42 protein-coding genes, 2 tRNA genes and 1 pseudogene are annotated in these 52,862 nt (G+C 33.0%); 39 read left to right on the top strand and 6 right to left on the bottom strand.

Annotation, left to right across the window (positions count from 1 at the left end):
- Positions 1 to 41: 41 nt before the first annotated feature.
- Positions 42 to 118: transfer RNA gene (locus N4A40_06525), tRNA-Ile, on the top strand.
- A 5-nt stretch (positions 119 to 123) separates the two neighbouring features.
- Positions 124 to 199: transfer RNA gene (locus N4A40_06520), tRNA-Phe, on the top strand.
- Between the two features lie 110 nt (positions 200 to 309).
- Here the strand turns inward: N4A40_06520 and N4A40_06515 are convergent.
- Positions 310 to 1,281, bottom strand: a complete 972-nt coding sequence (locus N4A40_06515) for a ribonuclease H-like domain-containing protein (GenBank protein MCT4661501.1) — start codon at positions 1,279 to 1,281, stop codon at positions 310 to 312.
- A 94-nt stretch (positions 1,282 to 1,375) separates the two neighbouring features.
- Between N4A40_06515 and N4A40_06510 the strand changes: the two genes are divergently transcribed.
- The gene (locus N4A40_06510; GenBank protein ID MCT4661500.1) at positions 1,376 to 2,875 is read left to right on the top strand and encodes an S-layer homology domain-containing protein; all 1,500 of its coding nucleotides are present in this window, start codon (positions 1,376 to 1,378) and stop codon (positions 2,873 to 2,875) included.
- 178 nt (positions 2,876 to 3,053) lie between these two features.
- A complete protein-coding gene (gene glnA / locus N4A40_06505; GenBank protein ID MCT4661499.1) occupies positions 3,054 to 4,484 on the top strand; it encodes a type I glutamate--ammonia ligase in 1,431 nt (476 codons plus the stop codon).
- 143 nt (positions 4,485 to 4,627) lie between these two features.
- Here glnA and N4A40_06500 read toward each other — a convergent pair whose 3' ends face one another.
- Positions 4,628 to 5,614 (bottom strand): asparaginase, encoded by a 987-nt coding sequence (locus N4A40_06500; protein ID MCT4661498.1) that lies wholly within the window; start codon positions 5,612 to 5,614, stop codon positions 4,628 to 4,630.
- Positions 5,615 to 5,834: 220 nt separating this feature from the next.
- Between N4A40_06500 and N4A40_06495 the strand changes: the two genes are divergently transcribed.
- The 6 genes and pseudogenes from N4A40_06495 (at position 5,835) to N4A40_06470 (ending at position 13,365) form a co-directional block, all read left to right on the top strand.
- Positions 5,835 to 6,989 (top strand): cysteine desulfurase, encoded by a 1,155-nt coding sequence (locus tag N4A40_06495; protein MCT4661497.1) that lies wholly within the window; start codon positions 5,835 to 5,837, stop codon positions 6,987 to 6,989.
- A gap of 5 nt (positions 6,990 to 6,994) precedes the next feature.
- Complete coding sequence (gene thiI, locus N4A40_06490; protein ID MCT4661496.1) at positions 6,995 to 8,170, top strand: tRNA 4-thiouridine(8) synthase ThiI; 1,176 nt, start codon at positions 6,995 to 6,997, stop codon at positions 8,168 to 8,170.
- 231 nt (positions 8,171 to 8,401) lie between these two features.
- Positions 8,402 to 9,217, top strand: coding sequence for a transglycosylase SLT domain-containing protein (locus N4A40_06485; GenBank protein MCT4661495.1), 816 nt, complete (start codon positions 8,402 to 8,404; stop codon positions 9,215 to 9,217).
- A 108-nt stretch (positions 9,218 to 9,325) separates the two neighbouring features.
- Positions 9,326 to 10,495 carry a TraB/GumN family protein gene (locus N4A40_06480; protein MCT4661494.1) on the top strand — a complete coding sequence of 390 codons (1,170 nt, stop codon included), beginning with the start codon at positions 9,326 to 9,328 and terminating at the stop codon, positions 10,493 to 10,495.
- Positions 10,496 to 10,511: 16 nt separating this feature from the next.
- Positions 10,512 to 11,753: pseudogene (locus tag N4A40_06475) on the top strand (NAD(P)/FAD-dependent oxidoreductase).
- Positions 11,754 to 11,763: 10 nt separating this feature from the next.
- The gene (locus N4A40_06470) at positions 11,764 to 13,365 is read left to right on the top strand and encodes an FAD-dependent monooxygenase (GenBank protein ID MCT4661493.1); all 1,602 of its coding nucleotides are present in this window, start codon (positions 11,764 to 11,766) and stop codon (positions 13,363 to 13,365) included.
- A gap of 29 nt (positions 13,366 to 13,394) precedes the next feature.
- On the opposite strand, the gene pgmB is transcribed toward N4A40_06470, so the two are convergent.
- Entirely contained in the window at positions 13,395 to 14,045 is a 651-nt protein-coding gene (gene pgmB / locus N4A40_06465; GenBank protein MCT4661492.1) for a beta-phosphoglucomutase, read from the bottom strand.
- Between the two features lie 149 nt (positions 14,046 to 14,194).
- Here pgmB and N4A40_06460 point away from each other — a divergent pair, with 149 nt between their 5' ends.
- The 13 genes from N4A40_06460 (at position 14,195) to N4A40_06400 (ending at position 33,377) form a co-directional block, all read left to right on the top strand.
- On the top strand, positions 14,195 to 15,151 hold the full coding sequence (locus N4A40_06460) for a D-glycerate dehydrogenase (GenBank protein ID MCT4661491.1): 957 nt from the start codon (positions 14,195 to 14,197) through the stop codon (positions 15,149 to 15,151).
- 13 nt (positions 15,152 to 15,164) lie between these two features.
- The gene (locus tag N4A40_06455) at positions 15,165 to 15,557 is read left to right on the top strand and encodes a hypothetical protein (protein MCT4661490.1); all 393 of its coding nucleotides are present in this window, start codon (positions 15,165 to 15,167) and stop codon (positions 15,555 to 15,557) included.
- Between the two features lie 64 nt (positions 15,558 to 15,621).
- A complete protein-coding gene (locus N4A40_06450; protein ID MCT4661489.1) occupies positions 15,622 to 18,951 on the top strand; it encodes a PD-(D/E)XK nuclease family protein in 3,330 nt (1,109 codons plus the stop codon).
- Position 18,952: 1 nt separating this feature from the next.
- Positions 18,953 to 22,471: a helicase-exonuclease AddAB subunit AddA gene (addA, locus tag N4A40_06445; GenBank protein ID MCT4661488.1), complete on the top strand. Its 3,519-nt coding sequence runs from the start codon at positions 18,953 to 18,955 to the stop codon at positions 22,469 to 22,471.
- An 86-nt stretch (positions 22,472 to 22,557) separates the two neighbouring features.
- Entirely contained in the window at positions 22,558 to 24,780 is a 2,223-nt protein-coding gene (locus N4A40_06440; protein MCT4661487.1) for an ATP-binding protein, read from the top strand.
- A gap of 71 nt (positions 24,781 to 24,851) precedes the next feature.
- Positions 24,852 to 25,856 carry a lytic transglycosylase domain-containing protein gene (locus N4A40_06435; GenBank protein ID MCT4661486.1) on the top strand — a complete coding sequence of 335 codons (1,005 nt, stop codon included), beginning with the start codon at positions 24,852 to 24,854 and terminating at the stop codon, positions 25,854 to 25,856.
- A 96-nt stretch (positions 25,857 to 25,952) separates the two neighbouring features.
- Entirely contained in the window at positions 25,953 to 26,909 is a 957-nt protein-coding gene (locus tag N4A40_06430; GenBank protein ID MCT4661485.1) for an HD domain-containing protein, read from the top strand.
- Positions 26,910 to 26,932: 23 nt separating this feature from the next.
- Entirely contained in the window at positions 26,933 to 27,139 is a 207-nt protein-coding gene (locus tag N4A40_06425; GenBank protein MCT4661484.1) for a hypothetical protein, read from the top strand.
- Between the two features lie 122 nt (positions 27,140 to 27,261).
- On the top strand, positions 27,262 to 28,479 hold the full coding sequence (locus tag N4A40_06420; protein MCT4661483.1) for an HD-GYP domain-containing protein: 1,218 nt from the start codon (positions 27,262 to 27,264) through the stop codon (positions 28,477 to 28,479).
- A gap of 21 nt (positions 28,480 to 28,500) precedes the next feature.
- On the top strand, positions 28,501 to 29,919 hold the full coding sequence (locus tag N4A40_06415; GenBank protein MCT4661482.1) for a hypothetical protein: 1,419 nt from the start codon (positions 28,501 to 28,503) through the stop codon (positions 29,917 to 29,919).
- 14 nt (positions 29,920 to 29,933) lie between these two features.
- Positions 29,934 to 30,452 (top strand): peptidylprolyl isomerase, encoded by a 519-nt coding sequence (locus N4A40_06410; protein MCT4661481.1) that lies wholly within the window; start codon positions 29,934 to 29,936, stop codon positions 30,450 to 30,452.
- Between the two features lie 63 nt (positions 30,453 to 30,515).
- Positions 30,516 to 32,087, top strand: coding sequence for a FapA family protein (locus tag N4A40_06405; protein MCT4661480.1), 1,572 nt, complete (start codon positions 30,516 to 30,518; stop codon positions 32,085 to 32,087).
- Positions 32,088 to 32,096: 9 nt separating this feature from the next.
- A complete protein-coding gene (locus tag N4A40_06400) occupies positions 32,097 to 33,377 on the top strand; it encodes a hypothetical protein (protein ID MCT4661479.1) in 1,281 nt (426 codons plus the stop codon).
- Positions 33,378 to 33,432: 55 nt separating this feature from the next.
- Here the strand turns inward: N4A40_06400 and N4A40_06395 are convergent, their stop codons facing one another.
- From N4A40_06395 to N4A40_06385, 3 genes are read right to left on the bottom strand one after another with little or no spacing between them, the layout of a single operon-like run.
- The gene (locus N4A40_06395) at positions 33,433 to 35,064 is read right to left on the bottom strand and encodes an MBL fold metallo-hydrolase (GenBank protein MCT4661478.1); all 1,632 of its coding nucleotides are present in this window, start codon (positions 35,062 to 35,064) and stop codon (positions 33,433 to 33,435) included.
- A 59-nt stretch (positions 35,065 to 35,123) separates the two neighbouring features.
- Positions 35,124 to 36,473 carry an RsmB/NOP family class I SAM-dependent RNA methyltransferase gene (locus N4A40_06390; GenBank protein MCT4661477.1) on the bottom strand — a complete coding sequence of 450 codons (1,350 nt, stop codon included), beginning with the start codon at positions 36,471 to 36,473 and terminating at the stop codon, positions 35,124 to 35,126.
- Entirely contained in the window at positions 36,473 to 37,702 is a 1,230-nt protein-coding gene (locus tag N4A40_06385) for an MFS transporter (protein ID MCT4661476.1), read from the bottom strand. Before N4A40_06385 ends, N4A40_06390 begins: the two co-directional genes overlap by 1 nt.
- 189 nt (positions 37,703 to 37,891) lie before the next feature.
- Here N4A40_06385 and N4A40_06380 point away from each other — a divergent pair, with 189 nt between their 5' ends.
- The 16 genes from N4A40_06380 to N4A40_06305 all read left to right on the top strand — a co-directional run.
- Positions 37,892 to 39,205 carry an NAD(P)H-hydrate dehydratase gene (locus tag N4A40_06380; GenBank protein ID MCT4661475.1) on the top strand — a complete coding sequence of 438 codons (1,314 nt, stop codon included), beginning with the start codon at positions 37,892 to 37,894 and terminating at the stop codon, positions 39,203 to 39,205.
- Positions 39,206 to 39,219: 14 nt separating this feature from the next.
- A complete protein-coding gene (alr, locus tag N4A40_06375; GenBank protein ID MCT4661474.1) occupies positions 39,220 to 40,395 on the top strand; it encodes an alanine racemase in 1,176 nt (391 codons plus the stop codon).
- A 12-nt stretch (positions 40,396 to 40,407) separates the two neighbouring features.
- Positions 40,408 to 40,551, top strand: a complete 144-nt coding sequence (locus N4A40_06370) for a hypothetical protein (protein MCT4661473.1) — start codon at positions 40,408 to 40,410, stop codon at positions 40,549 to 40,551.
- Position 40,552: 1 nt separating this feature from the next.
- Positions 40,553 to 40,903, top strand: coding sequence for a type II toxin-antitoxin system PemK/MazF family toxin (locus tag N4A40_06365; protein ID MCT4661472.1), 351 nt, complete (start codon positions 40,553 to 40,555; stop codon positions 40,901 to 40,903).
- Positions 40,904 to 41,031: 128 nt separating this feature from the next.
- A complete protein-coding gene (locus N4A40_06360; protein ID MCT4661471.1) occupies positions 41,032 to 42,942 on the top strand; it encodes a YgiQ family radical SAM protein in 1,911 nt (636 codons plus the stop codon).
- Between the two features lie 2 nt (positions 42,943 to 42,944).
- Positions 42,945 to 43,418 (top strand): hypothetical protein, encoded by a 474-nt coding sequence (locus tag N4A40_06355; GenBank protein ID MCT4661470.1) that lies wholly within the window; start codon positions 42,945 to 42,947, stop codon positions 43,416 to 43,418.
- A gap of 12 nt (positions 43,419 to 43,430) precedes the next feature.
- The gene (locus N4A40_06350) at positions 43,431 to 44,549 is read left to right on the top strand and encodes a glycosyltransferase (protein ID MCT4661469.1); all 1,119 of its coding nucleotides are present in this window, start codon (positions 43,431 to 43,433) and stop codon (positions 44,547 to 44,549) included.
- Positions 44,550 to 44,560: 11 nt separating this feature from the next.
- The gene (locus N4A40_06345) at positions 44,561 to 45,049 is read left to right on the top strand and encodes a DUF4330 domain-containing protein (GenBank protein MCT4661468.1); all 489 of its coding nucleotides are present in this window, start codon (positions 44,561 to 44,563) and stop codon (positions 45,047 to 45,049) included.
- A 12-nt stretch (positions 45,050 to 45,061) separates the two neighbouring features.
- On the top strand, positions 45,062 to 46,801 hold the full coding sequence (locus N4A40_06340; GenBank protein ID MCT4661467.1) for an O-antigen ligase family protein: 1,740 nt from the start codon (positions 45,062 to 45,064) through the stop codon (positions 46,799 to 46,801).
- Complete coding sequence (gene csaB / locus N4A40_06335) at positions 46,794 to 47,897, top strand: polysaccharide pyruvyl transferase CsaB (GenBank protein MCT4661466.1); 1,104 nt, start codon at positions 46,794 to 46,796, stop codon at positions 47,895 to 47,897. The genes N4A40_06340 and csaB overlap by 8 nt, the downstream gene beginning before the upstream one ends.
- Positions 47,894 to 48,667 carry a WecB/TagA/CpsF family glycosyltransferase gene (locus N4A40_06330; GenBank protein MCT4661465.1) on the top strand — a complete coding sequence of 258 codons (774 nt, stop codon included), beginning with the start codon at positions 47,894 to 47,896 and terminating at the stop codon, positions 48,665 to 48,667. Before csaB ends, N4A40_06330 begins: the two co-directional genes overlap by 4 nt.
- Before the next feature lie 148 nt (positions 48,668 to 48,815).
- Positions 48,816 to 49,631: a transketolase gene (locus tag N4A40_06325; GenBank protein MCT4661464.1), complete on the top strand. Its 816-nt coding sequence runs from the start codon at positions 48,816 to 48,818 to the stop codon at positions 49,629 to 49,631.
- On the top strand, positions 49,631 to 50,569 hold the full coding sequence (locus tag N4A40_06320; GenBank protein MCT4661463.1) for a transketolase family protein: 939 nt from the start codon (positions 49,631 to 49,633) through the stop codon (positions 50,567 to 50,569). The genes N4A40_06325 and N4A40_06320 overlap by 1 nt, the downstream gene beginning before the upstream one ends.
- A 141-nt stretch (positions 50,570 to 50,710) precedes the next feature.
- Positions 50,711 to 51,613 (top strand): helix-turn-helix domain-containing protein, encoded by a 903-nt coding sequence (locus N4A40_06315; protein MCT4661462.1) that lies wholly within the window; start codon positions 50,711 to 50,713, stop codon positions 51,611 to 51,613.
- Between the two features lie 80 nt (positions 51,614 to 51,693).
- Complete coding sequence (ftsE, locus tag N4A40_06310) at positions 51,694 to 52,377, top strand: cell division ATP-binding protein FtsE (GenBank protein MCT4661461.1); 684 nt, start codon at positions 51,694 to 51,696, stop codon at positions 52,375 to 52,377.
- Positions 52,367 to 52,862: permease-like cell division protein FtsX (locus N4A40_06305; protein ID MCT4661460.1), on the top strand; the 496-nt coding region annotated here is incomplete at its 3' end. The genes ftsE and N4A40_06305, both read left to right, overlap by 11 nt.

Genomic DNA, 52,862 nt, shown 5'->3' with positions numbered 1-52,862 from the left:
CCAGAGGGTCGCGGGTTCAAATCCTGCTACCCCGACCATATAGGACTGTAGCTCAGGTGGTTAGAGCGCACGCCTGATAAGCGTGAGGTCGGTGGTTCGAGTCCACTCAGTCCTACCATATTCGCCCAGATAGCTCAGTCGGTAGAGCAGGGGACTGAAAATCCCCGTGTCGGTGGTTCGATTCCGCCTCTGGGCACCAAATTGGAGTTTGATTCTATATCAAACTCTTTTTTATTGTATAAAAAAATATCCCGACAACAAAATTTGTTGGCAGGATATTTCTTTAGAAACAGAATATTTCTTTAGAAATTAGAAAGCCTGTTCGTATAACGCTTTTATAACCCATTTTATGGAATCTATCAATAGTTTTGACTTTTTATCAACTTGTATCGCCAATGGAATTACATTTGGTGGAAGTCCAAATACACTGGATTTTAGTGGTGCTATTTTAAGAGCATTTGTATCGCTTATTAAAAGCTTAGTTGAATCATCTAATTTTAGAATTCTAAATTCTAAATCAACAGATAAGAGGCTATTTTTTAAATTCAATATCAAACTAGAGTATGGCAGATATATTTCAGCAGAATGTAAATTAGGGCCAATAGATTCAATTTGTCCAGAGAGACGAATCATATTTTTATCAATTTGATAGTTAACTAATCTGATAATAGAATCTCGAATTTCAATTGTTAAGAGACTATCGAGAAGAGAAAGAGCTTTTTGTGCGATGCAAAGGCCGATTAAATCAGAGTAATTATGTTCCATTATACTATCTAAGAAAGAAATATCATTTTTCTTTAAATACATATGATACCAATGTACACAATCTGCACCAGAACCTTTTATAATCGCCTCAGAGTCAAAGTATGTTATCAATGTATTTAACTTTAAATCATCAAATGGTAAAATTGAAAAATGAGGTTTTAATCTAATATATAGATCAAAATGAGTAAATGAGTCCATGATTAAATTATAGAGTTCACATTTCTTTTCAATGAATTTCCAATCAAATTGTTCTCCATTATATGTTATAAAATGTTTTTTTTCTTTCAAAAATTCTAAAAAAGAAGTTATTACAAGCTTTTCGTCAGAAAGAGATTCACAAGCCCATTGCAAAAGATGAATCTCGTTGTTGTTTTTATAGAGTAAACCTAATATAATAATTGTATCGGTTATTTTATTAAAACCTGTTGTTTCTATGTCGAGTAAACAATCATTGGGATGACTATTGAAGTACTCGACAACAATAGTATCTGAAATAACATTATCTGAAGTTATCATATTAAAATCCTTTCTAAGTTTATCAATATATATAATAGCATATATAAGATATACAATGAAAATTTTGATATGTCAACTATTTAGGAGGGGGACCATGAAAAATTTAAAGCGAATATTTATGATTTTTTGCTTTTATATCTTAGTCAGTCAATCGCAAGTTTTTGCTACAACATTTTTTATAGACATATGGCAGCATTGGGCAGAAGAAATTATAATGTGGGCAACTAATGATGTGCCTTTGTTTAGTGGATATGAAGATGGTACGTTTAAACCAGATGATCCAATAACAAGAGCTGAGTATATATCTATACTGCAAAGAGCTGCGAGTGAAACTGGACTTATAAAAAGAGATGATACCATAGAAATAATTGATGAAAGTAAAATTGTTTATGCATATGGGTATGAGGATGTGAGTCAAAACTTTTGGGCATATAATGAAATCAAAACTGTATTTGACTATATACAAAAACAAGATACAGAGCCAAGTGTATATGATATTTTTGAAGGCAACTTATTAAATCCTAATAAGCCTATAACACGAGAAGAAGCGATATTGCTTTCTAGCTATTTTGTAGGACCAAGCATAGAAAACAAAATACTTACATTTACAGATTTAGATGTAAACTATAAGTATTCAGAGGCAATAAGAACTGTAGTCAATAACAAGATTGTACAAGGCGATACAAATAGGATAGAGCTAGATAGAAACATTACAAGGGCAGAATCAGCGGCTTTGATACAGAGATTGTATAAAGAAATGAATTTGATATCAATAAAGCCATTAAATGGGATAGAAGTTATCGCAAATATATATGATAAAAAATACGATTATTTTGGGGATTATCTGAGTAGTGAAAGTACATTAAAAACAGAAATGGATGAAAGATACAGTAAAGCAATCAACACACTTGAGTATCTTGCTATAATAAAAAACATACCATATAGTGAAAGAGAATTATATGATGCAGATCCACTTCAGACACTTAGAAATTTGAGGACTGAACAGTATTGGAATGTTGTTGGATTAAATTATTATCTTATTCGGTATGAACTATATGAAGATGAAAAAGAGAAAACCAAATTGATGGAAGAACTTTTGACATCGTATTTGAATCAAGACATACTAGATTATCAGCAGGGGAAAATACTTGCAGAAGGTATACTTAAAGAGCCTAAACTTACGAATAATGAAATTTTAGGATTTATAAACAAATGGGGAGAATCAGCACAAAGCGAAGAAGAGCAACTAAATATATTATTTTACAAGACTAAATTTTTGCTAGAAGATAAAATAGACTATGAAAAGATATTAAGCTATTATAATGTGCTAGAGCAGTCTGTTCAGTTCAAATCATTAGAGTCGTACAAGTACTTTGTAAACAATAAAGTTTATTTGCTTAAATTACAGGAAAAATATGATGAAGCAATAGAGTATTTTAAAAATGGTCAGTCTAATGTAAAAAATTATACAGAGTATCTATCGAAGAAAGAAGAACTTGAAGTCTATTTTGATTCTGGATTGAAACAATTGCTACTAGAGCAAAATATATTGATATCAGAAGCCAATGAAGTACAAGAAATAAGGCTGCCATAGAATGAATTATAGAGAACTACAATAGTGAAAACTAAGTAGTTCTTTTTTTTAGCATGAATTATAAGTAAAAAAACGAATAAAAATTTGGAATTCTTACAATAATTTAAATAATTTGACAATTGAGAGTTGAATAGCCTATCATTAAGTAGCAGGGGATATTTTATGAAGAGGTGATGACATGTTTCAAACTATAAAAGAAGCAATGCATTATATTCAGGAAAACGATATCAAAATTGTAGATTTCAAAGTAGTTGACATGATTGGACGATGGAGACATTTGGCTATTCCTGCCAAACGATTTGATGAGAGCATAATGGAAAATGGAATAGGATTCGATGGTTCTAGCTACGGATTTTTGAGTGTAGAGAGGTCGGATATGGTATTTAAACCAGATGTTACAACAGCATTTTTAGATCCATTTACAGAGCAAAAGACATTGACAATGATAGCTGATATTTACTATATTGGTGAGACATTTGAAAGATTTGAAGGTGATCCAAGATATATATCCGAAAAAGCAGAATCTTATCTAAAAACTACAGGCATTGGAGATGAAATATTATTCGGACCAGAGTTTGAGTTTAACGTATTTGATCACGTATCATTTAATACGAGACCAGAACATCAAGAAGTTATGATTGACTGCCATGAATCATTCTGGAATTCTGAAATGACAAGTCACCAAAACCTTGGATACAAGCAAAAATTCCAAAAAGGGTATCATTCAGATTTACCATACGATGAGACTAATGATTTTAGATCAGCAGCTACAACGTTATTAGAAGGTTTAGGTGTAGATGTAAAATATCATCACCACGAAGTAGGAGCATCTGGTCAAGTTGAGATAGAAACTGATTTTGGAACAATGCATAAGATGGCTGATAACACACTTTTGATAAAATATATACTCAAAAATTTAGCTATTGAAAGAGGACAAACAGTTACATTTATGCCAAAACCATTGTATGGAGAAGCTGGAAATGGATTCCACGTACACATGATACTAAAAAAAGATGGAAAACCTGTATTTTATGATTCAGAAGGCTATGCATCACTTAGCCAAGAAGCACTTTATTTTATAGGTGGAGTTTTAAAACATTCACCAGCATTATTGGCATTTACAAATCCAAGCACGAATTCATATAAGAGATTAGTACCAGGATATGAAGCTCCAGTTAATTTGTGTTTTGGTATGGCAAATAGAAGTGCAGTAATTAGAATACCAGCTTATGCAAAAAAACCAGATAAGAAAAGATTTGAATTTAGATCTCAGGATGCTACATGTAATCCATACTTGTCATTCTCTGCATTATTGATGGCAGGTTTAGATGGTATAAAAAACAAAATAGATCCAACAGACGAAGGTTTTGGACCATATGATGTGAACGTATTCAATTTACCAGAAGAAGAGCGAAATAAAATCAAATGTTTGCCAAGAAACTTAGATGAAGCAGCAGATGCGTTAGAAATTGACAACAAATTTTTATTGGAAGGAAATGTATTTACTGAAGGATTAATTAAAGATCAAATAGTAAGATTGAGAAGAGAATCAAAAATGATAAATACTATTCCAAATCCAAAAGAATTTGAATTGTATTACGATTTATAGTGATACAAAACAATTGAAAAAAATTTAAATAAAAAGGTGCTAAATCAAGATAGATTAATTTATCTTGGTTTAGCACTCTTTTAAGTTTATGATTTGTCCGAACTTCTCACACACCTTAGGTGGTGAGAAGTTTACTATCTAGATTAATATAGACCCTTTTCGAAAATAGATTTTATTTCTTTCATATTTTTTGTATGACATAAAGCTACTATAAGCTTTATTCTGGCTTTTTGACCAGGTAGATTAAAACCTAAAATTACTCCAGCATCTGTCAGCGTTCTACCAGCACCCTCATAGCCGTAAGTATCTAGCACCCTTCCAGTGTGGCATCTAGAAACTAAAACTACAGGAATATCTTTAGATAAAGCTTTTTTTATGCCAGATATCATATTTGGAGGTAGATTACCTCGTCCCATACCTTCGATTACTATACCATTATAACCTGTGTCTATCATGTAATTTATGAGGTCAGAATCCATGCCTACACATGCTTTTACAAGACCAACCTTTGTATCAACATTGTCTATATCTATTACTTTATGTTCTTGGAGCGATCTATAATAGATTACTTCATCATTGTCAACTATACCTAGCGGTCCAAATTCTGGTGATTTGAAGGTGTTTAGTGCCAAGGTATTAGTTTTTGTTACTTCTCGCGCAGCATTTACCTCATTATTTAGTACAACTAAAACCCCTCTATTAGAAGAGTCATCTGAGATAGCTGTACAGATAGCTGCAGCAATATTACTAGGACCATCATAGCCGAGTTCTGATCCATTTCTCATAGCACCTACAACAACTATAGGCTTTTCAGTTGATAGGGTTAAATCCAAAAAGTAAGCGGTTTCTTCTAAAGTATCAGTACCGTGCGTTACTATAACGCCACTTATATCCTTTCTCGATGTTAATTCCTTTACCTTTTGAGAAAGTTCGAACATACTATCAAGAGTCATATGTGGACCTGGCATATTAGAAAACTTTATAATTTCAAAATCAGCAAATTTTTCAATATTTGTAACTTTACTCATTATTTCTTCACTAGTCATTCCTGGGATTGCAGCGTTCAAACTAGGATCGACTTTCATTGAAATAGTACCTCCAGTAAAGACTATTGCAATTTTTTTCTTCATTTAAATCCCTCCATACTATAGTATTCACAACAAACTTATTTTATCACAATTATCATAGTATATATCTAATGTAAAAAATATTTAATAAGTCAAAATATTAGACTATCGATATGTAAGTTATAGAGTTCACAAGAAGGCTTCAATCTGATATAATAAAAAGTCGAGTGATAGATTTTGAACGTGCATGGATATATAAATACAGTGAGAAAGGGTGAATACAATGGAAGCTTATCTAGACAACGCAGCGACTACGAAAGTAAGGGAAGAAGTAGTGCAAGCAATGGTTGAGATGTTCGAACAAGATTATGGGAATCCATCTTCACTACATAGAATGGGACTAATTGTAGAAAAAAAGATAAAAAAGGCAAGAAAAGATATTGCAGATTATTTAAAAGTTATGCCAGATGAAATATATTTTACTTCTGGAGGAACCGAAGGAAATAATATAGCATTACAGGGAATTATAAATAAATTTGGTAAAAATAAGAAACATCTAATAACAACAGAGATAGAACATGCATCGGTTAAAAATATATTTAAATATTATGAAACTCAAGGATATGAAGTAAGTTATTTGAAGGTAGATAGAAATGGTTATGTTGACATTGAGCAATTAAAAGAAATAATTAGGGAAGATACAGCTGTTGTATCTATTATGATGGTGAACAATGAGACCGGAGCAATTCAGCCAGTTAAAGAGATTGCTAAATGGTTGAGAGCAAATTCTAAAGCCAAAATCCATATTGATGGAATACAAGCTATTGGCAAAATACCAGTAGATTTATCTAACTTAGATGTAGATGCATTTACATTTAGCGGTCATAAATTCCACGGGCCAAAAGGAATTGGTGGAATGTATTTGAAAAAAGGACTCAATATAAATGCACCATATAAAGGGTCAGGTCAAGAACATGGCATGAGACCGGGAACAGAAAATGTTCCTGGAATAGTAGGATTGGCGACCGCTCTAAATTGTATAAAGCAAGATGAAAAAAATTATAGAGACCATCTTCAAAATTTAAAAATTAGATTGGTTGAAAAGTTCAAAGAAAACCTTGATGATTTTGTAGTGAATAGTTCATTAGATGAAAGTGGTGCTCCACATATTATAAATATAACGTTTAAGGGCATAAAAGGTGAGGTTTTTTTGCATTATTTAGAAAATGCTAATATATATGTATCTACAGGAGCGGCTTGTTCTTCTAAGAATAAGGGCGGAAGTCATGTTTTGAAAGCGATGAAATTAAATTTGGAAGAAATTGATTCATCTATTAGAATGAGTTTTTCAAAATACAATACTATAGAAGAAATTGATTATGCAGTTGTAGAAATGAGCAAAGTGGTTAAAGAAATAAGAAAAATAATGAAGAGGTGAAGCAATTGAAAAAAGTAATTGGAGTTAGTTTTGGAGAGATAGCATTAAAGGGAAAAAATAGACCATATTTTACAAATAAATTGAAGAAACAAATAATTATGAACTTGGAAAGATTTGAAGATATAAAAGTTTATAATGACCACAGCAAATTTTATGTTGAGGGAAGAGATGAGGACTTAGATGCTATAATGGAACAATTGAAAAAAGTATTTGGTATAGTACTTTTGACACCATGTATCAGAGTAGATGTTGATTTAGATCAAATTGACGAGGCAGTTCTTGTTGCTACTAAAGAGACATTAGCTAAAAATGACTATAAGACATTTAAAGCTGAAGGAATTAGAGCCGATAAAAAATTTCCTATGAACTCTATGGAAATCGCTAGACATGAAGGTGGAGTAATATTAAAAAACATAGACGGATTAAAAGTAGATGTTCACAAACCAGATTTTAAAGTTTTTGTAGATATCAGACAGCATGCATATGTATTTACAGAAAAAATACCTGGCGGTGGTGGTTTGCCAGTAGGTTGTACTGGTAGAGGATTATTACTTCTATCGGGAGGAATAGATAGTCCTGTAGCTGCTTATATGATGGCTAAAAGAGGAGTTGAGATAAATGCTATACACTTCCATAGTTATCCATTTACAAGTGAAAGAGCTAAAGAAAAAGTATTGGATTTGGCAAAAATAATATCACAATATACAGGTGAGTTTAGAATATACAATATAAACCTTTTGGAGATACAAAAAGCAATTCACGAAAATTGTCCAGAGAAGCATATGGTTAACCATTCAAGAAGATTTATGATGAAAATAGCGGAGACGATAGCTATGAATCATGATATGAAATGCTTAATTACTGGAGAAAGTTTAGGTCAGGTGGCTAGTCAGACTATGGAAGGAATAATGGCAACAAACTCTATTACAACACTTCCAGTATTTAGACCACTTATAGGAATGGACAAGACAGAAATAATGGATATAGCTCATAGAATAGGCACATATGAGACATCAATATTGCCATTTGAAGATTGCTGTACTGTATTTTTACCAAAACATCCTGCTACAAAACCAAGCTTGAAAGCACTTATAAAGGAAGAGGAAGAGCTTGATTTTGATGGATTGGTTAAAGATGCTATAGATAAAATGGAAATCATAACAATAGATCGTGCGTTTTAATTAAAAAACTAATAAGTGATTATAATTGTGAAAAATTCAGAAAATGGTTATAGAAATGTCATATTTGAATTTGGATGGCTTGTTTTCAACTATCTTTAATGTTCATTTTTGACAAGAAACTCATATCAGCTTGCAAGCTTTTGTAAAATGTGTTATATTTCATAACTGGGTGCTAAATACGGCATCTACTTTCATTTAAGACATATAAGAAAAAAACAATAAATTTGATTGATGAAAGATAATTATGAAGAATCAGAAAGTGAGGAAGCAACAATGAGTTTTGAAAGAGAAAAGAGGAGCGCAGCCCCGAGATTATTTTCTGTTTTCACAATTCTAGTATTGGCATTGACTATCGTTGGATGTTATTGGACGATGACAGTTGAAGCTAAGCGTGCAGAGCAAGAGAAAGCACTTAAAAAAAGTCAAGAAGAGATAGTTCTTCTTGAAAAAAAGCTAGAGCGTACAGAAAATGAACTTAGCAAGGCAAATGAAGCTTTAAATGACATAAGGCAATCGGAAGCATATATTTTATCGAAAAAAATGGCTAAGTATTTAAACTTAGAAAATGATGCACATGTGGAGAAGGCGGTTAAGATTTTCGAAAACACGCCACTTGATCTTCAAACTTCAAGCGTCATAGTAAAGTATTCTGAAGAATTAGATGTAAGTATACCATTGGTATTGGGGCTAATTGACTTAGAGAGTAAATTTAAACAATACGAAGTTGGTAATGCTAAAGATAGAGGATATTGTCAGATAATCCCATCTACAGAAAAATGGCTTGCAAATGAATATGGTCATTTATTAAATTTAGAGTACAATCCAGAGAGAATATTTGAGCCAGAGTATAATATTGGATTGGGAATGATATACTTATCAATATTACAAAAAGCATATGGGAATGATGTGGATCGTATATTGACAGAGTACAACAGAGGACCTTATAGTTCAAAGACATATTTTGAAAGAAACAATACCTACAGGAGTACTTATTCTAAAACTGTAGCAAGTCGTGCGAGTAATTATAGCAGAAGACTTGAAAAATAAAGCTAAACATTATAAACTAAGTTTATGCGTAAACTTAGTTTATTTTTTTTGATGTTATATTTACAGAAATAGACAGGGAAGCAAATAGAACGAGAAAGAGGCATATATATGGAAGAAAATATTTACAGAATGTATATAGACGGCAAAGAAATCGTATTGATTGCTACGGCCCATGTAAGTAAGCACAGTGTGGAACAGGTAAAAGAAATAATAGATGCAGAAAGGCCAGACGCAGTATGTGTTGAGCTTTGTGAAGGCAGATACAAGACTATTACTAAAAAAGATAGCTGGGAAAACATGGATATCGTAAAAGTAATAAAGAACAAACAGGCTATGCTGCTTTTGACAAATATGATAATGAGTTCATATCAGAAAAGAATTGGTGAAAAACTTGGCATAGAACCTGGAAAAGAGATGATACAAGGTATAGAATCTGCCAAGGAAATAGATGCAGAATTGGTATTAGCAGATAGAAATATACAGACGACATTTAAAAGAATATGGGCTAATATGGGATTAGGTGGTAAGTTTAAACTTATAACACAAGTTATATTGAGTGCATTTGACGATGAAGAAATAACAGAAGAAGATTTAGAAAAAATGAAAACAGAAGATTTATTAGAATCAGCACTAAATGAACTTTCAATGAGTTTTCCAGAGCTTAAGGAGACTCTTGTTGACGAAAGAGATCAATACCTTGCAAATAAGATAAAAAATGCTCCAGGGGAGAAAATCGTTGCAGTATTAGGTGCAGCACATGTACCAGGAGTTAGAAAAGAAATATTTAAGACTCAAGATATGAAAAAGTTAACAGAGATACCTACTAAGAAATCAAATAAAAAATGGATTGGTTGGGGAATAACTGTAGCCATACTTACTATAATAGGATATACATTATTCAAAAACAGAGATGCAGGAATAGATCAAATTTTGACATGGTTATTTTGGAATGGTACACTTTCAGCTATTGGAGTAGTTTGTGCGTTAGGACATCCGCTGTCTATACTTACAGCATTGGTAATAGCGCCTATTAGTTCGCTAAATCCTCTTTTAGCAGCTGGTTGGTTTGCAGGATTGGTTGAAGCGTTTGTTAGAAAACCGAATGTAAAAGACTTATCAAGCTTATCAGAAGACTTAACTAGTATCAAAGGTTTTTGGAAAAACAGAGTAACTAGAATATTATTAGTAGTAGCGTTTGCCAATTTAGGAAGTACTTTGGGTACACTTATCGGTGGAGCTGGAGTTGTCAATACTTTTGTGCAAACATTGTTGAACTAAAGGAGATTGTATTATGAAGAATGTAGTAGTTGTTGGCGGTGGACCAGCTGGAATGATGGCAGCTAGAACAGCAGCCAAAAAAGGATATAATGTAACCCTTTTGGAGCGAAGAGATAGACTTGGAGTAAAGCTATCTATAACTGGAAAAGGTCGTTGTAATATAACAAATGCAGGTGAAATAGAAGATATAATGGAACAAGTGGAAGGAAATAAATATTTCTTATACAGTGCATTTTATCAATACACAAATGAGCAAACAATAGATTATTTTGAAAGCCTAGGAGTTCCTACTAAAGTTGAGAGAGGGCAGAGAGTTTTCCCAAAGAGTGATAGAGCAATGGATGTAGTAGAAGCATTGATAGATGATTTAAGAGAATGTGGAGTAGAAATCTACACAAAACAGAGGGTTACAAAAATTGTTACAGAGAATAGTAAAATAAAAGCAGTAGAGGTAGACAGCGGCAAAAAATACAATTGTGATGTATTGATATTAGCTACAGGAGGGAAAAGTTATCCAAAGACAGGCTCTACTGGAGATGGATATAAATTAGCTAAATCAATGGGCCATAATATTACAGATATATACCCATCGCTAGTACCACTTGTATCAGCTGAAAAATGGGTTAGAGACTTGCAGGGATTATCGCTTAGAAATATAACACTAAGTCTTAAAAAAGGAAATAAGGTTGTATATAAGGACTTAGGTGAGATGATTTTTACTCATTTTGGTATATCAGGACCATTGGTACTATCAGGAAGTAGAAAACTACTAAATGCGATAAATAGTTCTAAGAAAAAGTCATTTGATGATATATTTGCCGAAATAGATTTAAAACCTGCATTGGATGAATCTAAATTAGATCAACGGTTGCAACGTGATTTTGAGAAAAATAACAATAAACAATTTAAAAATTCTATAAATGAATTATTGCCGAAAAAAATGATAGATATAATTATAAAATTATCTGGGATAGATCCTGAGAAAAAAGTAAACCAAATAACTAGAGAAGAGAGACAAAATCTATGTAAACTCTTAAAACATTTGAAATTTAAATTAGATGATTTTAGACCTATAGAAGAGGCGATAGTGACAGCTGGAGGAGTTAATGTAGATGAAATAAATCCATCTACTATGGAATCAAAACTCATAGAAGGTTTATATTTTGCTGGTGAATTAATCGATGTAGATGCATATACTGGCGGATATAATTTGCAGATAGCATTTTCAACAGGTCATTTAGCGGGAGAAAGTTGTTAGGGGGAAGTTCATGATTCAATTATCAAATATAAAATTGCATTTAGATGAGCCAGAGTCTAAGTTAAAGCAAAAAATAGCAAAGAAACTTAGAATATCGCCGGAACTCATAATGAGTGTTAGAATAGCAAAAAAATCGCTAGATGCCAGAAAAAAAGACCAGATACATTTTACGTATAGCGTGAAAGTAGAGCTGAAAAATGAAAAAAAATTATTATTAAATATACCTAAAAACGTATACACTTTACCATCTAAAAAGAAATATGAGACTCCGGAGAGTGGGAATGTTATACTAAAAAATTCGCCTATAGTAATTGGAAGTGGTCCAGCAGGTTTGATGGCAGGGTATATACTTGCCAAAGAGGGCTATAAACCTATAGTAATTGAAAGAGGTAGTGAAGTAGATCAGCGATCGAAAGACATAGAAGAATTTTGGAACAATGGGGTATTAAAAGAAAATTCTAATGTTCAATTTGGGGAAGGTGGAGCTGGAACATTTTCGGATGGAAAGCTTACTACTGGAATAAAGGACATCCGATGTAAGAAAGTTTTAGAATTATTTGTCGAGGCAGGAGCACCGAAAGAAATACTATATGATTCAAAACCACACATAGGAACAGATGTATTGAAAAAAGTAGTCAAAAACATCAGAGAGTCTATAATAAAAATGGGCGGAAAAGTAGTTTTTGATACAAAAGTTGAAAAGTTAACCGTAGAAAATCGATTGTTAAATGGTATTATATTAGATTCGGGAGAAAAAATAGATACAGAAGTAGCAGTACTAGCTATAGGACATAGTGCAAGAGATACATTTGAGATGCTTTTTGAAAATGGAATAGATATGTCTCAAAAACCATTTGCAGTGGGTGTTAGAATTGAGCATCCTCAAAATCATATAGACAAGATTCAATATGGAAAGTATGCTCAGAGTGAACGATTAGGTGCAGCCGATTATAAGCAAGTCTACCATGGAGAAGATGGAAGAAGAGCACATACATTTTGTATGTGTCCAGGAGGATTAGTAGTTGCTGCTGCTTCTGAGAATGGAAGGCTAGTCACAAATGGCATGAGTGAGCATGCTAGAGATGCAGAAAATGCAAATAGTGCTATATTAGTACCAGTAGATGAGAATGATTTCGGTAGCAATCACGTGCTTGCGGGAATGTATTTTCAAAGAGAATTAGAAGAGAGAGCTTTTGTTGCAGGAGGTTCCGATTATAAAGCGCCTGCACAAAAAGTAGGAGACTTGCTAAAGAAAAGAAAGTCAACAGGGTGTGGAAGCGTTAAACCTTCATATAGACCTGGAGTGAAGTGGACAGAGTTAGAAAGTTATTTGACAGAGGATATGGCGCAGACAATTAGGGAAGCTATAGTAAACATTGACAAGAGGATGAAAGGGTTTGCGATGCCAGATGCAGTCTTGACTGGTGTAGAATCTAGAAGTTCATCTCCAGTCAGAATTATAAGAGATCAGAAGAGTTTAGAAAGCACAAATTGTAGTGGATTGTATCCTTGTGGAGAAGGCGCTGGTTATGCTGGTGGAATAATGTCAGCAGCTGTTGATGGCATTAAAGTTGCGGATAGAATTATAGCAAATTATAGAAAATTTGATTAGAAATAAATTTAATTACAAAAAAACTTTGCCTAAAAAAGCTGGCAAAGTTTTTTATAATTAAGAGAGGATAAATCTTCAAATACATAATCAGCTAGAGGAAGCTGATTTTTTTTACCTATTCCGATAGTATGCATATCAAGTCTCTTAGCAGCTTCTAAACCAGCTATAGAATCTTCAAATACTACGCAGTCACTATAATCAATACCTAGCTGGTCAGCTCCTAATTTGAAAACTTCAGGATCAGGTTTTGCTTTAGTTACGTGATTGCCGTCTACAATTACATCAAATAGATCAGTTATACCTAGATGATTCAATATAGTAGGAGCATTTTTGCTAGCAGAGCCAAGTGCTATTTTTATTCCAGATGCCTTTAAATTAAGCAAGAATTCCTTTGCACCTGGGAGAATTTCACTTTCAGTCATATCACTTAAAAAAGAGCAATAACGAGAATTTTTCTTTGATGCTAATTCTTCCTTTTCTTCAGAACTTAAATGCAAATCTCCAATATCCAAAATAATATCAAGAGAAGCCATTCTGCTTACTCCCTTTAATTTCTCGTTGTCATTCTCATCAAATGGGATATCTAGTGAATTTGCAAGTTCTTTCCAAGCTAGAAAATGGTACTTGGCAGTATCCACTATAACTCCATCTAAATCAAAAATACAGGCTTTTATGGTCATCTTTAAATTCCTCCTATTATTTGTCCGATAAAATATAAAATATTCGACTTCATTATAGCAAAATTCATTGGAAAATGGTGTTAAAAATCTCCATTTTGGTGTAATATATAATTAGGTTTGTAATGTATAACAAAAAGGGAGGACGAGCTATGAAAAAAGTATTGGTAACTAGAGAGATACCCAGAGCGGCGATAGAATTGTTAGAAAAACACTTTGAGGTGAAATTGAATCCAGAAGATCGTCCAATGACGAAAGAAGAATTGTACAGAGATGCAAAACAATGTGATGCAGTATTGACTCAACTAACAGACAAAATTGATGGAGAATTTTTTGACGAGTGTCCTAATATAAAGATATGCGCAAATTATGCAGTAGGGTATGATAACTTTGATGTAATTGCTGCAAAAGACAGAAATGTAGTATTGACAAATACCCCTGATGTACTATCAGAGACCACAGCAGAATTGGCGTGGGCTTTACTTATGAGCGTTTCTAGAAGAATTGTCGAGGCAGATAATTATCTTAGAGATGGAAACTGGAAACAGTTTAAGCCGACATTGTTACTCGGTCAGGATTTATATGGCAAGACACTTGGAATATTAGGTGCTGGTAGAATAGGAAAGGCATTTGTAAAAAAGAGCTTGGGCTATGATATGGATGTTATTTACCATAATAGATCTAGAGATGAATTGTTTGAAAAAAAATATGGAGCTAGATGGGTTAGTAAACAAGAATTATATGAGAAAAGTGATGTATTGTCTATACATGTTCCATTAACTAAAGAAACATATCACATGGTAGATAAGCAAGCTTTTAAAGAAATGAAACCAAATACAATACTTATAAATACATCTAGAGGCAGTGTGGTAGATCAAGAAGCTTTAATAAATGCTCTAGAAAACAAATTAATATGGGGCGCTGGATTAGATGTTTTTGAGGAGGAACCAATGGTTCCAAAAAAATTATTAGCTATGGAGCAAGTCGTGCTGACTCCACATATTGGCAGTGCATCTAGAGAAACTAGAACAGATATGGGTATACTAGCAGCTAGAAATATAATAGAAGTATTAGAAGGTAGAGAACCATTAACTCAAGTGACAAAATAGGGAGGACTAGCAGATGAAAATTATACCTGAAAAATACAGTAAGAGGTGGATACTTCGATTAATTATAAGTACACTTGTATTAACCGTTGTATTTTCATTAGCATTTGGAGTAAAAATTAGAGGAGAAGTACAGAGCGAATTAGTGTTTAAATACATGGTTTTAGCTGCCATATTTAACATCATTCATTGCTTCTTTGGCATTTTAGGGCTTAAGCGAATATATTTATTCATGATGATAGGAAGTATTGCTGGAATAATATATCTACTATACATGGCATTTATATCAAACAACGGAGCATTTCAAGTAGTTGGATTTATGTCATTTGTTGAGTTTATTTTCTATAGTGGATTGCTTGGAGTAATTGGAGAAATATATCATGGAATGAAGCATAGAAAAGAACAATAGGGTGTCGAGAGATACCCTTTTTTTAGAATTAAAATAAAATGCTGTAGGAGTTCGGGAGGGAAAAATGTTTACAATAATAAAGGGCAGAGGAAATCAAAATAGAGCTGCATACATAAATGATGAATGGAATAATAGAAATAAAAATGAAAAAGAATTTCTGGTATTAGTACCAGAACAGAGTACACTTCAAACAGAAGAACAATTGATAAAAGAATTTGATACGGCTGGACTTATGCTTTTAGAGGTGCTTAGCTTTAAAAGATTGGGAGATAGGTTAATAAATGAGAATCAAGAAATAAAAGAAACAAATTATATAGATAATCTTGGTAAAATGATGCTCGTGAGAAAGATACTAGAAAATGAGAGCAAAGATCTAATACTATTCAAGAAAGCATACAAAAAAGAAGGCTTTTTACTCGAAACAGTAAAATTATTAGATGAACTTAGAAGAAATGAAACGCCAGTAGAACTACTAGAAGTATGTATAAAAAAATTAGACAAAGATCCATTGACTAAACAAAAATTTAAAGATATAGCAAGGATATATGAAGTATACAATACCTATTTTGAGACATCATTTAACGATGAATTAGATTACAATAGGTTGTATATAGATGCCATACAATACTCCGATGATTTGAAAAATAAAGTAATATGGATAATGGATTTTGATGGTTTTACAGCACTAGAGATGAAAATAATAGAAGCAATGGCGAATAAAGGTGTTGATGTAAAAGTTATATTGGATTTTGAAGAGGAAAACGAGATATTTTTAAATGTCCAAAATACATCTCAAAGAATAGTAGAACGACTTAGTGAACTAGGGATAGATACACAAATAATAGAGAACCCATATGTAGTTTTTCAAAATGAAGAATTGAATGCGTTAGAAAAATATTACTATTTACCTGAAAAAAGAGGTGCTATGGATGTAGAAACATCTAGAACAACGCTTTGGTATGGAAAATCGCCATATGAAGAAGTTGAAAAATTAGCAGCTAAGATTACTCAATACATCCAGTCGGGTCAATACAATTATAGAGATATAGGTATAGTTACAAATCAAATGGAGACGTATTTACCTATAATTAAAAGAACATTTAGTGAGTTCAATATACCATATTTCAATGATGAAAAGCGAAAAATAACTTCCAATCCAGCAATAAAACTTATTATGAGCTCACTAGATATATGTCTTAAAAATTTTAGATACGAAGATGTATTTAGATATTTGAAAACAGATTTATTAGATTTAGACTTAGAATTGATGTATGTTTTTGAAAATTATGCCTTGCAATACGGGATTAGAGGTAATAGGTGGTTAAAGCCATTTGAGTATGAATTTAACTATTTAGAGAGTATAGAATCACTTAGAGAAGAAATTATAATGCCACTTAAAGAGTTAAACGAGTCTATTAGACAGAGCAAAAGAGTTAGAGATCAAATAGATTCTATAAAACTATTTTTAAATACCATTGATTTTGAAAAGTGTTTGGAAAATAAAATAGAGGTTTTATATGAAAACAATTGGAATGATTATGCTCAAGAATACGAGCAAATTAGAGAAATAATAGAGACGGTATTTGATCAATTAGAATTATTACTAGGTGAGGCAACTATGAGTTTGAAAGAGCTGAGAAGCCTTTTAGAGAGTGGATTTGCAGAGTATGAGATAGGCTTGATTCCAACGACAATAGATGAAGTTATAGTAGGATCTATAGATAGAATAAAACATAGACAGTCAAAGATAACATTTCTAGTAGGTACAAATGATGGAGCTATACCAAAAAACTTTCAAGATAGCGGTATATTATTAGACGATGAAAAAATGATACTAAAAGAGGCAGGAGTTCCGATTTATTCTGACATAGCAACATTAATGCGTGAAGATAGAATGAGTTTTTATAAAGTATTGGCAACTACTTCAGATTATCTAGAAATCAGTTATACGCTTTCAAACATTGATGGAAAAGCGATGAGAGAATCAATACTGATACCTAGATTGAAGGAACTGCTTGTAAAGATACCGGAACATACTGAAATACAGAAAACTGAAAGAGATGAGTATCTTTTAGAAAAAATTGCATATAAAAATCTTATAAAGCACTTGAGATTGTCAGTCGATGGAATAGAGCTTGAATCTAAATGGGCAAATATATATCAAAAATTACAGGAGTCATCTAAATTTGAAAATAGACCAGAGCAAATATTTGATGCACTATATTATGACAACAGACAAGAAGCTATAAACCCATATCAGGTCAAAAAATTATATCCTAGTCCCATACAGACGAGCATATCTAGAATAGAAAAATTTATAGCCTGTCCATTTTCTCATTTTGTAAGGTATGGGTTGAGGCCAAAAGAGAGAAAAGAATATGAACTAAAAGCACCAGAAATAGGAGAATTTTTTCACCAATCCATAGAAAATTTTTCTAAGCAAATTCATATCAAAAAGAAGAAGTGGAAAGATTTATCTAATGATGAAATAGAAAAAACTGTTGAAGAGGTAATAGACGAATTAGCACCTAGATTTTCCAATGAATTACTATCTAGTAGCGAAAAAAACAAATATGCATTGAAAAGACTTGAAAGGATTTGTAAAAGAGCTACTCATACACTAGTTGAGCATGTAAAAATGGGTGATTTTGAACCGGCTTTATTTGAAGCTATATTTGAAAATATATTGATAGAACTTCCAACAGGGGAAATAATAGAACTTAAAGGTAGGATTGACAGAGTAGATGTAGGTCAAGATGGAGAGCAAAAATATGTAAAGGTGATAGATTATAAATCAGGACATAAAAAATTCTCACTTTCAGATGTGTACAATGGATTAGAGCTTCAATTGGTTGTATATCTAGATCAAGCTATGGAGATGCTCAAAAAAAGAGGGGAATTTTTGCCTGGAGGATGCCTGTATTTTAAAATTGATGATCCGATGGTAGAGAATATTGCAGATGATGGAGAGATAATAGAGAAAAACATAATGAAAGCACTTAAAATGTCAGGAATAGTGCTAAAAGATTTGAGATTAGTTCAAAGCATGGATCACACCCTTGAAGAAGGTTCGAAGTCGGATATAATTCCAGTTGAGATTACTAAAAAAGAAGATTTTAGCAAGAGATCATCTGCTTTAGAGTTAGATGAATTTGAAGGACTTATAAAGTATACAAAGCAGAAATTAATAGAATCCGCTGAAAAAATAGTATGTGGAAACATGGAAATAGAACCGTACAAAGATGGAGATAATACACCGTGTCAATATTGCGACTACAAGAGCATATGTCAATTTGACACTAAATTTAAAAATGCATATAGAAAAGTACCAAAACTAACAGATGAAGAAATACTTAAAGTTATAAAGACTAGTAAAAATGAAGGAGAATGTTAATATGCCACAACTAACACCAGATCAAAAACATGCTGTTGTATGTAGAAAATCAAATATACTAATATCTGCAGCAGCAGGTAGCGGAAAAACTAGAGTATTGATAGAGAGAATAGCATCTTTGATAAAAGACGATAAAGTGCCAGTAGATAGTCTGTTAGTAGTGACATTTACCAATGCAGCTGCAGGAGAAATGAGAGAACGACTTTTAGCAAAACTTAGAGAAGAATTGCTTCAAGGAGACGATTCCTTCATAAGAAAGCAAATACTGAATATACAAAAAGCATCAATATCTACAATACATGCGTATTGTATAGAGTTAATTCGAAGACATTTTCATATTGTAGAATTAGATCCAAATTTCAAAATAGCAGACGATACAGAGATGCAATTGCTCAAAGAAGAGCTACTAGAACAGCTAATGGAAAATTATTATGAAAAAGGTGACGGATATTTTTATGATCTTATAGAAATGTATTCAGGAAATAAAACAGATGAGGGTTTAAGACAATTGATATTAGAACTATATCATTTTGCACAGAGTAAGCCATCACCATTTGATTGGCTCAGGGAAATAGTTTCATTTTATAATTTGTCTAGAAATGATTTTGATGAAAGTGAAATGATGGATACATTTAAAAATAACTTTAAGATTGATTTTCAAGGGCTATATGAATTATCGAAACTAGCACTTGATAAGTGTATGGAATATGATTTAATTGAATATATGGATTGTGCTAAAAATGAATATGCTCAAATAAAAGATATAAATGAAATGATTGAATCAGCCCAAATAGGAAGTGTATTTGATGCTATGAATGATATTCAATTCAAGAGATTATCTAGTATCAAGAAAGATAGAAAAGAATTAGTTGGTGAATATGCAGAGGTTTACAAGAGTATCAGAAATGATTTGAAGAAAAATATAAAAAAAATAATAGAAATTTATGCGATATATGATTTTGACAAGGAAGTTGGAAAGATGAATGAACTCTATCCACGACTTGAGTATTTGATAGATTTAGTTGAAGACTTTTCAAGAACATTTGATGAAGCGAAGCGAGATCAAGGAGTGCTAGATTTCAATGACATAGAGCACTATGCAATCAAGATATTATCAAACGATGATTTGGCTGTGAAGGAAAGAAAGAGATATAGCTTCATATTTTTAGATGAATATCAAGACACAAATGAGGTGCAAGAAAGCATTATTTCTAGAATAAAAAGAGAAGATAATTTATTTCAAGTAGGCGATGTAAAACAGAGTATATATAGATTTAGACTGGCTGATCCAGAGATATTTATAAAGAAGAGAAAACTTTATTTGGATTCGGGAGAAGAGAATGAAGTCATACAACTTAATCAAAACTTTAGAAGCCGTCCTAGTATATTGATGGGAATAAACGAACTATTTAGTGCAATAATGAGTGATAAACTAGGCGATGTGCAATATGATGAAAAAGAGTATCTAAATCCAGGAGCAAAATTTGAAGATTTAGAGAATGAAAACATAAAAATAGAATTAATTTATGGTGAAAAAGATATTGATGATGAGATACTAAAGGAGTACAACAAAATAGAAAAAGAAGCTATTTATATAGCAAAGAGAATTAAAGAATTAATTGGAACACCGACATATGATGCTAAAAATGGAGAATTTAGAAAAATAGAATACAGAGATATAGTGATACTTATGAGAGCTGTAAGGCGTTCGTCAAATATATTCAATGAAATATTTATGAAAGAAGATATACCAATATATGTAGACGATGCGGAAGGTTATCTTGATTCAGTCGAAGTTAGTTTGATTATAAATTTGCTTAAGCTGATAGACAATAGAAATCAAGACATAGCACTTATAAGTGTTTTGAGATCTCCAATATGTGCATTCAAGACTGAAGAGTTGATTCAAATAAGAATTGAAGATCAAGAGGTTTCATATTATGAAGCTACGCTCAGATATATAGAAAACCATGAAGACGAGATAGCGGATAGACTGAGAAGTTTTTATGAAAAACTCACATCGTGGGAAAAACTTTCGAAGCTTATAAAACTAGGAGATTTGATGTGGGAGATATTAACTGAAACCAATTTTTATTATTATGTTGCAGCTATGCCAGGAGGAGAACAGAGACAGGCTAATATTAGACTTTTGATAGATAGAGCAAATGCATATGAAAAAGTTAGCTTTGGTGGTTTATTTGATTTTATTAGATATACGAAAAAATTGAGAAATCAAAGTCAAGATTTGTCAGCGGCTAAGCTAATAGGTGAAAATGAAAATGTAGTTAGAATGATGAGTATACACAAAAGTAAAGGTCTTGAATTTCCAATAGTTATATGTGCGTGTATGGGAAAACAATTTAATCAGCAAGACCTCAGAAAAAAGGTCATACTTCATAAAGAATTGGGCTTGGGAACACAATATATAGATCCAAAACTTAGAAGTTACAATTCTATGTTTCTACAAGAAGTAGTAAAGCAACAGATAAAAATAGAGAATTTATCTGAAGAGATGAGGATTCTATATGTTGCAATGACAAGAGCTGTTGATCAATTAATAATGACAGGCTATGTAAATGATATGAACAAAAAAATAGAGAATTGGAGTAATGCACCTTCTATATATAGGTTAAAGCAAGATAAAAGCTATATAGACTGGATAATGAGATTTGCATTAACGACAGAATCAGTTCAAGATTTACAAAAGCAGGGTTTTGATGCGAAATACAATACAAGCAAAGCTCACTATAGTATAAAACTCATAGCTGAGATAGAACTTCTAAAAGACAAAAAAGAAATGATAGCAGAAAATATAGAGAATTTGAAGACAATGCTAGATAGTCAAGCTGAAAAAACTGAAATGGACGATTCAATAGAGGAGACATTGAACTGGTCATATCCAGCATTTTACCTTAGCAATTTAAAAAGAAAATACAGTGTTTCTGAGCTAAATGCTTATAAAAAAGAGCCCTGGCTTCGAGATGAAACTAAGTATGACAAAAAGATTCTAGATGTCGAGTCAAAAAATTGGCAAAAGAGGGGAGTATTGCTACATTTGATACTTCAAAATATAATTGATTATTCATTTGAAGATAGCACAAAACTGAGAGCTTATATAAATAATTACGATGGAGCCAATGAGTTTTTGAGTGAAAAAGATTATAGCTATATAGAGAAGTATTTGAAGTCAGATTTGTTTGCAAGAATAAAAAAATCGGATAAAGTCTATAGAGAACAGCCATTTGTACTGAAAAAATCTGCTACAATTCTTGAATCTGAATACGAAAGTGGAGAAATCTTGATTCAGGGTATAATAGATTTACTATTTGAAGAAAACGGAGAGATAGTATTAGTCGATTATAAATCAGGAGGTAGTAGTTACAGCGATGAAGCGCTTGTAAAAGCGAAATATGAGAAACAAATTAATCTTTATAAAGAAGCTGTAGAGAGTATATTGAACAAATCTGTGAAGGAAAAATACCTATATCTCATAGAAAGCGGAAAAATTTTGAAAATGTAGCTGTTTTTTAGAAAAAATCGAGGGTATAATACAGACAAGCTATGTATTATCTTATAAATATAGAAGTTTGTCAGAGAGGTGATCTTGTGATAAGTCGTACAAAACTTTCAATAAATGTTGAGGATTTAGATATACCCGTCTTGTTATTTAAATTAAAGAATGGGAAAGCTAAGATATTAGAAGGAAATAAAAAAACTTCAGAATTTGATATAGAGCGTGTACAAAATGCCATAAATGAATATTATGATAGTTATGATAATTTGAAATCAGAATCAATAAGATATGAGAGCAATAGACATTATTATGACATAAAAATTCATGAAATGGAAAGTTGTTATGCCGCTATATTTTTGGAGAAAACCGATAGGAGAATTCTTGAGTACAGACTGAAAAAAACACAGAAAATAGCAAAGCTTGGCGATTGGTCTCATGATTTAATAAATGATGTGGAGTTTTGGTCTGAGGAAGTTTATGACATATTAGAACTAGATCCTAGATATAATCAAGCAAGTGTTGATTTGTTTTCAAAGTTTATACACCCAGATGATAGAGAACGAGTAGATACTATAAATAAAAATTCATTTCAAAATAGAGGAGAATACGAGATAGAGTTTAGAATAGTGACAGAAAGAGGAAACGAAAAATGGGTATTTACTCATGGAACTAAGGAATTTAATGATGAAGGTATCATGGTAAATATATTTGGAACTATGCAAGATATAACCGAGTACAAGGAATTAGAAAACGCATTTAAGAAGGAACGTGAAAAAGCAGAGTTAGCTAGTAGTTCTAAGAGTAGATTTTTAGCAAATATGAGTCATGAGATAAGAACTCCACTAAATGGCATAATAGGTATGACAAATGTACTAAGACATGAGATAGATGATGTTGATTTGAGAATATATTTGGACAATATAAAGTATTCGTCCGACTATTTGAAGCATGTTATTGGAGAAGTTTTAGATTTTTCTAAGATAGAATCAAATAAAATAGTTATGGAGAATAAAAATTTCGATTTAGAAATTATGTTGTCAAATATAGAACAAATATTGACTCAGAAGTGCAAAAATAAAAACTTAAGATTTGAAATTAACAAAGATGAAAATTTGCCAAAATATTTTATTGGAGATTATATTAGATTACAGCAAGTTTTACTTAATTTACTTGGTAATGCAGTTAAATTTACTCAAGTAGGTTCGGTTACATTAAATATTAGAATACTAGAAGGGCATGATTCTAAAATAAAGCTTTTGTTTGAAGTTGAGGATACAGGAATAGGTATATCTAAAGAAAAACAAAAAATTATATTTGATGCATATGAGCAAATTAATAGTGCTGAGGAATATGGTGGAACTGGATTAGGTCTTCCTATAGCTAAAAATCTATTGGAATCTATGAACAGTGATTTGAAACTTCAGAGCAGTTTAGGTAGAGGAAGCAGATTCTATTTTGAACTTGAACTAGAGAAAACAGAAGAATTATTGAACGAGTCGCTTGATGACTTAGGAAATTATGATATTGATCAAGGGTATGAATTACGAGTTTTAGTAGCAGAAGATGATGCTATTAACAGAATGTATGTTGAAAAGTTACTTGGAGACTACTTAAAGCATAGAGTTATAACGTCAAAAGATGGTCAAGAGGCATTTGAAAAATACAAGAAATATGGTGCTGATGTAGTTCTCATGGATAGTAGAATGCCTGTGAAAAATGGTAGAGAAGCGATAAGAGATATAAGGGATTATGAATCAAGCCAAGAAATAGAGCATGCTCTAATTGTGGCTATGTCAGCAGACGCAAGTAAAGAAACCGTAGATGAGTTAAATTCTTGCGGGGCAGATTTTTTTGTAACTAAACCATTGAATGAAGGGCAAATAATAAAGGTTCTAAACAAAATAAAAGATCAACTAAAGAAAACTAGAAAAGTTAAATTTATGGATCCCGAAAAACTTGTGTTTGAATATATTGACCTAGATGGAATAAATCAAAGTAGAAATTTGATGGGGAATTCCAAGATGTCGGTTATAATTAACTTTGCTATAGAAGAATATGAATCTGTAGTTAAAAAAATTGAGAATTGTCAATTTGAAAGAAATTTTGATGAAGATACATTGCAAAATTTACACAAAATAAAGGGAACAATAGGATATTTCAGCGCAGTTAAGATAGCAAAGATATTGCCTGAAATAGAAGAAATTTTTTCAAATGAGTACAATAGGTCAGAAGAGCATAAAATCAAAGATTTTATACTTCAATTCGAGTCGTTTATTGACGAATTAAAGCATTATGGCGATTTTTTGAATAAGTAGCATGTGATTTTACAAATATGGTATAATAAAACGTATAAAAGTAGTTAAGAATTGGGGTGTGAAGACACTAGATGTTTACATTAGAACACAAATTGCGAGATACAAAAATCATTACGGCAGAAGATATAGAGATATTGAGAGGACATATTTACTCTAAAAATCCAGAACTATCTGAATCAGCCAAAACGAAAATCATATCAAAAGCTATAATAAAGGTATTTGATAGAGAGTACTATTGGCTTGAAAAATCTGAGCGTTTGCAGGCGCGAAAAACTCTTTTGATGGCGCTTATAGAGGATGGAAAAGATGATGTAAATTATTTTGATGCAGTTGAAGCTGCCTATTCTATAGCATCACATAGCGAAAAAGAGAGTGAGTTTGAAAAATGGCTCGAAGAAGCATTAGATGAGAGCTACTCATTTGATAGTGTTTGTCATATATTTTCTAGAAAATATAAATTGAAAAAAATAGCAGTGAAGTACAAATATGCAGTGATAGGTGTACTACTAACATTTATCTATCTGATTTATTATTTTATGCCTCATTTTACAAGTGACTTCATAGTAGTGAAAGATGTTTCTATGGATAGTTATATTATAGCAGAAGATGAATTCTATAGAGAACAGCTATATTTAGATTATAAGCAGAGGTATTTTCCGTACAAAATTTATGATTATGAGCATCTTAAGAATTACTTTAAAGCATTAGAATCTAAATTAGTTGAGGGAGAGAATTTTAAAATTATTGTAGATACTGCTAGGCAATACAATTTAGATCCACTACTATTGTTTGCGATTATAGGTCAGGAGCAGAGTTTTGTACCGTCTACTACCACGTATGCAAATCAAATTATTAATAACCCATACAATGTATTCAATAGCTGGGAATATTACAATACAGATTTGAAAGATTCGACTGAAATAGCAAGTCATCTTTTGGATAGAATAATAAGTGAATGCCCAATAGATGAAGATATATTTGAATGGATGAATATGACATACGCAGAAGACGATAGATGGTCAGAAGGAGTTAGGCGCATTTATTATCGATTAAACCAATACGTTGAAACTTATTAAACTTTCTTGAGAGAAAATTTTCTTTTGAGAAAGTTTTTTTGTGGTGTAAAAACATGATATAATTAAGATTGTAAAATTATAGAATGGAGAGATATTATGGGAATTGAATTAAAGCAGATTAAAGAGTTTAATAGTGGAGATGAAATAGATAGCTATTTGCTCATTAAATCGTCACAGCTTAGAATAGCATCGAACAATAACAAATACTTAGATTTAGAATTTGCAGATCAAACAGGAAGTGTAAATGCCAAATTATGGGAATATAAAGATGGAGATGAATCCAAATATACGTCGGGTAAAATGATTAAAGTTCGAGGTAAGATACAAGAGTGGAGAGGCGCGTTACAGCTGAAAATAGCTAGAATTAGATTGGTTACAGATGACGATGAAGTATCTGTAGAAGATTTAGTACCGAGTGCTCCAATTAAAAATACAGAAATGTATGAAGAAATTTGTGGATTTATAGGTAAAATAAGGGATAAAGAAATATCAAAAGTTGTCGAAATTATATTTGAGGAGTATAAAGAAAAAATAATGTACTATCCTGCAGCAAAATCGAATCATCATTCTATAAGAAGTGGATTATTGTATCATTTGCTTAGAATGCTTCGTACAGGAGAAAAAATCGCACAAGTTTATACTGACTTAGATACAGACCTTATTTTTGCAGGAATATTACTTCACGATATAGAAAAAATAAATGAGATGTCTTCAGATGAACTAGGTTTTGTAGAAGATTATACCATCGAAGGAAAACTACTAGGTCATATAATACAGGGAGTAAAGAAAATTGAATTGATAGGTGTCGAACATGGTATTTCGAAAGAAAAAATAATGTTATTAGAGCATCTAGTTTTGACTCATCACTATGAGCCAGAATATGGAAGTCCTAAGAAACCTATGATTCCAGAGGCAGAAATACTTCATTTTGTGGATGTAATGGATGCTAGAATGTACGATATGTTTGCAGCTATAGAGAATATAGATGGTGGAGAAGTTTCAGATAGAATATGGTCGCTTGACAAAAGACAAGTATACAAAAAAACATTTTAGACCTGTAAAAGTAGGTGATGATAATGGGATTTTTAAAAAACAAATGGAAAGAATCTGCTGGGTTCAAAGAAATATATGAACACAAACCTCAAAGTGAAGAGGAAAGAAAAAGCCAAGAGGAAGATGAAGCGTTTTTCAGCGCTGTAACTGCTGGCATTGGCTGTCTTAGATATTTTATAGCCATGATATTGCTAATATTTTTTATATTGGTTATAATGGCAGTATTTTAAAGTCAATATCCTTGAGAAAATGACATTAAATTTCTAATTCTACATTAAAAAGCGAATTAAAGGGTATAGATAAGCTATAATGTGATTAAAAAAAAGAAGTTTTCTAAAGGAGGGCACCTAATATGAGAGAAATTAAAATAAGTGAAATAAAAAAAGGTATGATTTTAGGCGCGCCAGTTTTAGATGTTGGGAAAACTGTTGTGTTATTAAATGAGGGAACTGAATTAACTGAAAAACATATTAGATTATTGGAAAATCTTAAGATTGAAAAAATTAAGATTTTGAGAGATCCTACAGTGCCACCTAAGAATGAAGTAGAACAAGGATTGGAAGACGAACTGCTTGTTGAAAAAGCAAAAGCTTTGAAGCGAGGCGAAAATTTTGATGAAGATGAAAAGAAAGAGCATCTCCGCGTCAAATATGAAATGGAAAAAGATAAGGTAATAGAAGGCGTATTAACTGCAAATAAAGACTTGCAAGTGCTGACAGGAGAAGGCAATATTCCTTTTGATGTTAAGAATCAAGTCTATGTTGAAGAAACTAAGGAAGTCTTTTCAAAGATTAAATCTGGTGACAAAATAGAGTTAGAGCATATTAAAGATCATATAGAAGATTCCTATGAAGATTTAGTTAGAAACAATGATGTTCTAATGAGATTAAATCAACTTAAAGAAGTAGATGATTATACTTATCAGCATTCACTTAGGGTATCAATGCTTGCAGCTATGATTGGCAAGTGGTTAGGTTATACAGAAGAACAAAATAAAGAATTGGCATTAGCTGGTTTGATGTTTGACATTGGAAAACTAAAAGTACCAGATTTCATAATGAATAGGCAGTTTAAGATAACTAGCAACGAATATACATTAATAAAGAAACACCCACAATTTGGGTATCAGATACTACTCAAGACTCAAGGCATTTCTAGCAATGTTAAGTTTTGTGCATTACAGCATCATGAGAGACTAGATGGAAGCGGGTATCCACTTAGAGTCAAATCTAATCAGATTCATGAATTTGCCAAAATAGTAATGGTTTGTGATATTTATGATGCGATGATTTCAGACAGACCATACAGGCATAGATATTCACCATTTGATGCAGCTGAATATATATATTGGAATAGTGGAATTACATTAGATCCAAAGGTTTGCTATATCTTTTTGACTAATTTGGCAGAATATTATATGGGCAAAAAAGTATTATTAAATACAGGTAAAAAGGGAAAAATAATTTTTGTAGATATGGAATTTCCAACTAGACCTGTTATTCAGACTGATGATGATAAAATTATAAAACTTGTTGAAAATAAGCATATTAGGATTATTGATATGGCATAGATGTAGGGGGTTAATATTAGTATGAATTGCGATAAATGTGGCGAAAAAATTAGTAAAAAAGCACATAAGCTCAAATCAACTGGGGAAATTTATTGCACGTCTTGTTTTGAAACCTATAAAGAAGAAATGCAGAGAAAGAAAACTCGAGTAGAACTTGAACGTGAAAAATTCGAAGAAGAAAAGAAACGCTTTGAGTCAGAGAAAGAAAAACGAGAGAGAGAACTTGAAGAGGAACATAGGAAGCTAGAGGAAGAGAAAGCTCTTTTTAGATTGGAAGATCAAAGACGAAAAGCTGAATTAAAAGCATTACAAGCACTAGAGCGAGAACAGGAAGAGTTTAACAAAGAGAAAGAACGTATAAATGAAAATTACATGGAGCGTTTGAGATTACTAAATGAAAAAAAGCGAAAATTCGAAGAAGAAAAAAAACATATGGATCGCAACTATGAACAAGCTCTAGAAGAATTTGAGAAAAAGCGATTGGACTATGACCCAGAAAAAGAGCAAGAAATGATGATGGAAGCTCAAGGTGAAGAGGGAGAACCAGGGAACTCTTCCTTCGAAGAGAATGAAAGCATAGAAGAGCTTGTAAGTGAAGCGGAAGAACAACATGAAGAAACAGAAGAAATGTTAGAAGATGAATCAGAAGAAGAAGAGATTGAAATTATAGAGGAAGATTTGCAAGCGTCTATACCTGAAGAAAATCAAACAGAAGAGTTAGAATCTGAAAGTGATGATTTGCTTGAAGAAATAGAATCAGATGATATAATAGAAGAGACGCTAGAATCTAATGAAGAAGAGCTAGAATCAGAAGATCCAAATAAAATGATGACGCCTGAGGAGATAGCAGCACTAGTAGAACAAGAAAGTGATGTCGAGGAAGAGTCTCCAGCATCAGAGGATTCAAATAAAATGATGACACCTGAGGAGATAGCGGCATTAGTAGAGCAAGAAAGTGAACCCGAAGAAAAATCTCCAGCATCAGAGGATTCAAATAAGATGATGACGCCCGAGGAGATAGCAGCGCTAGTAGAACAAGAAAGTGATGCAGAAGAAGAGTCTCCAGCATCAGAGGATTCAAATAAAATGATGACACCTGAGGAGATAGCAGCACTAGTAGAGCAAGAAAGTACTCCAGAAGAAGAGCCTTCAGCATCAGAGGATTCGAATAAGATGATGACGCCCGAGGAGATAGCGGCACTTATAGAACAAGAAGAAGCCGAGAATGGCCCAATGGTTGAAAAAGTAGAGGCGCCAGCTCCAGAGGATTCGAATAAAATGATGACACCAGATGAAATTGCTGCACTTATAGCTCAGCAAGAAGATGATGAGGCTCATATAGAGGAGCTAGAAGAGGAGGTAACATCGTCAGTTGGCGATGATCCAAATAAAATATTGAGTGATGACGAAATTGCTAAATTGATAGCAGAGAATTCGTAAGGAGGAGATTTATTTTGACAAACCCAGTTATTACGATTACCATGGAGAACGGTAATCAAATCAAGGCAGAACTTTATCCAAGAGTGGCGCCTAATACAGTAAATAATTTTATAAGTCTTGTAAATAAAGGCTTCTATGATGGACTTATTTTTCATAGAGTAATAGAAGGATTTATGATTCAAGGAGGATGCCCAGATGGAACTGGAATGGGTGGTCCAGGATATGGAATAAAAGGTGAGTTTAAATCGAATGGATTTGACAACCAAATGAAGCATGAAAGAGGTGTATTGTCTATGGCTAGAGCAATGCATCCTGATTCAGCTGGTTCACAGTTTTTTATAATGCATGCAAATGCACCACATCTTGATGGTAGCTATGCTGCATTTGGTAGAGTAATAGAAGGGTTAGAAGAAGTTGATCGCATAGCAACAGGAGCTACACATGCTGGAGATCGTCCTATTGAAGATCAGAGAATTGGTTCAGTAGTTGTTGACACTGCTGATTACGAATGGTCTGAACCAGAAACATTATAAATTAAAATAGAGCTAGGGGACATTAATGTTTCCTAGCTTTTTTGAAAAGAAAGGAGGGGGAAAATGATTATAAAAAGTGCAGTTGAATACGATATTATTATCCAAAATCAAAATGTATACATAAAAGCGAAAAGAGAGTATGGAAATATAGCTGAATTACATAGAGAATTAGAAAATCATCCGAGAATTAATAAAATTGATTTTATGAAACTCAGAAATTCTTTTTTGTTGTTAGATGATGAAACTATTTGTATTGGCGAAGCTGGAGATATGATTGAGTTAAGAATGGATCAAGATCTAATGGTAGCTTATATAAAACTATTTGTTACAAATGAAGAGTTTGAAACAAATAGAAAAGAGATTAATCAGCAAATCAGACAATGCTTAGAAGAAAATGGAATTAATTATGGAGTAAAATCATCTATATTTAATGAAACATATGATATATCTGGAGAAGTTATCGTAGCAGAAGGGAAATTGCCTGTAGATGGAGAAGATGCAATCGTAAATTACATAGAATTACCTGATGCAAAGCCAGAGATTTCTAAAGATGGATCTACCGATTTTTATGCAGTTGAATTGTATAAATCTGTTAGAATGGGTGACTGGCTTGGTTCAATGAAACTTGCTACAGAAGGTGTAGATGGAATAAATATAATTGGCGAAGTGCTACATGCTAGAGCTGGAAAAAGTGGAAGATTAAGGTATGATAGCAAAAAAGTACAATTGATAGAAGAAGAACATGAACATGTACTTAGCGCAAAAGAAGATGGGATAGTTGAGTTTAAAAATGGAAAAATTACTATAAGCAGTCATTTGATTATAGATGATGTGAATTATACGACGGGCAATGTAGATTTTAAGGGCTATGTCACTATAAAAGGGACTATAGAAGATGGATTTTCTGTAAAAGCAGACTATGATATAACCATAAATGGAAATATGGGACTTGGGTGTGTAAATCTCATAGAATCGAGGTATGGTAGCATAGTTATTAAGGGCGGAATTTATGGAAAGCGAAAAAGTATGATAAAAGCAGGTAAAGATGTATTTATAAAGCATGTAAATCAGGCTAATATTGATTGTAGAGGATATGTTAACATAGGATATTATATATTTGACAGTAGAATAAAAGCGGATGCAATAGAAGTCGCATCGGTCAGGGGTCGAATCATAGGAGGGCAAATACTTGCTAAAGCTTGGATAAAGGCACAATTTATTGGGAATAATAAAGAGATAAAAACTCAAATTAGAGTTGATGGATTTGACAGAAAAAAAGTAAATGAAGAATTGACTGAACTACTTGGAATATATAAAGAAAAGCTAAAACTTTTGGAATACAATAAAAAAGCACTAAACCTAATTGAAGCTGGTGGAGAGAAGACTATCCCACTAGATTATAAGAAATTGAAAAGATTAATTGGTAAACTTTTGCTAGAAATATCTGAATTAGAGGAACGGCGTACTATACTTAATAATCATTTGAGAGCTAAAGGTCAAGGCAGTATAGAAATATTAGGACAAATGTATCCTGGATCTCAAGTAGCGATTAGAAGAATAGAAATTCCAGTAAGAGAACCAGTACGAGGCATATACTATTACGATGAGAATCAAATCAAGATACAGAAGCGATAGGAGGAAAAGATGAGAGAGCATAAATTGGATCTGATGAAAAAAATCATAAAATTGATAAATTTTAATAAGATAGATGGGTTTTATTTCATAAGTGAATTAGAAGAAGTAGTTGAAAATATATTAGATATGCTTTATGAAATAACAGAAGCTAGAACTATCGCAATAGCGCTTTACGATGAGACGAAGAAGATATACAATGTGAAACGTGTATACAAAAAGGGTGAATACAGACCATACTATGGAGATGTTGAGCTGAATGCTTCGGATTTTGAACCTTACAAAATAGAAAAAATAGAATTTGGAAATGAAGGAATAGAGGGACATGTAGATCTAAGCAATCTGAGAGCTGAAAACATAGTACTATTAAAAAACGGTTCTATTACAGGCTTTGTAAGTTTTAGTGAATTATCGCAGTCGAGCTTAGATTTTTTTGAGAAGAATGAGGAGTTATTTAATTTTATAGACTTTCTTCTCAAGATAGCCGAAAATAATTCACTTAATATAGAACAGATGGATTTAATGGAAAAACAAAGAATGCAATTAGCTACACTGTATGACGTTATGGCGAATATTCAAAGTGCAATTACATTAGAAGAACTGTTTGAAAGCTTATTGGCAACAATGAGCATAGTATATAAAATTACGGAGAGTTGTATACTTGAGAAAACTAAATCGAAGAAATATAGATTGCTAAAATCAAGAGGAGATTTTAGAGAAGTCAAAAATGAGATAGACTGTATAAATCAATCTAATTTTGGGAAAATAGACTATGGATATAACGGAGAAAAAATAGATTCAAATTTTGATGGTTTGGAGATTGGAGAGAGAACTAATTGCTCTATAATAGCACCAATAGATAAGAGATTATTAGGTTTAGAAAGCATAGGGCATGCAGAGTATTATTGGGTGATTGGAAGAGTTGAAGGTGGATTAAGATTAGAGATTATACAAGCTATAGAAATGATAGTCAAAATGTTATCATCTATGTATTCTAACTACAAGATGAAAAGGCTAGAAGAACAAAATACAGTAGATGAAAACGCAATGTTTTTAGGAAAACTAGCTGAAAAAATAGATGATATGCAAAAATACGACATAGAATTTTATCTTTCATACAAGAGAATAAGGTTTAATCCATTTGAAAAAATAGATAAATCACAATATGAAGGAGTTGATATTGTTGGAGATTATGCATTCGATATTGGATTTGACCCTGAACTGAAAGAGGGTTTTTCGAGAGTGGAAAAATTAGAGACTATAGATGATTTTTTGAGTTATGAATTTAAATAAAAAAAGAGTGCTGAGATAAAATAGAGTTATCTATTTTATCTCAGCACTCTTTATATTACTTACCAAGCATTATTGTTATATCCATTAATTTTTGTTGTAAATCAATAATTTTATTTTTTAGACTATCGTAATGATCTGATAATAAACTTTGATCCATCATCTTATCGGTATTATAAGCAAGGTTTTCAAATTGAGAATAAGCTGTTTGCAACTCTTTTTGAATATTTTCTTTGCGTCTTATAGATTCAAGCTGAGTACCGTGTTGATAAGTTTTTACATGTTCCTTAAGTTCAAATGTAAAACCTATGTCAGGCACTATAGCTTTTACATGATGAGTTTCACGTAAGTATTGTGCAAAATCATTTGATGAACTTTCCTCGCCATGTGTTACAAATATTTTCTTAGGAACTTTTTCAAATGATTCGACAAAATCAATTAAGCCATTCTTATCAGCATGTCCTGAAAAACCTTCTATGCTGTAAATTTCTGCTTCAACTGAAACTTCTTCACCAAGTACCTTGACTTTTTTTATGCCATCTTTTAATCGTCTTCCTAGAGTTCCTTCAGCTTGGTATCCTACGAATACTACACTATTTTTCTTATTCCACAAATTATGTCTCAAGTGATGACGTATCCTTCCAGCAGTACACATACCGCTAGCAGAAATTATAACTTTAGGATAGGGAGCTTCATTTAGTCTCATAGATTCGCTCTGAGATCTAACATAGAATAGATTTTCGAACTTGAATGGATCATCTCCGCCCAAAATCAAATCCTTAGCAGCTTCATTAAAGCAATAAGAATTATTTTTATAAACTTCAGTAGCGGAGACAGCCATAGGACTATCTATATATATAGGAATTCTCATAAATTGCTGTACATCATCATTATATTCATAATAGTGGTTGAGTTCATAAATCAATTCCTGAGTTCTACTTACCGCAAAAGAAGGAATGATAACAGAGCCACCTCTTGCAGCAGTTTTATTTATTATTTCAACTAATCTCTTCGTACTTTCACCAACTTGTTTGTGAAGGCGATTCCCATAAGTAGATTCTACAATGAGATAATCAGCAAAATCAATTTTAGCTGGATTTCTCAAAATAGGCTTATCCTTCATACCTAAATCTCCAGAGAAAACAACCTTTGCAGTTTTTTCTCTTTCAGTAATCCAAAGCTCTACTATAGAAGAACCTAAAATATGTCCAGCATCTTGAAACCTTACAGAAATTTCTTCATTTAACTTAACTTTTTGATTGTATAAAACAGGGTCAAAAAATTTCAAGCTATAAGAAGCATCTGATGCTGTATACAGCGGAACAATCGGTGGTTTACCCGATCTCATTCTATGCTTATTTTCCCATTTGGCATCGGATTCTTGAATATGACCACTGTCTACTAACATTATATCGCAAAGTTCTTTAGTGGCTTTTGTTGATATAATTTTTCCTTTAAAACCTTCTTTTACTAACTTAGGAATTCTACCACTGTGATCTATGTGAGCATGTGACAAGATAACATAATCGATTAAAGCAGGATTAAAGTCAAAGGGTTCATTGTTCAAAAGTTCTAGTTCATCACTACCTTGAAACAAGCCACAATCTATAAGTATTTTGTGGTGATCAGTTTCTAACAGATAGCAAGATCCGGTAACAACTTTTGATGCGCCTAAGAATTTTATTTTCATATAAAGTCCCCCAATCTGCGTGTAATAAATTGAATCATATTATAAATACCCAAATATTTCTAATTCATTCGCCAATTCGGATTATAATAATTTTTTATAAAATTACCATCAGACTTGGCCCAACCGAGAGGTAAATCGTTCATACAAATCAGCAACCATCCCTTTGGCGCTTTTAGGTTTATAGTTTCACCTTTTAAATATTTTAAAACCAAAGGATCACTTATATCTAATGAAATAACTTCTCGAAAATCATTTTTAGAAAGAGCCATAGCTAAAGCTTGAGCAGGTACAAACCTATTTTTTTTCATGGTACCTAGGTGTAGACCAGATAATTCAAACCTGACAGAACGAGGTAGATTTATACCACTTGGAAGCCAGTATAATTGATCTTTGATATTGCAATATGAACCATTGTTTAACCAATCGGGAAGAGAACCAAAGAAATCAACAAAAGTTTCTGGTGGAGCTACAGAAGAATTTGATACAGAACTTTTCACATTGGTAGAAGAAGAGTCAGATTTGCTATATGCAGCGATGAAATGTCCAGTGCCTTTCAATTTATGAGGCCAAGCTCTTAAAACAGATTCCCCATTTAGACCGCTAGTTAGGCCATTTTGGGCATTTAATTTTTCAAGAGACATTTCAGGGCAGTGATTGGATAGAAACTCGATATGCGATTCATCTTCTTCAGGTGAAAACGTACAAGTTGAGTATACAAGCAAGCCTCCTGGCTTTAGCATTTTTACAGCTGAAATAAGAATTTGTCTCTGCAAAGACTGACATTCTATAACGTACTCTGGAGTCCAGTTTTTGGCAGCTTGTTTATCTTTTTTAAACATACCCTCACCAGAACAAGGAGCATCGACTAGCACCTTGTCAAAATAGCATGGGAAGTGATCAGCTAATTGCTCAGGAGATGCATTTGCAACGGCGATATTCCTGAAACCAGCCATTTGAAGATTCTTGGCAAGAGCTTTAGTTCTCTTAGGACTGATATCGTTACTTAACACGAAACCATCTTGATTTAACTTAGAAGCGATTTGAACAGACTTTCCACCTGGAGCAGCACATAAATCTAGAACTAATTCTCCAGGCTTTGGATCTAAAACTTCTACGGGAATCATAGCACTTGCTTCTTGAATATAATAAGCACCAGCATGGTAATAAGGTGTTTTACCTAAAGTTATATCACCATTAGTCAAATAATAACCAGTTGGACACCAAGGAATGTTATCAAATACATTTGTGTCACCATAAAGGCTAGTTAGTCCTTCTAATAACTCATTATTAGAAATTTTAGAAGTATTTACTCTAAAGGATTTAGATATTTCATTTGAGGATGCGTCGACAAATTCATTGAATTCCGCTCCCAATAATTTTTCCATTTTTTGTTTAAAAAGTTCATTCATTAAAATTGCTCCTTTGATTTATTTTGTCGTTTACTTCTTATGAAAAATGCTATACTTCCAATCATTCGAAGTACACCTACAACCAAAAGTACGACATAAATTGAAGTCTGCTCTTTGATCCATATTCCTATTACTGGAGATATGGCAGCAGAAAGATTTATTAGTGTTGTGTAAATTGCTATATATATTATCCTATTTTCAGATGGTACAACTTCGAGCATTAAATTGAATAAAATCAATAATGTCCCAGCTGTACAAATTCCAGGCAAAATATTTAGAACAGTAAGCACTTCAACTGACGATGCAAAAGTGTACAATATAGGTGTGATAGACATACCTAGAGTTGCTATGCTTAATGTCAATGTATTGGAGTATTTGTCTGCAAATTTAGACCAAAGAGTTACAGAAAAAATGGAAGCTAAACTTGCGACTATAGTAATCATACTGAGCCATCCTTCATCAGCTTTTAATACATTTATCTGATATATCGAAAACAGCGGCCAACCCATCTGCCATCCGAAGTGAAACAAAAGGGAACAGGCCATAAAAGACATCAAACCTTTTTGCTTTGGTACGTCTTTTAAAATAGTAAAAAAGAGATTGCTATCTGGACGTACAGATACTTTTGGAAGTCCCTTAAATTTGAAATAGGTAATAACTTCACCAAGAGCAATCAAAAATGCTACAAAAAATATTACTTGATACGAACGTATAGAAGCGGTTTGATCATATGCAAAATATTGTAGAAATTGACCTGAAAGAAATACAATTATTAGCTTTAGCAAATCAGAATATCTGTTTCGAAGTCCCATAGCTCTATTTCTTTCTTGAGGCTCAAATATATCACCTATTGTAGATTGATAACCTGCAACAGCAAGAGAACCTGGAAAATTCATAAGACCAATCAAACAGACGAAAACTAAAGAAGGTCTACTAATAGGCAAAAAAGGAAGTATTGCAAACGCTGCATAAAAAAGTTTTTGACTCAAAGTGATATAGCCAGTTAATTTTTGCTTATTACTAGAGCGATTCATTAGTAGTGTTCCTGGTATCAATGTCAAAACAGCAATCAAAGCAGGCAATGAAGAAATCAGAGCAACTTCATAGTCGGAAGCTCCTAATCGTATTGCAAATTTAGAATAATAAGGTTTTACAAGGCTCAAAGAGCAAGCTAAAAAAATGCCATTTAGTACATTGTTTTTTAAATTAAAATCAAAAGATTTTGACATTGAACTACCACCTTTCAATAGTCTAGTTTTATTAATTATAGCTTGAAAATTTCTTTAATTCAATTCAAAAAGATAGAAAGAAAATATATAATATTCTGTGAAAGTATAAAATTTCATACAAAACTTTATTAATTATCATTTTTTTAGTATAATGAAGAAAATTGAAAGAAACGCTTAGGGGATGAAGTTATGATTATAGGAACTGGAATAGACATAATTGAAGTGGAGCGTATTCGAGAAGCTGTTGAGAAAAATGACAAATTTTTGGAAAAGATTTTTGCGCCTACAGAGTTGAAGTATATAGCTGAAAGGCAGAATAATATACAGACTATAGCAGGGTTATTTGCGGCTAAAGAAGCCGTAAGCAAAGCTTTAGGATATGGAATAAGAGATTATGGATGGCAGGATTTGGTTATAGACCATGACGAATTTGGAAAGCCTGTTGTGGTACTTTATCAGAAGGCCAAATTAGTTGCAGAGCAGAAGCAAATTGAGATGATAGAGATATCAATTACACATTTGAAGGAAAATGCTATGGCAATTGCTGTTGCAAATGGAATGGAACGAGAAGGCAATATAAGCGGTGAAGTTGAAAAACGACAATTGTCAGATGATGAGCAATGGATAACAAAGACAATGGTTGGAGATATTTTACCTTGCAGAAAAAAAGAATCACACAAAGGCACGTTTGGTAAAATAGGAGTTGTTGCGGGTAGTATGGGAATGACAGGAGCATGTTACCTAGCTAGTCTATCAGCGCTTAGAAGCGGGAGCGGTGTCGTTTATAATATAGTACCAAAGAGTATAGCACATATATTAGAAATCAAATTGACAGAGACTATCACAAAGAAGACAGAGGATTTAAATAAAGGATATTTTAGTATTGCGGGCTTGCCAGATATTAAAAAGGCACTTGAAAATGTAGAAGTAGTATTACTTGGTCCAGGAATTGGAATTGATAAAGAGAGGATGCAGGTAATAAAAGCAATAATGGAACACACTAGAAAGCCAATGATAATAGATGCAGATGGGATAAATTGTCTTCAAGATGAACCAGAGCTTTTGAAAAAGAGAGAAGGGACTACAATTATCACACCTCATCCTGGAGAGTTAGCTACTATACTTGGAGTTCACACTAGTGATATACAATCAGATAGAGTAAAATATGCACTTGAAGCCTCAAAGAAATTTGGAGTTATAACAGTACTCAAGGGTAACGAGACAATTGTTTGTGACGATGAAGGACGAGTATATGTAAACCCAACTGGAAATCCAGGGATGGCCACAGCTGGAAGTGGAGACGTACTTGCTGGTATTATTGCGAGTTTACTTGGACAAAAGGTTGGTGCATTTAGAGCAGCGCTAGCTGGAGTGTATCTTCACGGTCTAGCAGGAGATTATGCAGCTCTTGAAAAGGGAGAGTATAGCTTGATTGCAGGAGACATATTGGAACAATTGCCACTAGCAATATCAAATACAATGCAAACAAAAATAGACTATTAAAGAGTGGTGAAGACATGCTATCATTTATGAATACTAGACCTGTTTGGGCCTTGATTAACTTGGATCACTTGATTCATAATATAAAAGAAATTAAAAAGAACTTATCGCCGTCAGCCTGTCTTTCAGGAGTAATAAAAGCTGATGGATATGGCCACGGAGCTATAATGATTGCCAGAACTATACTGGCAAATGGAGTAGATAGATTAGCAGTAGCTACATTGTCTGAAGCGCTTGAGCTTAGGAAACATCATATAAAAGCGCCTATATTGATACTAGGATATACACCTGGTTTTCAGGCGAATGATATAATAGAGCATGATATAATACAAACTGTACTTAGCTACGAGCAAGCAGAAGCGTTATCTTACGCGGCAGAGGGGCTTGACAGACAAGCTAAGATTCATATAAAAATAGACACAGGTATGAGTAGACTTGGGTTTGATGCAAACAATCAAGCTATAGGAGATATACTAAAAATTAGTCAATTACCAAACATCGAAATCGAAGGGATATTTTCTCATTTTGCTCTAGCAGATGCTGAGAATCCTAAATTCACTGATGTGCAGAATGAAAAGTTTAAAAATTTTGTTAGCAAATTAGAATCTCAAGGGTTGGAGATTCCGATTAAGCATATATCTAATAGTGCAGCTATATTAAATAATCCAGAGTATCACTATGATATGGTGAGAGCTGGCTTATTGATGTATGGACTGTATCCATCTGAATTTGTAAGTCATAAAAAGATGGATTTGAAGCCGGTGATGAGTTTGAAAGCTACTATTTCTCAAACTAGATCACTAGAAAAAGGCAAAGGCATTAGTTATGGGCATAGCTTTGTAACAAAGAGAGATTCGATTATAGGTACTATACCAATAGGCTATGCAGATGGATATAGTCGTCTATTATCGAACAAAATCTATGTAGGCGTCAAGGGTCAGGCGGCTAGAGTAGTTGGTAATATTTGTATGGATCAATGTATGATAGATCTTACAGATATAGAAAGAATGGATGTTGGGGATGAGGTGTTTCTCTTTGGAGATGGGAACCATGGAGAACCAAGTGTTGATGAAATAGCGAATGTCTTGGGAACTATAAACTATGAGATACTATGTATTCTCAGCAAAAGAGTTCCAAGGGCGTATATCAAGAACAATGAGGTCATAAGGATTAGGGACTATCTTCTGGAATAATGGAGGTTCGCTATGGAAAAAAAGAAGATGCAAGAACTAATGGAAGAAGGTTACAAAGAGATGAGCAAATTAAACAGCCAGCTAAGTGAAGAAATGGTTGTCTGTGATGAAGAAGAATTATGCGATTATGAAATGAAATTAATGGGAAGTGAATAAAATGCTGATAAAAAGAGGAGACATAATATATGCCGACTTAAGTCCGGTAATAGGATCGGAACAGGGAGGTATTCGCCCTGTTCTGGTACTACAAAATGATATTGGGAACAAATACAGTTCAACACTGATTGTGGCTGCAATTACAGCAAAAATTGATAAAGCTAAATTGCCAACACATGTAGAAATATCATCAAAAGATTTCGGATTGACGAAAGATTCAGTGGTATTGTTGGAGCAGATTAGAACTATAGACAAGAAGAGGTTAAGGGACAAGGTTGGCAGATTTGACGATGTAATGATGGATAAAGTTGAAAAAGCACTTAGGATTAGTTTGAATTTGGAAGAATGTTGATACATAATGGACCATAGCACTACATAACTTAGTGAGCTAAGGAAAATGATAAATAAAGTAGGTGAAAATCTGAGGTAAGGCCTTGGATTTTCTTTTGTAAATAGTAGATGTGAAAATAGGAGAATTATATGGAAAATAAATTTTTGCCCATTTCAATGAAAGATTTAAAAGAAAGAGGATGGGATGGTGTCGATTTTGTTTTAGTTTCAGGGGATGCATATGTAGATCATCCAAGTTTCGGCCCAGCAATTATCGGAAGAGTATTAGAACGTTATGGTTACAAAGTTGGCATAGTGGCACAGCCAGATTGGAAAAATGAAAAAGATTTTAAAAGATTTGGAAAGCCAAGACTAGGATTTCTAGTAAGTGCGGGAAACATGGACTCTATGGTGAATCACTATACCGTCAATAGAAAAAAGAGAAAAACAGATGCATATTCTCCAGGCGGACAGATGGGAATGAGACCAGATAGGGCTACTATAGTCTATTGCAATAAGATTCGTGAAATTTATGGAGAAATTCCAATAGTGATAGGAGGAGTAGAAGCTAGTCTGAGAAGATTTGCACACTATGACTACTGGGAAGACAGAATCAGAAATTCTATACTCATAGATACAGCTGCAGATTTGATAATATACGGAATGGGTGAAAAACCCGTCGTAGAAGTTGCAGAGTGCTTAGCTATGGGAATGGAAGCTAAATATATAAGACATGTACAGGGAACATGCTATAGAATAAGAAAAGATCAATTAGATGAAGTTTACGATTATGTAGAAGTTGAATCGTTAAGCGAAATAAAAAAAAGTAAAGAAGCATATGCTAGAGCCTTCAATAAACAGAATCAAGAACAAAATCCATTCATAGGAAAAGCATTGATTCAAAGGCACGGTGATTCATATATTGTACAGAATCCACCGGCAAAACCGTTAGAAACAATAGAATTAGATGACGTGTATGAACTACCTTATCAGAGAACTTACCACCCAATTTACGAAAAATCAGGTGGAATTCCTGCTCTCAAGGAAGTTGAATTCAGCTTGTCGAGTTCAAGAGGATGCTATGGTGGTTGTTCGTTTTGTGCCATTACATTTCATCAGGGAAGAATCGTACAGGGAAGAAGTCATGAATCATTAGAAAAAGAAGCAGATAAATTGATAGAAAGTCCAAATTTCAAAGGATATATACATGATGTTGGTGGACCAACAGCTAATTTTAGGAAACCTGCTTGTAAGAAACAAATGACATATGGTGCTTGTAAAAATAAACAGTGCTTGTTTCCAGAACCATGTAGTAACTTAGAAGTAGATCATGAGGATTATATACAATTACTGAGAAAAATAAGAAAAAAACCTAAAATCAAGAAAGTATTCATACGTTCGGGAATAAGATATGATTATGTAGTAGCTGATAAGAACAAAAAATTCCTAAAAGAACTTTGTGAGCATCATGTAAGCGGATTGCTAAAAGTAGCGCCCGAACATATAGATCCTAAGGTTCTAAAGCTCATGGGAAAACCAAATGTTGAAGTGTTTGAAAAATTTACTAAGGATTACAAAGATATGAACAAGAAACTAGGCAAGGATCAATACCTAGTACCGTATCTAATATCAAGTCATCCAGGTAGTACATTAAAATCTGCAATCAAACTTGCATGCTATTTGAAATCTATAGGATATATTCCAGAGCAAGTTCAGGATTTTTATCCTACACCAGGGACGCTATCGGCAGCAATGTATTATACAGAGCTTAATCCTGTGACTCTTGAAAAAATTTATGTTCCAAAAACTAAAGAAGAAAAGCATATGCAAAGAGCTCTATTGCAATTCAATCGAAGAGAAAACTATAAACTTGTTAGACAGGCACTTATAAGTGAAAATAGATATGATTTAATAGGAAATGGTCCTAAGTGTTTAATACGAGATTTTTCAAATGAAGAAACAAATAAGACAAAATCTAGGGGCGCTAAGGGGAACTCGAAGTCGAAGTACAAGAAGAACAATAGACATAACGCTGCGAAAAATAATAAAAGGAGGCGTTAGATTTGAAGAGCAAAAAGAGATACAATGTGATGTTGTTGATGGTACTAATAATAGGATTTACCATAGGTCAAATAGCTGTATTTGCTAACGGTGGAAGTGAAAAAGATCCGTTAATTACTATGAGCTATATGAATCAGAAAATAGAACAATTGAAGTATTATGTAGATTCTAAAGTTGATGGGGGAGAAACTTTAGAAAACAAACAATCATCCGCATGGGAGGTTGTAAAATTAGCTAAAGGACAGAGCATAGTAGGGGAATCGAGTACTGAATTTATATTAAGATCAGGCAAGGGGACTGCAATAGCAAGTGCTTCAGGTGGATTATGCGATGTCACAATAGGTAAAGATTTATCAAAAGGGGTTAACATAGAGAAGAATCATCTTTTGATTGTTCCAAGGTCAGATGGACGAGGTATACTTGCGAGTTCAGAGATTTATATTATGGTCAAAGGAAATTATCAGATAATCCAATAAGGAGGCAAAGTGATGAAAGTACTTCATTTGATTAGTGGTGGAGATACTGGTGGTGCAAAGACACATGTTTTGTCATTAGTAGAAAAACTATCAGAAGATATCCAAATAAAGCTAGTCTGTTTTATTGAGGACCAATTCTATGAAGATGGTAAAAAATTAGGGTTGGATATTGAAGTGTATCAACAAAAAAATCGTTTTGATTTTTCAGTGGTTTCGAGATTAAAAGAACTAATAGAAAAAGAGGGCTATGATTTAGTACATTGCCATGGTGCTAGAGCTAATTTTATAGCAATGTTTCTAAAATCAAAAGTTAAAGTTCCGTTTGTAACAACTATTCACAGTGACTACAAATTAGACTTTAAAGATAATTTGTACAAAAAAATTATATTCACTGGGTTAAATGAGATGGCCCTTAGAAAATTTGACTACTACATTGCAGTGTCGAATAATTTCAAAAAAATGCTAGTAGAACGTAGCTTTGATTCAGAAAAAATCTTTACTGTTTACAATGGTATAGATTTAGAAAAAACGGTTGATATAATAGAAAAAAAAGAATTTTTATCTAAATATGGTATAGATGCAACCAATAAAAAAATCATAGGTATTGCAGCGAGACTTGATACTAATAAGAGTGTAAATACGCTCATAGAGGCGGGAAAAGAACTCTCTAGTATGCGAGATGATTTTTTGATATTGATTGCTGGAACAGGAGAGGAAAAGCATCACCTAGAGCAATTGATACAGCAAGAAGGGCTTTCTCAAAAGATATACCTATTAGGATTTGTTCGAGAAAACTATTCTTTTTTCAATGCTCTAGACATAAATGTGCTTACATCTAAGAGTGAAAGCTTTCCATATGTGATATTGGAAGGAGCAAAGCTAGGAAAAACAATTATAAGCACAGATGTTGGTGGTATAGCTGATTTAGTTGAGCAAGGGATTAATGGCTACTTGTTTGAAGTGGAAAACAAAAATGAATTAGCTAAGTATTTAGATGAATCTCTTAAGAATGATTGCTATAAGAACATGGGCGATAATTTAAAAACTAAAGTTAGTGAACTATTTTCATTGGATAAGATGGGTCGAGACCATGTGAAAATATATCATACTATAAAAAAGACTAGAATATAGGAGGCAAAATAATGAAAATGATTGATGAAAAAGGAAAATTATTTGGGGTAATCAATGTAATTGACTTGTGTGTAGTGTTAGTATTAGTACTAATGGTAGTTGGAGGAGTTAAATTATTTGGCAATAGATGGGCAAAAGTAAAACCAAATGGGGATGTATATGTGCAATTAGAGGTAGCAGATGTAAGACAGGCAACAATAGATGGTTTAGTTGATGGGGATGAATTAAATTACTATGATGAAAATGTATTATTTGGAACAATTGAGTCAAAAGAAATAAAACCATTTGTAGATAATATACAGACAGACAATAAGTTAGTTCCAATGGAAGTTCCAGGCAAATACGTAGTTACACTTAAAATGAAGTGTCCGGCGTATATAACTGAAGATGTTGTTGTTATAAATGGAAAACATACTAGAATAGGAAATCAATTTACACTAAAAAACCGCAAAGTTTCAATTCAAGGGGTTGCGTTAAAGGTTGATATCATCGAACAATAATGGGGTGTATTCATGGAAAAACGAGCACTGAAGAGAAAATTTTATACATTAGCAAATAGATGTTCACAGTATAAAATTCACAGCTCAGCAGTTAAAATTGCAGGGCGTTGTTTTGAGAGAGTGAAGAAGGCTTACAGAGCTTCTGCATTGGGGAAAATAATGAGCGACCATACGAGTACAATTGAAAATAGTGTGGCGTATAAAATAATAGATACAATGTTTAAAGGTGTTGACTATGGGCTGAAGTCTATAGGACATTTTTGGGAACACAATAAAAATTATAGCTTGTTTCACAAGTTGATTAAAATGGTTTCTTCTCCACTAGGAAAGAAAATAATAAGTATAATAATGATGCTCTTGTCAACGATAGCATATTTGACATATATAAATATCTATTCCATGACACCGGAAATAACGTTTACATTTGTGTCTGCTTTAATTATGATTTTAGCACTTGGAGTCAATCCAGCAGGTTTGAGAGAAACATATGAGTCAAGCGTTTTACATGAGCGTATGAGTTACTTTTGGTCATCTGATGGAAAGACTGTAGAATTTCCTTGGATTATGAGTTTTTTAATATTGTCTATTCCTATATTGCCAAAATCAATTACTATGGTGCTTTTAATTGCACTTAGCAGTATAAAACTAGTTTGGGGCGCGGTAAAGAGAAAAGCTCCTCTAAAAATAGATTGTTTGATATTTGCCATAGTATTATTTTATGTAGTAATGGTAATAGGAACAGGCACATCGACATATAGAATGGATAGCATCAGAGATTTGGCTATTCATACTGTAGCTATAGTTTGGACTATAAGTATGATAATAGATTCAAAAAATTTAGAAAAACTATATAGCATGATGGTAAGTTTTGTATATGTTGCTACTTTGGTTGCAGTTTATGGAGTTTTACAGTATTTTATTGGAGTAGAAATGGATGCAGCATGGGTAGACGTTCAAAATAATCCAAACTTGAGCGTGCGAGTATATTCTGTATTTGGAAATCCAAATATACTTGGAGAATACCTCATAATGGCATTACCTATATCTATGGGATTATTTATGAATAGCAAGGGATGGTTCAAAAAATTGTTGTTTTTAGGTACAACAGGAGCTATGGGTTGTGCGCTAGTATTGACATTTGGTAGAGGTGCGTGGCTAGGATTTGCATTTGCAGTAGCAGTTATGGTTATCCTATACAAAAAAGAACTCATTTGGGCACTTATACCAGCTGGAATAGTTAGTTTATTTTTACTTCCAGAGAGTATTTTGAATAGAATACTATCTATTGCAAATCTTGGAGACTCTTCAAACGCATATAGAATAAGAGTTTGGAAAGTTGCTATGGAAATGATAAAAGACAATTGGATATTAGGCGTAGGTTTTGGATACATGCCATTTAAGATAAATTATCTCAATTATATACGAACAATGAATGTGTATCATTCACACAATATGATATTGGAGATATTTGCAGAGCTTGGAATTGGAGGCTTACTTGTACTTGTATTCATGCTAGGTATAATTTTGAAAAAACTTTACCAAATATCGATACAGAGAGAAGATCGATTTGCACGAATAATTGCTATAAGCTTGTTTGGTTCATTTGTTGCAATATTGACTAATGGTTTGACAGAAAACGTATTGTATTTGCCCAAAATTATATGGACATTCTGGATGATTGTTGGTTTTGCTGGTATACTTATTCGTGTTCAACGAACAGAATATAAAGTAAAGGAGAAGAGCAATGACTAAAAAAATATTGATATCGGGCTATTATGGTTTCAATAATAGTGGAGACGATGCTATTTTAAAAGTCTTGACACAACAATTAAAAGAGATTGGTGAAAAGGTAGAGATTGTTGCTCTTTCTAATCAAGTAGAACAGACAGAAAAAAACTATAACATAAGAGCTATAAACCGCTACAATTTATTGCAGATAACAAAAGAAATGAAAAGCTGCGATTTGTTTATAAGTGGTGGAGGAACGTTGCTACAAGATGGAACAAGCAATAGATCACTATACTATTATTTGATGCTCTTGCACTTAGCCAAAAAACATTGTAAAAGAGTGATGGTATTTGCAAATGGGATGGGACCTATAAAGAGTGGATTTAATAGAAGAAGGACTCTTGAAATGCTTAAAAAAGTTGATGTGATAACCCTTAGAGATCAAGATTCATATGATTTTTTGATGGAATTGGGTTTGAAACATCCAAAGATAAGTGTTACATTTGATCCCGTGTTTATGATGAAATCAATAGAGCAAAATAGAATAAATCGAATATTTGAAGAGGAAAATTTAGATTTCGACAAAAAATATATAGGAATATCAGTAAGGCCGTGGAAAGAGGGACAATATATCGAGAGCGGAGTCAAAGCGCTTGTCAAATCAATTTGTGACAAGGGGTATGAAGTAGTTTTCATACCCATGCAACATCCTCATGATGACAAAATAAGTCAGAGCATAATAGACCAATTAGACGATAATTCTAGAGTACATTGTTTAAAAGGATGCTATGAAGCTGACGAGATGATAGGCATAATGAGCAAAATGGATTACATAGTTGCGATGAGATATCATGCATTGATATACGCAATATTATCTCAAAGAGCGCTTACTGCGATTTCCTATGATCCGAAAGTTAGAGGCCTCATGGACATGCTAAAAGTAAATAGCGTGTGCTCTATGGCACAGCTCCGAGAAGGTGAATTAGATAATATAGTTGAAAAAGGTATTGTAGATAAATCAAAGACTATAGATTTACTAGAAATGAGTCATGATGAGAAACTTAAGAGTGCATATGAAAATATAGAGATAATAAAAGAATTGTTGGAGGGAATCGAATGAGATATAGGCTAGATGTCTTAGGTGTTCAAATAGACAATATGACATTTGAAGAAACTACGGCAAAAATTAAAGAACACCTTCGAGCAGGAAAAGGTATCCAAAAGATAGTAACTCCAAATCCAGAAATAGTTATGGCTGCTCAAAAAAACAAAAAATATAAAGATATACTCAACAGAGCTGATTACGTAACAGTTGATGGTATAGGTCTTGTCTATGCAGCTAAAATCAAAGGAAAGTCGTTTAAAGAAAGAGTTACAGGATATGATTTGTCTTTGTGGATGCTGGAAGAATTAGATAGAACCGGAGGCAGATTATTTATACTAGGTGGAGAACCTGGAATAGCTGAAAAAGCTTGTGATAACATCAAGGAAAAGTACAAAAATTTAATTGTTGCAGGTCACCACCACGGATACTTCAAAGGGACTCATATTGGGCACAGTGGTCATGATGAAGAACGTGAAGTAATAGATAAAATCAATAAATCTAATGCAGACATACTATTTGTATGCTTAGGTGCATACAAGCAGGAGCTTTGGATAGATGAGAATGCACCGCTAATAAATTGCAAGTTAGCTATTGGAAATGGTGGGGTTGCAGACGTAATTGCAGGTAAAGTAAAAGGAGCACCAGAAGCTTGGAGAAAGATAGGGCTTGAATGGCTATATAGACTAAAAGAAGATCCAAAGAGATTTAAAAGACAATTAGCGATACCAAAGTTTATATTAAAGATATTATTTACGCCTAAAGCTGTGACAGATGTCCAAAATTAAAAAATGATTTGACATTTTAATAAAAAGGACTTTTTTTGAGCCGTAAATGTGGTATACTATTGACTTGTATGAAGCACTACTAATAGTGATTTGTGCTGAAACAACATTCAGCAATATATAGAATTAGTAAATTTTAGGAGGTTTACACATGAACCAAGAGTTCCAGTCCATAGCGACTACGATCAGACAAGAAATTGTCAAAATGTTACACCTATCAAAATCTGGTCATCCAGGAGGATCATTATCAGCAGCAGATATAATGACTGTATTGTTCTTTGATGAAATGAATATTGATCCTAAAAATCCTAAGAAAGCAGACCGTGACAGATTTGTATTATCTAAAGGTCATGCTGCACCAGTTCTTTATGCAGCATTAGCAGAGAGAGGATTTTTTGACAAATCAGAATTGAGTACACTTAGAAAAATTAATTCAGAATTGCAAGGACACCCAAATATGAACGATACACCTGGCGTTGATATGTCAACAGGTTCACTAGGACAGGGTATTTCAGCAGCATCAGGAATGGCATTAGCAAACAAAATTGATGAAACATCTAATAGAGTATATGCACTATTAGGAGATGGGGAAGTTCAAGAAGGTTTGGTTTGGGAAGCAGCTATGTTTGCAGCACATTACAAATTAGATAACCTTACAGCGGTTTTAGACTTTAACGGTTTACAAATCGATGGTAAAAACAGCGAAGTTATGTCAATCGAGCCAATCGACAAGAAATGGGAAGCATTTGGATGGCACGTAGTAAAGATTGATGGACATAATTTTGAAGAAATTCAAGCAGCTTTTAAAGAAGCTCGTGAAACAAAAGGACAGCCAACTATAATTATTGCTAAAACTGTAAAAGGTAAAGGCGTTTCATTTATGGAAAATGAAGCAGGATGGCATGGTCAAGCACCAAACGATGAGCAAACAGCTCAAGCTTTAAAAGAATTAGGAGGTGCTCAATAATGGCAGAGATGATCGCAACTCGTGTTGCTTATGGAGAAGGGCTCAAGCTATTAGCAGAGCAAAATAAAAATGTAGTAGTATTAGATGCTGACTTGTCAAAATCGACAAAAACAGCAACATTTAAATCTGTTTGCCCAGAGAGATTTTTCAATGTAGGTATAGCAGAACAGGACTTGGTTGGAGTTGCAGCAGGACTTGCAGCTTGTGGCAAGATTCCATTTGCAAGTTCATTTGCTATGTTTGCAGCAGGTAGAGCTTATGAAATAATCAGAAACTCAGTAGCATATCCTAGATTAAACGTTAAAATAGCAGCAACACATGCTGGTTTAACAGTAGGTGAAGATGGTGCATCGCATCAAATGCTAGAAGATTTAAGTCTTATGAGAACTATCCCAGGAATGGTTGTTATAAATCCAGCTGACGCTACAGAAGCAAAAGCAGCTGTTGTGGCAGCTGCAGAATATGAAGGACCAGTCTACATGAGATTTGGTAGAATGAACGTTCCTGTATTATTTGACGAAGATTACAAATTTGAAATCGGAAAAGGCGTTGTGATTGAAGAAGGTACAGATGTAACATTTGTAGCAACTGGAATCATGGTAGCAATGGCCTTAGAAGCTAGAGAGACGCTTGCTAAAGAAGGAATCTCAGCTAGAGTAGTAAATATCCATACTATAAAGCCACTTGATAACGAGTTGATTTTAGAATCAGCAGAAAAAACAGGTGCTATAGTTACAGCTGAAGAGCACAGCATCTATGGTGGACTTGGTAGCGCGGTATCAGAAGTTGTTGTTTCTGGTAAAGTAGTGCCTATGGAAATCGTTGGTGTTAAAGATACATTTGGTGAGTCAGGTACACCAGCTGACCTATTAGAAAAATATGGTCTTACAGCAGCCAACTTAGTTGAATCAGCTAAAAAAGCTATTTCAAGAAAATAAATAAAGATTAAATAATGGGTTGAAGATTTAGAAGTTTATTCTAAATCTTCAACCCATTTTTATTTAGGAGTCATTAATATAAAATGCTATGTTTATTTGTTATTATTGTAATTATTAGGTATAATAATAGTGGGTGATTTTATGAAAGAAGAAAATAAATTTGAATTAATCAAAAAATTTTTTTCGGAAGAAATTGATATAGAAGAGCAGGAAATACATGTTTGTATGGAGAATAGATTAACAGATAGAGAAAAAGTACTTTTAGATATCATAGAAGAACTCCAACAAAATAGAACAAAATCTGAGAATCAAAGGAAAAACTTGAGTTATTTTTTGAGTGAAGATAGAAGCGATGAAGAAATAACAGATTATTTCGAAAAAAAGAACATTTTAAGATTATCCCATGGGCAGATAATGTCGATAATACTTAAAAGTGATGATGAAATGAAGAGAATAGTAGAGTATTTAAAGGCAATAAATATTCGAGAACTTGATTTTACTAGTTTAAATAAGAACGAGCTAAGTATTTACTATAGATTTTCAGATGATATAGACGAAAAATTTCCTAGGGAATTATCGGGACTTATATTGTCAGATTTGGCTATAGAAATACAAATTGGACTGAGCACAATTATAGAACCGCGTCATGTTTATCGTGGACAATGCGAAGCAAGGCAAGCTATAGGACTAGCAAAACGATATGGAATCAGTGAAAGTGTTGTAAAATATGATCAATTGATGATAAATCAAATCATAGCTAATTTAGGCGAAAGTGAACTTAAAACACTGGAAAAGAAAATAGAATTAGCTAAATTTTCGATGCTAGATACAGACGATATAAAGACAGCAAATATATTTTTAGAAAGCAATCTAAATATCAGTGAAGCTGCTAGAAAGCTTTTTATTCACAGAAATACCTTGATATATAGATTAGAAAAGATACACAAAACTACGGGATATGATTTGAAGGTATTTAAAGATGCAATGAACTTTAGAATACTTATACTAGCATATATTTACTATAACCGTGTAATTTTTGTATAAAATGCTTTAAAACCTTAGATTTTGACTTTTTTAAAAGTATAATGATACAGAGAGGTTGTTTAATGACAGGAGTGAGTTAAGTGATAGATTTTATCAACGTATCAATGAATTATGGCTCAGAAAAAAAAGTATTGGATAGAGTCAATCTACACATTGAAAAAGGAGAATTTGTATTTTTAGTGGGTAGTAGTGGTGCTGGGAAATCGACAATTATAAAATTATTGATGAAAGAAATAGAGCCGACAGGCGGCAGAATTATTTTAAACAATAAAGATATTACGAGTGTAAGTAATAGAAAAATACCATATATCAGAAGAGAACTAGGGGTAGTATTTCAAGATTTTAGATTGTTGCCTCAAAAAACTGTTTTTGAAAACATAGCATTTGCTATGGAGATAGTTGGAGCTTCATCGCGCAGTATAAAAAGGCAAGTGCCAATAGTTTTAAATATGGTAGGACTTCAAGATAAGGGCAATTACTACCCAGCTGAGTTATCAGGTGGAGAGAGACAGAAGGTTTCAATAGCTAGGGCGATTATAAACAATCCATCAGTATTGGTTGCCGATGAGCCTACAGGAAATCTAGACCCAAACAATGCATGGGAGATTATGAAACTTATAAAGTATATCAATAAGAGAGGGACGACAGTAATTATGGCTACACATGCAAATCAAATTGTTGATATGATGAAACGACGAGTGATTCAAATTCACGACGGTAAAATCATCAGAGACACGCAAAGGGGTGTTTACGATGAAGCTTAGATCTGTAGGAGTAAATATAAGGCAAGGATTAGTAGGGCTTTGGAGAAACAGGACGATGAGTTTAGCATCGATAACTTCATTATCAGCTACACTTATAATACTAGGAATAGTACTACTGCTTATAATAAATACGAATTATATAGCAAGTCACATACAGGATGAATTTGATGATGTGAAGATATTTCTAAAAGATGGTCTCAGCATTGTTCAAGTTGAGGCGATTGGGGAAGAAATACTAGGATATGATGAAGTTGTAGATTTGACGTATATATCGAAAACACAGGCATTAGAGAATTTTAAAGAAGATTGGGGAGACGAAGCATCGTTACTAGAGGGGTTAGAGAGCGATAATCCACTCCCAGACTCATTTATACTGCATTTGAAGACACTTAGAAATGTAGAACCGACAGTGGCGAAGATAGAGCAGATAGATGGAATAGAAGAAGTAAACTTTTTTAGTGATGTTATAGAAAAGGTATTAAATG

The organism is Tissierellales bacterium (assembly GCA_025210965.1).
Lineage (GTDB): Bacteria > Bacillota > Clostridia > Tissierellales > JAOAQY01 > JAOAQY01.
Note: the sequence above shows the minus strand (reverse complement) of the source record. Positions and strands in the feature narration are given on the sequence as shown.

Bases quoted from the DNA above. Each gene is read 5' to 3' on its own strand.
- N4A40_06515 (MCT4661501.1), bottom strand. From the start codon at position 1,281: ATGATAACTTCAGATAATGTTATTTCAGATACTATTGTTGTCGAGTAC.
- N4A40_06510 (MCT4661500.1), top strand. From the start codon at position 1,376: ATGAAAAATTTAAAGCGAATATTTATGATTTTTTGCTTTTATATCTTA.
- glnA (MCT4661499.1), top strand. From the start codon at position 3,054: ATGTTTCAAACTATAAAAGAAGCAATGCATTATATTCAGGAAAACGAT.
- N4A40_06500 (MCT4661498.1), bottom strand. From the start codon at position 5,614: ATGAAGAAAAAAATTGCAATAGTCTTTACTGGAGGTACTATTTCAATG.
- N4A40_06495 (MCT4661497.1), top strand. From the start codon at position 5,835: ATGGAAGCTTATCTAGACAACGCAGCGACTACGAAAGTAAGGGAAGAA.
- N4A40_06485 (MCT4661495.1), top strand. From the start codon at position 8,402: ATGAAAGATAATTATGAAGAATCAGAAAGTGAGGAAGCAACAATGAGT.
- N4A40_06480 (MCT4661494.1), top strand. From the start codon at position 9,326: ATGGAAGAAAATATTTACAGAATGTATATAGACGGCAAAGAAATCGTA.
- N4A40_06470 (MCT4661493.1), top strand. From the start codon at position 11,764: ATGATTCAATTATCAAATATAAAATTGCATTTAGATGAGCCAGAGTCT.
- pgmB (MCT4661492.1), bottom strand. From the start codon at position 14,045: ATGACCATAAAAGCCTGTATTTTTGATTTAGATGGAGTTATAGTGGAT.
- N4A40_06460 (MCT4661491.1), top strand. From the start codon at position 14,195: ATGAAAAAAGTATTGGTAACTAGAGAGATACCCAGAGCGGCGATAGAA.
- N4A40_06455 (MCT4661490.1), top strand. From the start codon at position 15,165: ATGAAAATTATACCTGAAAAATACAGTAAGAGGTGGATACTTCGATTA.
- N4A40_06450 (MCT4661489.1), top strand. From the start codon at position 15,622: ATGTTTACAATAATAAAGGGCAGAGGAAATCAAAATAGAGCTGCATAC.
- addA (MCT4661488.1), top strand. From the start codon at position 18,953: ATGCCACAACTAACACCAGATCAAAAACATGCTGTTGTATGTAGAAAA.
- N4A40_06435 (MCT4661486.1), top strand. From the start codon at position 24,852: ATGTTTACATTAGAACACAAATTGCGAGATACAAAAATCATTACGGCA.
- N4A40_06430 (MCT4661485.1), top strand. From the start codon at position 25,953: ATGGGAATTGAATTAAAGCAGATTAAAGAGTTTAATAGTGGAGATGAA.
- N4A40_06425 (MCT4661484.1), top strand. From the start codon at position 26,933: ATGGGATTTTTAAAAAACAAATGGAAAGAATCTGCTGGGTTCAAAGAA.
- N4A40_06420 (MCT4661483.1), top strand. From the start codon at position 27,262: ATGAGAGAAATTAAAATAAGTGAAATAAAAAAAGGTATGATTTTAGGC.
- N4A40_06415 (MCT4661482.1), top strand. From the start codon at position 28,501: ATGAATTGCGATAAATGTGGCGAAAAAATTAGTAAAAAAGCACATAAG.
- N4A40_06405 (MCT4661480.1), top strand. From the start codon at position 30,516: ATGATTATAAAAAGTGCAGTTGAATACGATATTATTATCCAAAATCAA.
- N4A40_06400 (MCT4661479.1), top strand. From the start codon at position 32,097: ATGAGAGAGCATAAATTGGATCTGATGAAAAAAATCATAAAATTGATA.
- N4A40_06395 (MCT4661478.1), bottom strand. From the start codon at position 35,064: ATGAAAATAAAATTCTTAGGCGCATCAAAAGTTGTTACCGGATCTTGC.
- N4A40_06390 (MCT4661477.1), bottom strand. From the start codon at position 36,473: ATGAATGAACTTTTTAAACAAAAAATGGAAAAATTATTGGGAGCGGAA.
- N4A40_06385 (MCT4661476.1), bottom strand. From the start codon at position 37,702: ATGTCAAAATCTTTTGATTTTAATTTAAAAAACAATGTACTAAATGGC.
- N4A40_06380 (MCT4661475.1), top strand. From the start codon at position 37,892: ATGATTATAGGAACTGGAATAGACATAATTGAAGTGGAGCGTATTCGA.
- alr (MCT4661474.1), top strand. From the start codon at position 39,220: ATGCTATCATTTATGAATACTAGACCTGTTTGGGCCTTGATTAACTTG.
- N4A40_06370 (MCT4661473.1), top strand. From the start codon at position 40,408: ATGGAAAAAAAGAAGATGCAAGAACTAATGGAAGAAGGTTACAAAGAG.
- N4A40_06365 (MCT4661472.1), top strand. From the start codon at position 40,553: ATGCTGATAAAAAGAGGAGACATAATATATGCCGACTTAAGTCCGGTA.
- N4A40_06360 (MCT4661471.1), top strand. From the start codon at position 41,032: ATGGAAAATAAATTTTTGCCCATTTCAATGAAAGATTTAAAAGAAAGA.
- N4A40_06350 (MCT4661469.1), top strand. From the start codon at position 43,431: ATGAAAGTACTTCATTTGATTAGTGGTGGAGATACTGGTGGTGCAAAG.
- N4A40_06345 (MCT4661468.1), top strand. From the start codon at position 44,561: ATGAAAATGATTGATGAAAAAGGAAAATTATTTGGGGTAATCAATGTA.
- N4A40_06340 (MCT4661467.1), top strand. From the start codon at position 45,062: ATGGAAAAACGAGCACTGAAGAGAAAATTTTATACATTAGCAAATAGA.
- csaB (MCT4661466.1), top strand. From the start codon at position 46,794: ATGACTAAAAAAATATTGATATCGGGCTATTATGGTTTCAATAATAGT.
- N4A40_06330 (MCT4661465.1), top strand. From the start codon at position 47,894: ATGAGATATAGGCTAGATGTCTTAGGTGTTCAAATAGACAATATGACA.
- N4A40_06325 (MCT4661464.1), top strand. From the start codon at position 48,816: ATGAACCAAGAGTTCCAGTCCATAGCGACTACGATCAGACAAGAAATT.
- N4A40_06320 (MCT4661463.1), top strand. From the start codon at position 49,631: ATGGCAGAGATGATCGCAACTCGTGTTGCTTATGGAGAAGGGCTCAAG.
- N4A40_06315 (MCT4661462.1), top strand. From the start codon at position 50,711: ATGAAAGAAGAAAATAAATTTGAATTAATCAAAAAATTTTTTTCGGAA.